Here is a 56,097-nt window from a genome sequence, read left to right as displayed (position 1 = left end):
TTCTCCTGATTGTGGAACGTCGGCGCCCGCCGGCATCGGGCGGAGTGCGCTCGGGTCAGCGCCCCGCGGAGCGCCGGACCAGCAGCGCGATGTGAAGCGCGGTCTGCGTCTCGCCGTCGTCGAGATCGACGCCGAGGAGCTCCTCGATGAGCGCGATCCGCTGGTAGAACACCGAACGGGACAGGTGGGACGCGGATGCCGCGGCCGTCCGGTTGCCCGGATGCGCCAGCATCGCCTCCAGCACGTCGAGCAGGTCGCCGCCGCGCGTCAGGTCGTGCACGATCAGCGGGGCGAGCATCCGCTCCCCGTGCTCGAGCACGCGATGGTCGTCGCGCAGCGCGGTGACGAGCTGGACGAGCGGCCGGTTCTCGGCACGGCGCAGGTGCGGCCCCTTGCCGGTGCGGCGACGGCGTCCGCGGGCGAGGTCGACGGCGTCGTGAAGCGAGGCGAGCGCGGCATCGAGTCCTTCGGCCGCGCGCCCGACCGAGACGGTCATCCGGTCGGCGTCGCCTCCCGGCTCGACGAGCGCCGCCGCGAACGAGACGGCCGCGGCATCGTCGAACACGGTGTCTGCGGGCACCGAGAGCAGCATCGCCGTCGCGGGCGCGGCGACGCCGTCGGGCGCCGATCCGGCGACCGTCCGGCCGCGGAGGGCGCGAGCCGCGGCATCCGCTCGCTCCGCCGGCACGACGCCACCCGACACGACGATGCCGTACAGCGTCGCGGTGCGCAGGGGCAGACCGGCGGCCTCGAGCCGGGCGGCGGCCCCGCCCGCTCCCGCGAAGCGCCCGGAGAGCAGTCCGTCGATCAGCCGGCGGCGGCCGATCCGGCCCCACTCGTCGGACTCGCCGTCGGCGAGGCGGCCGACCGCGAGCGCGATCGCTCCCTGCTCGAGCACGGCCGTGCGACCGGCGGCATGGTCGGGTCCCGGAAGCGCGATGAGGGTGCCCCAGCGGATGCCTCGCGCCTCGACGGGCACGATGAGCCAGTCCTCGGGTCCCGGCACCGCTGCGCGCTCGCGCCGCTGTTCGGCGCGGCGGTGGGCGGACCGGGAGCGCAGCTCCCACTCGGTGAACAGCTCCTCCTCGAGCGCGAGGGGCACCTCGGCCGCGACGACCTCGTGCCCGCGGTTCTCCAGGATCACCGGGGCGCCGAGGGTCTGGGCCAGCTGGTGCACGATGAAGTCCGCCGGCGACCCGCGCAGCACGAGGGCGGTGAAGCGCTCACGCACCTCGTCTCGTGCGCGCAGAGCGTCGGTCTGACCGGCGATGATCCGGCCGTGGACGGCTTCGGTGATCGTGACGAACTTCAGCTCGCGGTGGAGCACGATGAATGCGAGCCCGCGCTCGCGGGCCGCCTCGGCGAGCACCGCGGGGACGTAGCGGTAGTGCGTGCCGAGCTCGAGGATGAGACCCGAGAGCCCGGCGTCGGCGAGCTCTCCGACGAACCGGCGGAGGTCGGCGGGATCTTCGGGCCAGGAGGACCCGGTCGACAGCAGCAGCTCGCCGCCGTCGAGCAGGCGGGCCACGCCGGCGCTGTCGGAGACGTGCAGCCAGCGCACCCGCGCGTCGAGGGCGTCGTCGCCGACGAGCACCTCCGGGACGCCCTGGACGACGGCGTCGAGGGAGATCACCTCACGCACCGTCGGGAGGGTCTCCTGGGCTGATCTGTCGATCGGACGATCCGTCTGGTTCATTCGATCTTCGCGACGGTCGGGCACCGTTGCCACCCTTTCTGCTCTGCCAGGCTGGGTCCCACACAGCCTAGACCACTCCGGTCGATCTGTCCGGACACCCCTTTCAGGAGCCCTTCATGAGCCTCATCCGCCACCTCGTCGACGGTCGCGAGACCGGCAGCAGCCACCGCACCGGCCGCGTGTTCGACCCGGCGACGGGCGCCGTGCAGAGGGAGGTCGCCTTCGCCACGAGCGCGGAGGTCGAGCTGGCCATCGCCGCCGCCAAGGCGGCACTCCCGGGGTGGCGTGCGACGGGGCTGATCAAGCGCGCCGACGTGTTCTTCCGCCTGCGCCAGCTGCTCGTCGAGCGTCAGGACGAGCTCGCCGCGATCATCACGGCCGAGCACGGCAAGGTGCTCTCCGACGCGAAGGGCGAGATCAGCCGAGGCATCGAGAACATCGAGTTCGCGGCCGGGCTGGTGCACCTGCTCAAGGGCGAGCGCAGCGAGCAGGTCGCGCGGGGCGTCGACGTGCACTCGGTCAAGCAGCCCGTGGGCGTGGTGGGCGCGATCACGCCGTTCAACTTCCCCGTGATGGTCCCGCTGTGGATGACGGCATCCGCCATCGCGTGCGGCAACACGGTCGTGCTGAAGCCGAGCGAGAAGGACCCGAGCGCGTCTGTGTTCCTCGCGAAGCTGTACGAGGAGGCCGGGCTGCCGGCCGGGGTGCTCAACGTGGTCCACGGCGACAAGGAGGCCGTCGACGCCATCATCGACTCCCCCGACGTCCGTGCCGTCAGCTTCGTCGGCTCGACCCCCGTCGCGCGCTCGATCTACCAGCGCGCCACGGCGCAGGGCAAGCGCGTGCAGGCCCTCGGCGGCGCCAAGAACCACATGGTCGTGATGGCGGATGCCGACCTCGACGCCGCTGCCGACGCCGCCGTCTCGGCAGCATACGGTTCGGCCGGCGAGCGCTGCATGGCCGTGTCGGTGCTCGTCGCCGTCGGTGACGACGTCGCCGACGCGCTCGTGGCCAAGGTCGCGGAGCGCGTGGCCGAGCTGAAGATCGGCGCGGGCACCGACCCGGCCTCGGAGATGGGGCCGCTGATCACCCGCGAGCACCGCGACAAGGTCGCCTCGTACGTCACCGGCGCTGCTGCCGAGGGCGCCACGGTCGTGATCGACGGCACGACGAAGCACTTCGACTCCGACGGGTTCTTCATCGGCGTCTCGCTCGTCGACCACGTCACGCCCGGCATGAAGGTGTACGACGACGAGATCTTCGGCCCCGTGCTCTCGGTCGTGCGCGTCGAGACCTACGCGGAGGCGGTCGACCTCATCAACGCCAACGCGTACGCCAACGGCACCGCGATCTTCACCCGCGACGGCGGCACCGCCCGGCAGTTCGAGGTCGACATCGAGGTGGGCATGGTGGGCATCAACGTGCCGATCCCCGTGCCGGTCGGCGCGTACTCGTTCGGCGGGTGGAAGAACTCGCTCTTCGGCGACTCGCACATCTACGGGCCGGAGTCGGTGCACTTCTACACGCGGTCCAAGGTCGTCACCACCCGCTGGCCCGACCACACCCCCTCGCAGGTCGACCTCGGGTTCCCGAGCAACCACTGACCCCTCCCGCCGCCACGTCCCCCTGACCGGAGCCGCCGCCATGACCGACACCCTCTCCCGCACCGCCGCCTTCACCGCCATGGACGGCTCCGCGCATCCTCTGCCCGACCTCGAGGCCGACGCACGCGTGCGCGCGGACGATCGCGGCCACGTGTTCCACTCATGGAGCGCGCAGGCGCTGATCGACCCGCTGCCCGTGGCCGCGGGCGAGGGCTCGACGTTCTGGGACTATGCCGGCAACTCCTACCTCGACTTCAGCTCGCAGCTGGTGAACCTCAACCTGGGGCACCGGCATCCGGATCTGGTCGAGGCGATCCGGCGACAGGCGGGCCGTCTCGCGACGATCCAGCCGTCCATGGCGAACGACGTCCGCGGCGAGCTCGCCCGGCGCATCGCCGGGGTCGCGCCCGAGGGCATGGAGAAGGTCTTCTTCACCAACGGCGGCGCGGACGCCAACGAGAACGCGGTCCGCATGGCCCGTCTCGTCACCGGGCGTCGCAAAGTGCTGTCGATGTACCGCAGCTACCACGGCAACACCTCGACCGCGATCGCCCTGACCGGCGACCCCCGACGCTGGCCCAACGAGCCGGCCGACGGCTCGGTCGCGAAGTTCTTCGGCCCCTACCCGTACCGGTCGGCGTTCCACTCCAGCTCGCCCGAAGAGGAGGCGCAGCGTGCGCTCGACCACCTCGAGCAGACGATCGTCCTCGAGGGCGCGTCGACGATCGCGGCCATCGTGATCGAGACGATCGTCGGCACGAACGGCGTTCTCGTCCCGCCGCCCGGCTACCTCGCGGGCGTCCGCGAGCTGTGCGACCGGTTCGGCATCGTCTACATCGCCGACGAGGTCATGGTCGGCTTCGGCCGCGTGGGCGAGTGGTTCGCCTTCCAGGCGTTCGACGTCGCGCCCGACCTCATCACCTTCGCGAAGGGCGTCAACTCGGGCTACGTGCCGCTCGGCGGCGTCGTCATCTCGGATCGCATCGCCGCGCATTTCGACACCCTCGCCTTCCCAGGCGGTCTGACCTACTCCGGGCACCCGCTCGCGTGCGCCGCGGGGGTCGCCACGTTCGAGGTGTTCGAGCGCGACGGCATCCTCGAGCGCGTGCGCGACCTCGGCTCGCGCGTCGTCGAGCCTCGTCTGCGCGACATGGCGACGCGGCATCCGTCCATCGGCGACGTGCGCGGCATGGGGCTGTTCTGGGCCATCGAGCTGGTGAAGGACCGCGAGACCCGCGAGCCGCTCGTCCCGTTCAACGCGAGCGGAGCGGATGCCGCGCCCGTCGCAGCAGTCGCCGCAGCGTGCAAGCGCGACGGCGTCTGGCCCTTCACGCACTTCAACCGGGTGCACGTGGCGCCGCCGCTCGTCATCGCCGAGGACGACCTGGCGCGCGGACTGGACGTGATCGACCGCGCGCTCTCGCTCGCCGACGAGCACGCCCGCTGACTCGCTGAGTCGGGCGGGCGGAGATCCGGCTTCAGTCCACCCGGCGGTAGCGGATGTGCGTGGCCAGCGGCGAGTGCAGCACCTCGACCGGTTCGAACCCGAACGATGCGACGCCGTCGAAGATCCGCTCGCCCGATCCGAGCAGGACGGGGGCGATGTCGAGTGTGAGCTCGTCGACGACCCCGGCGATGAGCGCCTGCCGCACGGTGGAGGCGCCGCCCGCGATGTCGACGCCGAGGTCGCCGGCGGTCTCTCGCGCCCGCGCGTATGCGGCGTCGAAGCCGTCGGTGACGAAGTGGAACGTCGTCCCGCCCTCCATCTACCGGCTACGCCGTCAGGGCGTCCGCCTTCTCCCGGAGTGCATCCGTCTCCGGGCCGGGCGGGAAGGCCGGGATCGACAGGAAGTCGTGAAGGTCGGCGCGGGAGAAGTCACGCAGCCTGTCGGCTCGGCCGTCGCGGATGGCTGCGAAGATGTCGAGACCCCGGACGAAGACGGGATCGGTGATGCGGAGTCCACCGTCGGCGGTCTGCAGGATGTTGTCCGGCCGGATGTCCGCACCGCCCCACAGGAGGAAACGGCGTGCGCCCTCGGCCACGAGTTCGCCGATCCGACGCCGCAGGTCGACGACGTCCGGATCGGCGGCGAGGGCGGCGGTCGAGTCCGCCGACGGCGCCGGGGCGGCTGCCGCATCGACGGTGAGCGCTGCGGCGAGGCGCTGCGCCCGGCCTTCGTCCGCCGGGTGCAGTCGCTCCATGACGACGACGTATCCCCGGTGGCGAAGCGGGACGACCTCATCGACGCGGACGAGGTATGGATTCGGCAGTCCGGCGAGACAGGCGTCGGCGAAGAGGCGGAAGGCCGGGTCGAACGGCGTCACACGGGCGACGACGCTGTCATCGGGCGATGCGAAGACCCAGGCCCAGTCGCCCGAGCCGATCTCGCGCCAGCCTGCCGCGGCGAGAGCCTCGCGCGTGTCGTCCGCCGTGGCGCTGCGCGACAAGGGGGGAAGCATCCGCCCAGTATTCTCACCCTCCGGTCCTCTCACAAGCCGACGGGCAGGACGGAACCCAGGGATCTTCGGCCCCACGACCTGAACCGGGAGGGCAAAGAGAAAGCCCCGACCGTTACCACGCGGCCGGGGCGAGACGAATGAGAGTCCGCCTATCCCCTCCATAGTACCGCACTCCGCGCGGACGTCCGGCGGACCCTGTGTCGCTCAGGCGAAGACCGGGGTCTGGAAGCGCCGCTCGTACCGGCGGATGCACTGCGTCTCGCGGGCGTACCGGAAGGCCTCGACGCATTCCGGGTCGGAGCGAGAGGCGATGCGGTAAGCCTCGTACTCGGCGAGCGAGGGGAAGGTGAACAGGGCGAACGCCTCGTCGCTGTCGCCCTCGCTGGGCATGAAGTACCCGTGGTGCGTGCCCCCGAGCTTGGTCACCAGCCGGATCCACTCCCGCCCGTAGCGGGTGAACTCCTCGAGCTTGTCGGGATCGATCTCATAGCGAAGGTGGACGGTGATCGGGTCAGGAGCGGGCACGTCTCGATTCTGGTCGGCCTGCGCGCGAACACGCTCACAACGTGCGGATGCGGGCGGCACGTGTCCGAAAGGCGTGCACGTTTGGCAGGAGACCGTCGTCCAGCGGCGGTTGCGCGTCGGCGACCGGGGACTTCGTCGGGCGGCTCGGAGCCCGCTCGCAATCCGCCTGGCTCGCGGCACCGAATAACCGATGCGTCCGAGGGACGGATGCACGGGAATGAATCACCGGGGATCGTCGTTATTCCTGTACTCAGCACGATTCGTTGCTGCAGGAGGGGACTGTGGGCAAGAACTACATCGACATCGAGAACGACCGGGGCGAGATGCTGCGCTACCGCAAGCACGTCAACGGTCGAGGCCTCATCGCGCACGGCGCGAAGGTCCACCCGAGCGCGATCGTCGAAGCGGGAGCATATGTCGAGCCCGGGGCGCAGATCGCCGCGGGAGCGCACGTCGGCCGCGGCGTGTGGGTCGAGACGGATGCCGTGATCGGCCCCGACGCCGACATCGCGCCGCACGCCCACATCGGCCCCCGCGCCGCCATCGGAGCAGGCGCGAAGATCGGCGTCCGCACCCACGTCGGCAGCGAGGCGCGCGTGGCCGTCGGATCCCTCATCGGAGACGACGAGACCATCGCCGACGGCGAGCGCGTCGCGACCGACCAGCGAGGGCTCCGTCTGGCGGCCTGACCGCATCGATCCGGATCGGCACGAGTCGGACGGCGACGTCTGCCGCGCCGACTAGGGTGCCGAGCGTGAAGCGCGTCGTCACCGCCGTCGTGATCCTCCTCGCGGCCGCCCTTGTCGCGGGGGTGATCTGGCTCTCCTCGAGCACCGGCCGGATCGGCGACGCGGCGCCCACGACCGCGCCGACGCCGGCCCTCGGCATCCCTCCCCGTCCGACCGACGCCTTCCCCCTCACCGTGGAGTACGTCTTCGACGGAGACACCATCGAGGCGCGGATGCTGCAGCCCAACGACGTCGTCACGACCTCGAACCCGATCCGCATCCGGCTGATCGGCATCGACACCCCCGAGGGAACGCCGACACCGGAGTGCTGGGCCGAGGAGGCCCGCGCACACCTGAGCACCCTGCTGCCCCCGGGCTCGACCGTGTGGGCTGCCCCCGACCGCGAGACGTGGGACGACTACGGGCGCCGGCTGTTCAACCTGTGGACCGACGACGGCCGGTTCGTCAACCACGAGCTCGTCGCCGCTGGCGACGCCGAGGCGATGGCGGTCCGGCCCAACGTCGCCTTCTCCGACCTGCTCAGCGAGGCACAGGCGGGGGCCGAGGCATCCGGAGCCGGCCGGTGGAGCGCGTGCGACTGACGCTCAGGCGAACAGGAAGAGCACGAAGCCGATGAGCGGCAGCGTGCCCTGCGTGAGCGCGGCGCGCAGGTACTTCATCCCCGTGGTGAGCAGGACGAGGGATGCCGCCACCATCGATCCGAGGCTGAACAGCACGAGCGCGAGCCCGGCTGCGCGCAGCGCCGAGTCGTCGGATCCGCTCAGGAACAGCACGAGCCCGATCGCCGTGCCGATCGCGAGGAACAGGTTGTAGAACCCCTGGTTGTACGCCATCGGCCTGGTGACCTCGGCCGCCGCCTGGTCGGCGACTCCGAACCGCTTCCAGATCTTCGGCTGCGTCCATTGGACGCTCTCCATCACGAAGATGTAGACGTGCAGGAGCGCCGCGAGTGCGGCGAAGACCGTGGCGAGGATCGCGACCATGAGCGAACGATATCGCCCGGCTACGCTGAACGACATGGCAAAGGGCGGTGGTTCGCGAGCGCGGCCGGGGAAGTCGGGCCGGGATGCCGCACCCCGCCGCTCCGGCAAGACCGGCGGCGCCGGCGGTAAGGGCGGCAAGGGCGTCAAGCCCGGAGGCAAGGGCCAGCCCGGCGCGAAGCCCCACCCGAAGGCGAAGGCGGCGCCGAAGCCCGAGCACGTCGCCGCCCCCGTCGTGACGGGGCCCTTCCGCCTCGGGGCGATCCCGGGTGCGACGCCGGGCAAGTGGATCGACCTCTGGAACGACCGCCTTCCCGGTATCGCCCTCGAGCTCGTGGCCCTCGCGGTCGCCGATCAGCGCCGCGCGCTCGACGCGGCCGAGGTCGACGCCGCTCTCGTGCGCCTGCCGATCGAAGCCGGCGGGCTCAACGTCATCCCGCTCTACGACGAGGTCCCGGTCGTGGTGACGGCGGCCGAATCGCACCTCACCGCCGCCGACGACCTCGGCCTCGACGACCTCTCCGGCGAGATCGTGATCGCGGCCGAAGACGACGTGCTCGGCATCCGGGTGCCCGGCGCCGTCGCACCGAAGTTCGCACCCCCGGCCGATACCGGCGAGGCGATCGCGACGGTCGCCGCCGGCGTCGGTGTCGTCATCGTGCCGATGTCGCTCGCCCGGCTGCACCAGCGCAAGGACGTCGAACATCGACCGCTGCGTGACGGACCCGTCTCGACGGTCGCGCTCGCATGGGTGGCCGAACGGACCACACCGGCGGTGGAGGCGTTCGTCGGGATCGTGCGCGGACGCACCGCGAACTCGTCGCGCGGCTGACTCCGGCACGCCGAGGGGACGAAACCGGGGGATGTCGCCGACCTGGGTCTCTGCGACATCCCCCGTCGGATCTGCTCCGAAGGTCACACGTCCCCAGACGCTCTCCCCATGAGGTGACCTTCTGCTCCCAGTGCCGGCGCCCCCAGAGTCGCCGTCGCGCGTGAACAGACCCGATGACCAAGAGCACACCGCCACGACCCTGATACATCGGATCCGAAGAATTCTCGGAGAGTTCTAGAACCCCGCCCCGTGCACCTGGAACGGGGCCACGATCCCGGTGTGCTCGGACGCGGCCGCGAGCGCCTCCGACGGCGCACGGCCCGCCGCGAGGCCCTCGTGCATCGCGCCCAGGAGTTCGCACGCGACATCGTCCGCGACGATGACCGGTGCCGCCACGACGCACCGGGTGCCTGCGTGCAGCCAGATGCGCGTCATCCCGATCGCCTCCTCACCCCAACGCACCGACGATCGTCCCACCTCGCACGCCGAGAGCACGACGGTGTCGGGCACCTCCGGCATGAGGTCGATGTCGTAGCCGAACAGTGCGCCGTCGGCGAGCTCGAGACCCGAGAACAGCGGGTTGTCGACCGCGTGGCGGCCGTGCGCGGCGACGTGCAGGACGTCCACGCGCGACGCGAGCTCGGTCACCCGATCGACGGATGCCGCATCCCCCTGCAACACCACCGACCCACCCCACGACTCGGCCGCCGTCTCGACCTCCTCCTCGCCGCGCGCGACACGGGGTCCGACAGCGAAACCGGCGGTCTCGCTCGGGAACGCGCCATGGGGCCGCAGATGCGCCCACCGCGTCGCGGAGACCGCAAGGGTGAACACGCGACCCCGCATCGCCGGCAGCATCGCCCACGGGATCGAGTTGAGCAGACCGGGCGTGGTCAGCACGAGCCGGCGCGTGCCGGCGATCGCTGCCGGCCCGTCGAGAAGCGCCTCCGAGAGGGCGCGCAGCCGGTCGTCGAGGCCACGGCGCACGATGTCGGCCATCGGCGGCGTGCGGATCGACGCCGACATGTCGAGGTCGGCACGGAGGCCGGTGAGGAGGCGACGCACCGCGGCATCCGAGGCAACGGGAACGACCACGGTGCGCTCGAGCGTGCAGACCAGCGCGACGAGGGCCGAGCCCGAGTAGACGTAGGCGATGAGCGCCGTGTCGTCCGTGAGCTCGCCGCGCAGCCGCTCCAGGTCGATGCGCTCCTCGCCGTCGACGGCCCCCGTCGACGACCACTGGCGCTCTCGGGCACGCTCTCGCAGCGCCGCGGCCCGGGGCACCGAGAGCCAGTCGCCGCCGGGGTTCTCGGCGCGGAGCATGCGCAGCTCGGCCAGCTCCTCCGCGAGCGCGGGATCGGGGGGCGGGCGCAGGGGGACGACCTGCTGACTGAGGTGGCGCGCGCGCTCCGACCATTCGAAGACGACGTCGGGACGACCTGAGCGCACGGCCGAATCGAGCCCGGCGAAGATGAGATTGCCGCCGTGCATCGCGACCGAGGTCTGCAGGTCGAGGCTCCCGAATGTGCGCTGCCAGCCCGCGAGCACGTCGAGCCCCTTCGCCGCGTGACGACGAGCAGCCGCGCCCCGGTTCGCGGCGGCCGCCCGGGCGGAGCGCAGCTCGGCCGCGAGCAGCTGCACCTCCATCGGCGCCGACGACGGCACGCGGATGTCGCGACCCGCGTCTTCTCCTCGGCGGGCGCGCGCGAGCGCCTCCGACATGCGGAGCGCAGCCGCCTCACCGCGGAATCCCCGGGAGATCAACTCGTCGGCGACCCCGTCGACCTCCGCGGGCGTCGGCATGCGCCGCCGAGACGAGCCTGCCTGCTCGACGCGGAGCCCGCCGAGCATCGCGCGCAGGCGCACGGCGTCGGCCCGGGCAGCCCAGGCATCGTTGCCGACGGCTCGGAACCGCCGTGAGGCCGAGAGGGCGACCCGGCTCGCTCGGGAGCTGTCGTGCGAGAGCAGCGAACGCGCGAGATGGAATTCCGCCTCGGCGCGGGACTGCGGCATCCGGTGCGATCCGAACACCGTCGCCGCGCGGGCGAGAATCTGCTCCGCCTCGGTCGTGAGCCCGGCGTCACGCAGCACTTCCGCGCGATCGACGTCGGTGATCGCCGCGTTGACGGGGGTGGATGCCGCGACCGGCCGCGCGGCGAGCATCTCCCGCAGGGCACCGACCAGATCGCCCGCGAGGAGCGAGGTGTAGCCGAGGTTGTGTCGCGCCTGGGCCTCGTCGGTGGCGAGGTCGTGGTCGGCGAACGTCGTCGATGCCCGTTCCAGGTCGTCGGCGGCATCCCCCAGCCGGCGCTGCTGCATGCGCACCAGGCTGCGGTTCACACGCGTGCGCGCCGCCGGGACCGGGTCCTCCGCGAGACTCTCGATCGCCCGCGTGAGCCAGCGCTCCGCCTCGTCGAGCCGGCCGCCGTAGTTCGCGATCGCCCCGAGCTGGCCGAGGAGGATCGCCTGCGTGTGCGGAGCGAGATCCGGCCCTGCGACGGCGGTCATGAGGAGCTCCTCCGCCTGCGCGGGGAATCCGGTGCGCTGGAGCGCCAGGGCGCGCGTGCCGACGATCCTGGCCCGGAGGTCGGGATCGTCGGTGCGCGCGTCAGCCTGATCGAGGACGCGCTGAGCCTGGGCGTACTTGCCGTTGATGCACAGATCAACGGCGCGCCGATGGAGTTCCGAGGCGGAGCGCGTCACTCCCTCATCTTGGCGCAGTCCACCCCGCGTTTCAGGCCGGAGCGCGCCGGTGACCGTCCCAGTCCCGCAGCACCGTCTCGCCGGCCTTCACGAGGGCCTTGACGCGCGCCTTGGCGTCCTCCTTCGCGCGGCCGTCGATCAGACCGACGCCGACCATCTCGGCGAGGGTGCCCGCGATGTACGGCGCGGCGAACGAGGTGCCGCTCCAGACGGCGAACCCGCCGGTGAAGTCATCGGGATCGACGGTCTCGCGCCGCAGCCCGAATCGATCGTTTCGCGTGCCGGCCTGCACTCCGCCGTTCATGGGCGGGAGCGAGCTGACGACCGAGACCCCCGGCGCGTAGCACCGCACCCACCGCCCGACGTTGCTGAAGAGGGCGACCGACGTGCCGTTCGGGTTGAGCGCGCCGACCGAGACATGGGGCGCGGCATCCGAGGGATCCTCGACGACGAAGTCGGCACCCGGCCACGCCCACAGTGCGGCCGGGAACGCCGGCCGGTCGGTCGCGTCATTGCCCGACGAGCAGACGACGGCGCAGCCGTGCCGCCGTGCGGCGAGCAGGTACTTGATCAGGGTCAGGTCGAACTGACCGTCGTCGGGCGTCTCGTGGTAGTAGCTGAGCGAGAGGCTGAGCACGTCGATTGGACGCCCGCCCTTGCCGCGTGCGTAGCGGATGACCAGGACGGCGACCGCACGGACCGCCTCGAGGAACTCGCCCTCGAGGAGAGCGCCCTGGCTGTCGGCGACGCGGATCGAGATCAGGTCGGCGTCGGGGCAGACCTGCCGGATCACTCCGGCGACGAACGTCCCGTGTCCGGACGCGCCGTCGAGGAATCCGTCGTAGGGCCCCGCGAGATCGCCGATGGCCTCCGGGTCGGTGGCGGGGTCGGAGATGCCGACGGGTTCGCCGTCGAGCTTGAGATGACGTTCGACGATGGAGCCCGGGAGCCAGGGGTGCGTCCCGCACCCGGTGTCCATGAACGCGACCACGGGGCGCCGGCCCTTGATCGCCGAGTCGTCGCGGCGGGGCGGGTCGCCGATGTAGGTCACGACCTCGCGACCGCCGGATCCCGGGTAGGCGTAGCTTCCCGGGCCGGGAGCGTTGGTCGAGCCGAACGGGTTCGTCGAGCCGAAGGGGTTGGTCGATCCGAACGGGTTCGTCGAGCCGAACGGATTGGTCGAACCGAAGGGGTTGGTCGAGCCGAACGGGTCGACGGTGATCACGTGATCGAGGCCCACGCCGGCGATGTCGGTCCCTCGACGGGCGCGGGCGCGCTGCAGCAGACGCCAGGCGTCGATCGGAGGAACGGGCTGGTCGTCGCGGTCGTCGCGCGGCGACGGGAAGATGACGGCGAGCAGCACGATCGGCAGGCCCGTCTCGGCCTCTTCTCGGCGCGCGCGCTCGATCGCGTCCTGCTCCTCGAGGCGCTCGCCCTTGATCGTAGTCAGGCGCACACCCCAGCCGAAGTCGGCGGCGGCTTCACGGAGCGTCTCGAGGATCTCCGGCAGACGCGAGGCGTCGGAAACGAGGAGGTGGTCCGGCGCATAGGAGGTCGGGTAGGCGCGGACGCCGTCGACCGGTTCGCTCGTCGGGTCCAGGGGGACGCCTCGGGGTCGTGCCGCATCGACTCTGTTCCGCCAGCCGGGTTCCCCTGCTGCTGCCATCTCTCGCTACCTCCTCATCGCGGGCGACGTCCTTCGTCGCAGCCGCTCCCCGATGTCGGGGTCGATCACACTTCGAACTGCGGCGTCTGGAAGTCGCGCAGCTCGCCGGTGGCGTCCTTCACGACCATGCGCAGTCGCGCCACCCCCGGCGTGACCTCGTCGAACGCGAATCGGCCGTGCTCGCCGGCCTCTGCGGACCACTCGCGCTCGCCCTGGGTGAGGCGGATCGCGAGGGCCGCGGCATCCACCCATCCGTCGACCCGGCGGCCGCCGTCCTCCGTCACGGAGACGTGGAGGAGCACCGTCGTCGAGCCGTCGCTGAACTGCAGCGTCGCGGTGTCGGCTTCGCCGCGCACCGCCGCGAGCGTCCCTTCCACGAGCGTCAGCAGCGCGTACTCGCGAGAGAGGTCTTCCACGGCGACGGCGGCCACCATCCGATCGACGAGGTCGGCCGGCGCCGGATCCACCTCCTCCCACACCGCGCGCAGTCGTGCGAAGAGCGCCGCATCCGCGGCGAAGTCCTCAGTGTCCATCATCATCTCCTCCCCATCCGGCGCCCTCGAGTTCAGCCCGGAGTTTGGCGAGACAGCGCTGGCGGGTCGGTCCGATCGACCCGATCGGCATCGCGAGATCCTCTGCGATGCGCGCATAGTCGGGGCGGTCCTCGAACGCGACGATCCGCAGCAGGCGCTGGCATCGTTCGTTGAGCGTCGCGACCGCGATCCACAGCCGACGCGAGGCGTCGTCGGTGGCGGCGGTCTGCTCCGCGGATTCGTGGACCGGCAGATGGGGTTCGAGCGCTTCGGCCTCGGTCGGATCGGCGCGGCGCTGCTGCTTGCCGACACGCCACGCCTCGCGGCGCGCGCACATCGTCAGCCATCCCGACACGGCCTGCGCGTCGAGGATGGTCTCGTGACGGCGCACCAGCGTCAGCCACGTCGTCTGCACGACATCCTGCGCGAGTGCCGCATCGAGCCCGTACGCGCGCACGACGTGCCACAGCGGCGGCGTCATGAGCCGGACGAGCTCGTCCATCGCGCGGCTGTCGCCGTCGCGCCAGCGCACGAACAGCGCCGCGGCACGCTCCCATCGCGCCGGCTCGACCGAGTCGGCGGATGCCCCAGCGCCCGCATGCATCATGACGCCCATTGTGTCCACACCAACGTGGAGAGCGATAGGTGGCGACTGATACATGTCTCGTGCGATTTCTCCGGGAATGCGGATGCGGATGCCGCGACCTAGAATTCACGGCATGACGACCGCGCCACTGCTCTATGTGTGCGTGCGGCCGCAACAGGGAGCGGCGGCCGCCGAGTACGAATCGTTCCGCACCGCGATGAAGCTCGACGAGAGTCGGCTCGGCCATCTCGACCTCGTGCGCGAGCCGCTCCCCGACGACGTGTTCGACCGCTACAGCGGCTTCCTCGTCGGCGGCAGCCCGTTCAACCTCGCCGACCCCGAGTCGACCAAGACCGACGTCCAGCGCCGCGTCGAGGCCGGCCTCGAGCGCATCGCCCGCCGGGTCGCCGAGGGGACGCCCGGCGACGACGACGCACCCGCCGCGCTGTTCACGTGCTACGGCATCGGCGTGGTCACGCGGATGCTCGGCGGCGAGGTGAGTCGCGCGTACCCCGAAGACACCGGTCCGGTGACGATCGAGCTCACCAGGGCAGGCCAGGGAGATCCGCTGTTCGGCGGACTCGCCACGCGCTTCACGGCGCTCACGGCACACAAGGAGGGCACGGCCGTCCCGCCTCCGGGCGCGACCCTCCTCGCGGTGAACGACGGATGCCCCGTCCAGGCCTACGTCGTCGGCGACCGGCTCTACGCGACGCAGTTCCACCCCGAGCCGACCACGAAGGCGTTCACGCAGCGCATGGCGGTGTACCGCGACGACGGCTACTTCGAGGCGAACGACTACGACGTCGTCGCAGCGCGCGTGCTCGCGTCATCCGTCACCGAGCCGGTGCGCCTGCTGCGCGCGTTCGCGCAGCGGTTCGGCCCGGCCGACGCCGACTGATCAGACCTCGGCGTTGCGCACATCGGCGGCGCGGTGGAGCACCGTGCCGACGACCGGCACGAGCAGGACGATCGCCGCGACGACGATCGCAGTGACGCCGATCGCGGTGTTCGGCGGCTCGAAGGCCAGGCGCCCGACAGCTATCCAGGAGAGGCCCCACGCCATCGCCAGGCCCGGCGCGATGCGCCAGCCGCTCGCCCACGCGATCCCGACTCCGATGACCGCGACGACGACCAGGACGAGGACGCCCCACAGCGTCGCGGAGTCCGCGGCGTCGTCGGCGACGATCGTGGTGAGCCACGCGGTCGTGTTCGCGACCGTGGCGAGCGTCACCCAGCCGAGGTGCAGCCCGGTGACGCCGTCGATCAGCAGGGAGTCGATCCATCCGCGCCCCGGGTCGGTCACCGTGCGCCGGAAAGTCAGGCCGAGCACCGCCAGCAGGACGACGATCGCGAGGACCGTGAGCGGCAGCGTCGCGAACTGCGCCGTGACCAGCCACACGCCGTTGAGCACCATCGTCGCCGCGATGAGCCACCCCACGGCCCGCTGACGCGACCGCGACCGCTGCCGGGGGAGCGCCTGCCATACCGTGTAGGCGAAGAGGCCGACGTAGATGACCGTCCAGATGGAGAACGCCGGACGCGCCGGCGCGAGGAACGACCCGTCTGCGTCGAGGGCGCCGTCCTGCAGGTCCTGCACCGGCGTTCCGCCGAACAGTCCGGTGCCGACCATGGCGGCGATGATCATGAAGCAGAAGGCGCTGATGACGACGATCTGGCGAGTGAGGTCCTTGGCGGCCATGCCTCCACGCTACGTATGCCTCCGCGGGCACGCACCCGGTTGACACGCTCGGGCCGGTCCCCTAGGGCGCCGTCACGCTCCGGCGGGTGGATCGAGCAGCAGGGCGATCCGCTCGTCGAGGTAGCGCGCGAGAGGCATGTAGCCGGCCGCGGCGCTCCAGCGGATGCTCACGACGCCGTCCACCACCGCGAGGGGATCGGATGCCTCTCCCCGGTCGACGGCGGCGGGATCGAGCATCCGCCAACCGATGTGCACGGTCGCGCCCTCGTCGAATCCGCCGCGACGTGCGGCCGCGGCGAGCTCGGAGCGCCGGCGCTGCGACTCGGCCGTGTATCCGCGGACCGCCTCGGTGCGCGCTCGCACGACCTCGCCCGTCGCGAGGACGCCGTCGTCGGTCAGCAGCAGCGCGCCGAGGTGCCAGGCGGTCCCGCGCGGGACGATCCGGGCCGCGCGCGCGATCCCGAGGATGCGACGCGGCTCGACGAGTTCGCCCAGGCCCTCGCGCGGCGCCCCGGCCAGCCGCTCGCGGGCGGCGTCGAGGAGCGCGTCGATGCTCACGCCGCGTCGTCCTCCACCGGCAGCGCGGCGCCGGTCGCACGCTCTCCGCGGATGCTCATCGCGATGAGCGGGAAGAGGAGCACCGAGAGCATTCCGGCTCCGACCAGGAGAGCCGACGCCGCAGTCGACAGGATGCCCTCATCCACGCCGATCGCCGTCACCGCGACGATGATCGGCAGCGCGGTGGCCCCGAGGAGCGCGATCGAGAGTCGATCGCGGCCCGTCGACCCCTCCGGCGCCGCCAGCATCGACGGCAGACCTCGGACGACGAACAGCACCACGAGGACGACCGGCAGCAGCAGGAAGAGAGTCGGCTGCGCGAGGAGGGCGGCGAGGTCGAACGTCACACCCGTGTAGATGAAGAACACCGGGACGAGGAAGCCGAAGGCGACCGCCTCGACCTTGCTCTCGACGGCCTCGCGGTCGGGCTCGGCTGCATCGCGCATGAGGAGCCGCCACACGATGCCCGCGGTGAACGCGCCGAGCAGGATGTCCAGGTCGAGGACGATGCTCAGTGCGATGAGGCCCGAGAGGATGAGCAGGACGACCCGGATCGCGAACTGCCCCGACGTGTGCAGCGTCGAGCTGACGAAGCGGTGCATCGCCCCGCGCGGCACGCGGAAGGCCAGCCAGATGGCGAGGCCGGCCAGGACTCCGAAGAGCGCCAGCACGAGCGTCGAGTACCCGGGGTTGCGCTGGCCGAGGAAGATCGAGATCGCGATCAGCGGACCGAACTCGCCGACCGCGCCGATCGCGCCGAGCGCGCGGCCGAACGGGGTCTTGAGCTCACCGGCGTCGCGGAGGATCGGGAGGATCGTGCCGAGCGCGGTCGAGGCGAGGGCGACGCCGATGATGATCGCCTCCTCCCCGGGGACGAAGATCCAGGCGAGCCCGACGCCGACCGCGAGGCTGAGGAGCCAGCCGAACGAGGCACGCCGGCCGGTTCGCCCGCGGAACGCGGCGAACTCGATCTCGGACCCGGCGACGAAGAACAGCATCGCGAGACCGAACTCCGACAGGACGTCGATGAAGGCATCCGGCTGCGCCCAGCCCAGTACGCTCGGACCCACCAGGATGCCGAGGACGAGCTCGAACACGACGATGGGCACGCGGATCCACCGGCCGATTCCGCGGGCGAGCAGCGGTGCGAGCACACCGAGGAGCGGGATGATCAGCAGCGTCGGCTCGAGGTCCACGGACTCACCCTAGCGACGGGGCGAGCGTGGTCAGGATCCCGGATCAGGGGCGCATCCTGTCAGTCGGGGCGGGAACTGCGTGCCCCGACTGACGGATGGCGCCCCGAACGCGGTCACGCCTCGATGGCCCGACCGGGTCCGAGGACGCGCGGGCGCACCTGCGCGGTCGCGGTGGCCGACGAGCCTCGGATCTCGCGGTGCAGCCGCTCCATGCGCTCGTCGAGCTCGGCGGCGGTGTCTGCGGCATCCTTCAGGCTGTCGAGGAGCTCGACCGGGACGTTGGTGTCGTACTTGTAGTAGATCTTGTGCTCGAGGCTCGCCCAGAAGTCCATCGCGATCGTGCGGAACTGCACCTCGACGGGCACCTCCACACGACCGCTCGACAGGAACACCGGCACCGCCACGATGGCGTGCAGGCTCTTGTAGCCGTTGGGCTTCGGGTGGGCGATGTAGTCCTTGACCGAGATCACACGGATGTCGTCCTGCTCGGTGAGCAGGTTGAAGAGCCGGTACGCGTCGGCGACGAAGCTGCACGTCACCCGCACGCCCGCGATATCGGTGATGCTGTCGCGGATCGACGCGAAGTCGGGCTCGACGCCCTTGCGCTGGACCTTCTCGACGAGGCTGTCGGGCGACTTCACGCGGCTCGACACGTGCTCGATCGGGTTGTACTCGTGCACCAGCTGGAACTCGTCCCGCAGGATGCCGAGCTTCGTCTCGACCTCCTGCATCCCGAACCGGTACTCCATCAGGAATCGCTCGAACTCGTCGCGCAGCTCCCGGAGTTCAGCGGCCGAAACCGTGATCGATGCATCATCAGGATCCGCTGCGTGCGCCAGGGGCGCCGTGTTCGCCATGACCCCACGCTATGCACGCCGTCTACGAAACGTCTGTGAGATCGCGGTCAGTCGGCGATGGCGGTGCGTGCGCGCTCGGCGTCCTTCACCGCTGCGCGGGCACGGGATGCCGCGGCATCCCGCTCCTCCTCGATCTCGGCGAGCGCGGTCGTCGCCTTCGCCTGCTCTCCCTCGAGCCGCTCCAGGTCGCGGCGCAGGTCGTCGATCCGCTCCGCCACGTGGTCGACCCGCTCCTGGAGCTTCTGGCGCTGCGCGTCCACTCGCGCGAGCTCGCGCTCGGCCTCGTTCGCGGCGCGCTCCGCCTCGCGCGCGGCCTTCTCGGCAGCCTTTCGCGCCCGGCGCTCGGCGAGGTCGTCGCGCTGCGGAGGGGCCACGACCCCGGGGACGGAGCCGCCCACGGCGTCGGCGAGATCGGCCGCCTCGAACGTCCCCGCCTCGAGCGGAGTCACGAGCCGCGCCGTCATGACGGCCGCGGCGGCCGAGGCATCCATCACCGCCGCGTTGATCGTCTTCTCGACGTCGTCGCGCGCGGCGGCGCTCACGGCGACCCCGGCGTCCTTCGCGAGACCGACCGCCTGCGTCGCGAGCGCGGCGACGAGGGCTCGGCGCTGCCGACCGAGGCGCGAGAGCTCTGCGGCGTCGAGGTCTTCCTGTGCCTCGCGCAGCGCCGACGCGAGTTCGAGCGCATCGCCCAGCTGCCCGTTGCGGGCGAGCAGGTTCACGGCCCAGGCCGCGACCGTGGGCTTGCGCAGCGCCTTGACCTGCGCGGCGATCGCGCGGTCGGCCATGCCGGCGCGGCCGTTGCGGGCCGCAGTGAACTCCGCGGGCGGGAGCGCGTAGAGCTCCGCCGCGATCTCGTCGAGGTCGTTCCGCTCGGCCACGCGCCCATCCTCCCCCACGCCGTTCGTGCGCGCACCGGGGCGCGCGAACGACCGCGGCGCCCGAGAGCGCACGAATCACACTCGCAGTTCACGCCGAAGCGTGATTCGTGCGCTCTCGACCGCGGGTCAGGCGTCGAGCACGGCGGCGGCCTGGCGCGCCGCGCCGAGCGCGACGTACTCGCCCGGGACGGGGACCTCGACGGCGAGCCCGAGCACGAGTGGAGCGATGGCACGGACGGCCTCGGACTGGGCACCGCCGCCGATGAGCAGGGCGCGGTCGAGGGGGACGCCGAGTCCGCGCAGAGCCTCGAGACCGGCGGCCAGGCCGCTCAGCATGCCCTCGACAGCGGCGCGGGCGAGGTTCTCGCGCGTGGTCGAGGCGAGCGTCATGCCGGTGAGCGCTGCCGTCGCGTCGGGGAGATTCGGGGTGCGCTCGCCCTCGAAGTACGGCACCAGCGCGAGCCCGCCCGCACCGGGCTGTGCGGCCAGCGCGAGGCGGCTGAGCTCGGCGTGATCGACTCCGAGCAGCCCCGCGACGGCGTCGAGCACGCGTGCGGCGTTGAGCGTCGCGACGAGGGGCAGGAACCGGCCCGTGCAGTCCGCGAAGCCGGCGACCGTGCCCGTCGGGTCGATCGTGCGCTCGTCGCTCACGGCGAAGACGGTGCCGCTGGTGCCGATCGAGACGACGACGTCGCCCGGCCCGGCTCCGAGACCGAGCGCGGCGCCGGCGTTGTCGCCGGCCCCACCGCCCACGCGGCGTCCGGCCTCGTCCTCGACCCATTCGTCGGGGCCGAGCACGCGCGGAAGCGCGGCGTCGCGGCCGAGCGCCGCGACGAGGAGCTCGCGGTCATAGCCGCCGGTCGCCGGATCCCAGTAGCCTGTGCCCGAGGCATCCGATCGGTCCGTGACGAGCTCGTCGAGGACGGGACCGCGCGGCGACTCGCCCACCGGCCCGAAGCCGCGAATCCGCCACGTGAGCCAGTCGTGCGGCAGGGCGACAGCCGCGACGCGCGCCGCGTTCTCGGGCTCGCTGTCGCGCAGCCACCGGAGCTTGGTGAGGGTGAACGACGCCACGGGCACGAGGCCGGTGCGCCGCGCGAGCTCCTCGGCGCCGAACTCCGCGGTCAGATCGGCGGCCGCGCCCGCCGATCGGGTGTCGTTCCACAGCAGGGCGGGACGGATGACCCGCCCGGCCTCGTCGAGCGCGACCATGCCGTGCTGCTGCCCGCCGATGGCCCACGCCTCGACGTCGTCGAGGCCGCCGGCGCCGGCGATCGCCGCCTGGAGCGCCTCCCACCACGCGGCCGGGTCGACCTCGGTGCCGCCCGGGTGGGTGGCACGCCCTTCGCGCACGACGGCGCCGGTGGCGGCATCCGCGATCAGCACCTTGCAGGACTGGGTCGACGAGTCGACGCCCATCACGAGAGTCACGTGCACTCCTTCGAGCTCAGGCCGTTTGTGTGGAGTAGGTCGCGCAGCCTGCGCGAACGCAACGCGACCTACTCCACACGAACGAAGTCTGGCGAGGTGGGGTCAGCGGGCGCCGAGCAGGTGCTCGGTCGCGAGCTGCTGCAGACGGACGAAGCCGCCGCCCTTGCCGCCGAGGTACGCGCCGGTGTCGAACTCCTCGTAGGCGGAGCGGTCCGCGAGGAAGTCATCGTACGACTCACCGGGGTTGAGGGTCGGGGTCGACAGCTCGAACACCTTGGCGGCTTCGAGCGCCTCCTGCACCTCGGGGTCGGCGCGGAACGCGGCCGCGCGCTCCTTGAGGAGGAGGTAGGTCGTCATGTTGGCCGCGGCGGACTCCCATACGCCCTTCTCGTCCTCGGTGCGGCTCGGCTTGTAGTCGAAGTGGCGCGGACCCTCGTACGCCGGCACCCCGCCGGGGCCGCCGTTCTCGAGCAGATCGACGAGCGCGAACGCGTTGTGCAGGTCGCCGTGCCCGAACACGAGGTCCTGGTCGTACTTGATGCCGCGCTGGCCGTTGAGGTCGATGTGGAAGAGCTTGCCGTGGAACAGCGCCTGCGCGATTCCGGCGGCGAAGTTCAGCCCCGCCATCTGCTCGTGGCCGACCTCGGGGTTGAGTCCGACGAGCTCGGGGCGCTCGAGCGAGTCGATGAACGCGATCGCGTGGCCGAGCGTGGGCAGGAGGATGTCGCCGCGGGGCTCGTTCGGCTTCGGCTCGATCGCGAAGCGGATGTCGTAACCCTTGTCGGTCACGTAGTCGCCGAGCAGGTTCACGGCCTCGCGGTAGCGCTCGAGCGCCTGGCGGATGTCCTTGGCCGAGTCGTACTCGGCGCCCTCGCGGCCGCCCCACATGACGAACGTCTTGGCGCCGAGCTCGGCGCCGAGGTCGAGCTGACGGAAGACCTTGCGCAGCGCGAAGCGACGCACGTCGCGGTCGTTGGCCGTGAAGCCGCCGTCCTTGAACACCGGAGCGGAGAAGAGGTTCGTCGTGACCATCGGCACGATGAGGCCGGTGCCGGCGAGGGCGCCCTTCAGGCGGTCGATCTGGTTCTGGCGCTGCGCGTCGGACGAGCCGAAGGCGAAGAGGTCGTCGTCGTGGAACGTGAGCCCGTAGGCGCCCAGCTCGGCGAGCTTCTCGACCACGTGCACGACGTCGAGGGCGTTGCGGGTCGGCCCGCCGAAGGGATCGGTGCCGTTGTAGCCGACGGTCCAGAGGCCGAAGGAGAACTTGTCGGCGGGAGTGGGGGTGGGCATGACGCTCCTCGATTCGGCGACGAACACGGTTCGACGGTGAACTAAATGTTGTTGACGACAACCTATACCATGACGGATGCCGCGTCCACCGGCATCCGTCGACACTTGCGAGTCGCGCGTCCGATACTTTCGGGCGCTACCATCGACGCATGTCCGATACGCCACGGGTGACTCTGGCCGAGATCGCGGCCGAGGCCGGCGTCTCGCTGGCCACGATGTCGAAGGTGCTCAACGGACGCACCGACGTCTCGCCGGCCACCCGCGCCCGCCTCGAGGAGCATCTCGCCCGTCACGGATACCGCCGACGCAACTCGGCGCAGCGCAGCGAGTTCGTCGAGCTCGTCTTCCACGAGCTCGAGCCGAGCTGGTCGATGGAGGTCATCGAGGGTGTGGAGGACGTCGCACACGCCGCCGGCCTCTCCGTGGTCCTCACCGTCAGCGGCGACCGGCACGCCCCCTCCGCCGACTGGATCGACGGCGTGCTGCGCCGGCGGCCGGTGGGCGTCATCCTGGTGTTCTCCGACATCGAGGCCCGCTACCGCGAGAAGCTCCGGTCCCGCGGCATCCCCTTCGTCATCGTCGACCCCGCCGGCGACCCCTCGCCCGACGTGCCGTCGGTCGGGTCGGCCAACTGGTCGGGCGGGCTCATGGCCACGCGCCACCTCATCGAGCTCGGCCATCGGCGCATCGCGGCCATCACCGGCCCGGAGGACATGATGTGCTCGCTGGCCCGGGTCGACGGCTACCGCTCCGCGATGAACGCGGCGGGACTGCCGATCGACCCCGACCTGATCCGCTTCGGCGACTTCCACCCCGGCGGTGGCGAGACCCACGCACGCGATCTGCTCCAGCTCGCCGACCCGCCGACCGCGTTCTTCGCCGGCAGCGACCTGCAGGCGCTCGGCGTGATCGCCGCAGGCTCGGCGGCCGGCCTGAGCGTGCCCGACGACCTCTCCGTCGTCGGCTACGACGACATCGCACTCTCGCGCTGGATGAGCCCGCAGCTCACCACGGTCCACCAGCCGCTGCGCCGCATGGGCGAGGAGGCGACCCGCCTGGCCCTTCGCCTCGCCGACGGCGCCACCGTCGACACCCTCCGCATGGACCTCGCGACGCACCTCGTCGTGCGCGGCAGCACGGCCCCGCTCCCGGGCTGATCTCCCGAGGGCATCGCCGTCGATCCGGGGCGCGAACACGCCACAACACGCCGTGACACGCCGTCGACCCGCCACGGAACGCGCCCCGGACCCCCGCTCGGCACCGGTGCGGCGACCGCTGGCGCTCGGCTGCGTCCTACGAGATCGTTCGGGGCCCACGACATCGTTCGGGGCGCACGTGGTACGCCCCGAACGACAGAGCGCGCCCCAAACCCGAGGAGAGGAGAGGAGAGGAGAGGAGAGGGCCGGGCAGGGCAGGGCCGGGCAGGGCCGGGCAGGGCCGGGCAGGGCCGGGCAGGGATGGGCAGGGACGGGATGCCGGGGCGGGCCGGGCAGGGACGGGATGCCGGGGCCCCGCGGGGAACGCGGAGCCCCGGCATCCTCGTCAGGCGTCGGGCGTCACCGCGACGATCGCGTGCAGCGCGCGGTCCCGACCGACGACGCGCGTGTCGCCGACCAGGCGCACCGCGCGCGTGGCGACGATCTCGGCGCTCGATCGGCCGAAGCCGAGCACGAGCTCACCCGGCTCGACGATGCGCCGGCCGTCCGCGCCCGTGAACGACACCAGGTCTGCGGGCACCTCGAACGACACGCGTGCCCGCGCGCCGGCCGCGAGCGGCACCCGGGCGTAGGCGATGAGTCGCTGGACGGGGCGCACGACCGACGCGACCGGGTCGTGGAGGTACAGCTGGACGACCTCCACGCCGTCGCGGTCACCGGCGTTGCCCACGTGGATCGACACGGTGACGGAGCCGTCGACGGACAGCTCGGAGGCGGAGGCCGAGGCATCCGACCACACGAACGGCGCGTATCCGAGACCGTGCCCGAACGCGAACGCAGCCGTGGGGTCGATGTTGGACACCTCGTTGCGCCGGGCCAGCTTCGCCGCGAGGTACGTCGACGGCTGCGCGCCGGGGTCGCGCGGAACGCTGACCGGCAGCCGGCCGCTGGGGTTGACGCGACCGCTGAGCACCCCGGCGATCGCGCCCGTCCCCTCCTCGCCGGCGAAGAAGGTCTGCACGATCGCCGCGGCGCGGTCCGGCGCCGAGCCGAGCGCGTACGGACGCCCGGCGAGCAGCGTGACGATCGTCGGAGTCCCAGCGTCGAGCACCGCGTCGAGCAGCTGCTGCTGCGCCCCGGGCAGCGAGAGGTCGGCGACGTCGCACCCCTCGCCGCTCGTGCCGCGGCCGAACAGGCCCGCGCGGTCGCCGAGCGCGATCACGACGACGTCGGCCCCGGATGCCGCGGCCACCGCCTCGTCGAATCCGTCGGTCTCGCCCCCATCGACGGTCGTTCCGAGCGCGAAGACGATCTCGGCATCCGCGAACTCTGCCCCGACCGCATCGCGGAGGGTCGGCAGCGAGATCCCGATGGGCGTCTCCGGATGCCGCACCCCCACGTGCGAGGGGAACGAATAGCAGCCGAGCACCGCGTACGGGTCAGCGGCGACGGGACCGACGACCGCGATCCTTCGCGGTCGCCCCAAGGGGAGCGCGCCGTCGTTCGACAGCAGCACCACGGCCTCCTCGGCGAGCCGCCGGGCAAGGGTCCGGTTCTGCGGCGAGTCGAGGTCGACGCTCCCCCGCACGTCGTCGCCCGTCCCGGCGAGCGCGTCGGGTCGGCCGGCGAGCGCCGGTGGGATCGGCGACCAGTCGGGGTCGAGCATCCCGAGCTCCGCCTTCTGACGGAGCACCCGGCGCAGCGCCCGATCGACGAGCCTCTCGTCCACGTCGCCGGCCTCGACGGAGCGGACGAGCGCCGGGCCGAACGTCTTGACGGTGGGCAGCTCGACGTCGATGCCGGCGGCGAGCGCGTCGCGCGCGGCATCCGTCCAGCTCTCGCTGTAGCCGTGCAGCTCCTTGAGGAAGGCGATCGAGAAGTAGTCCGCGACCACCGTGCCCTCGAAGCCCCACTCCTCCCGCAGCAGAGCCGTGAGCAGCGATGCGTCGGCCGCCGTCGGGATGCCGTCGACATCGGTGTAGGAGTTCATCACCGACCGCACGCCGCTCTCTCGGATCGCCATCTCGAACGGCGGCAGGAGCACGTCGGCGAGTTCGCGTCGGCCGACGGAGACCGGCGCGAGGTTGCGGCCGCCCTTCGAGGCCGAGTATCCGACGAAGTGCTTCAGCGTCGCGACCACCCCGGCCGACTCCACGCCCTGGATGTACGCGGTGGCCACGGTGCCGACGAGGTACGGGTCCTCGCCGATGGTCTCCTCCACTCGCCCCCAGCGGGCGTCGCGCACGACGTCGAGAACGGGCGCGAGGCCTTGGTGCACGCCGACCGCGCGCATGTCGGCGCCGATGCGGCGGCCCACCTCGCGCACCAGGTCGGGGTCGAACGACGCGCCCCAGCTCAGCGGCACCGGGTACGCGGTGGCGCCCCAGGTCGCGAAGCCGGCGAGGCACTCCTCGTGCGCGAGCGCCGGGATGCCGAACCTGCTCGCCGCCACGATCCGCTGCTGTGCGCGCATCAGGGAGAGCGCCCCCATCGCCGGATCGACCGGTGCGGTGCCGAACGGCCGGGTGAGCTGCCCGAGCCCCGACGGCAGGATGGCGTCGAGGTCGACGTCGTCGTCCATGTCGTGCTGGTGCGGGGCGACGTCATCGCCGTCCTCGGATGCTCCGACCCACACGCCGTACAGCTGCGCCACCTTCTCGGCGACGGTCATCGCACCGATCAGCGCCTCGACGCGGTCGGCGATCGGGAGCGAGGCATCCCGCCACGGAGCGGCGACGGGAGCCGGCGCCTCGGTGTGATCGAGCGTCATCCCTTCACCGCCCCCGTGAGACCGCCGACGATCTGCTTCTCCATCGCCAGGAAGAACGCCAGAGCGGGGATCATCGCCAGCGAGGTGTAGGCGAGCACCGCTCCGGTGTCCTGCGAGTACTGCGAGGAGAACTGCGTCACTCCGAGCGGGAGCGGCCAGAGCTCCTGCGGCAGCGAGCCCGTGCTGATGACGAGGAGCGGGAGGAGGTACCCGTTCCAGCTGCCCACGAACGCGAGGATCCCGACGGTCACGAGCGCCGGCTTCGACAGCGGGAGCAGGATCCGCCAGAAGAACCCGATGCGCGTGCTGCCGTCGATGACGGCCGCCTCCTCGAGCTCCGCGGGGATCGCCCGGAGGAACGGGACCAGGATGATGATCGTCGTGGGCAGGGCGAACGCGATCCCGGGGATGATGACGCCGAGATAGGTGCCGTGGAGCCCGAGGGTGCGCAGCAGCAGTGTCAGCGGAAGGGCGGCGACGGTCAGCGGGAACATCAGCCCCGCCGCGAACATCGTGTAGAGGAAGCCGCGGCCGCGGAAGCTGTACCGCGCGATCACGAAGGCCGCCATGATCCCGGCGATGACCGTGCCCGCCGTGGTCGCGACGGCGAGGAACGTGCTCGCCAGCACGTTGCCCCAGAACCGCGGCGCCGTGAGCACGGTCGTCCAGTTCTGCAGGGTCCACGGGTCGGGCATGCCCGCAGGGTCCGCATTGAGGTCCGCGGTGGTGCGGAAGCCGCCGATGAAGACGTAGAGGACAGGCCCGACGGCGACCGCGACGACGACGAGGGCGACGAGATAGACGAAGGGCTGCCCCCAGTCGAAGCGCCGACCCGCGACGCCCGCGGGCGCCGGCTCCTGCTCGAGTTCACGCTCGAGTTCGACGGTGGAGGACATCAGCGGACCCCTGAGGTGATGGCGCCGACGAGGTCGCGGCGCAGAGCGAAGCGCTGGTAGACGAGGGCGACCGCCAGCGAGATGACGAAGAGGATGACGGCGATCGCGCTGCCGTAGCCGGGCTGCCCGGCGAACTGGCCCTGCTGGACCATGTAGGTGGCCATGGTCTCGGTCGCGATCCCGCGGACGGTCGGCGAGACCGTCACCCACACCATGTCGAACACCTGGAGCGACCCGATGATCGACAGGAACGCCCAGATGCGGATGGTCGGCGCGAGCAGCGGGATCGTGATGTACCGCTGCACCTGCCACCAGCTCGCGCCGTCGATCTGCGCCGCCTCGGCCAGCTCGTCGGGCACCCCCTGGAGCCCGGCGAGCATGAGGATGATGCCGAACCCGATGTACTTCCAGGTGAGGATGAAGAAGATCGTCCACAGCGCGATGGCGGGGTCTGCCAGCCAGTTGCGCGCCAGGCCTCCGAGTCCGATGGCCTCGAGCGTGGCGTTGACCGCTCCGTTGGGCTGCAGGAGCAGCTTCCACGCGAGGCCGGCGATGACCTCGGCGAGGACGTACGGCACGAAGATGAGCAGCCGGAGCGCGCCGCGCCCCTTGAGGCTGCGATTGAGCAGGAGTGCGACGCCGATGGCGATCGGCCCCTGGATGAGCAGCGACATCACGAGGATGAAGAAGTTGTTGCCGATCGCGCGGGTGAACTCGGGAGTCGTCAGAGCCCTGACGTAGTTGTCGAGCCCGAGGAAGTTCTCGGGGTTCAGATCGCTCCACTGGAACGCGGACGGGAGGCGGTAGAAGCTGTAGACCGCGGCCAGGATCACCGGGAGGATCACGAAGCCGACGAAGAGGAACAGCGCGGGCCCGACGAAGATGACGATCTCGGTCCGGGTGCGCCGGCCCGCGGCGCGCTTCGAACGAACGGAGGAGGGGCCCGGGCCCGCGGAGACCGCGGACCCGGGTGCAGTGGTGGTGGTCATCGCTAGAGCGTCGCCGCAGCGTCTTCCATCTTCGTGACGATGTCCTCGGGAGTGCCGACGCCGCCGAAGAGGTTGACGATCCCCTCGTTCATGGCGTTTCCGACCGTGGTGCCGTATTCGGTGTCGAGCCAGAGCTGGATGAAGGATGCCGCGGCCAGGCCGTCGGCGACGAGCTTGAGGTTCGGGTCCTCGAGCGAGTCCTGCGCGGCCGGAACCGTGGGGATGCCCGCACCGCTCGCGGCGAACTTCTTCTGGACGTCCTCGCTCATGATGTAGGCGAGCAGCTCCGCGCACTCCGGCGGGGCCTCCGCCGAGCAGCCGAAGCCGTCACCTCCGCCGAGCGCGGCGCCCGGGTCGCCCGCCGAGCCCTCGATCGCCGGGAACGGGAACCATCCGAGGAACTCGGGCACCTCCTCGTCGGGGGTCAGCCCGCCGATGACACCGGCGTTCCAGTGACCCATCAGCTCCATGGCCGCCTGGCCGTTCGCGACGAGACCCGCGGAGCTGCCTGCGCCGGTCTGGGCCGGGGTTCCGAGGAAGCCGTCCTGGAACGGGTTGATGCCGATGAAGTCCTCGAGCTCCTCGCCCGCATCGACGAAGCAGGGATCGCTGAAGTCGAAGTCGGCGGCGGCCGCCTGGAGCGTCTCGGGCGAGCAGGAGTGGAGCGCGAACTGGTACCACCAGTGGGCCGCGGGCCACTTGTCGCCGGCGCCGACGCTGATCGGCGTGATGCCCGCGTCGCGAAGCTTGGCCACGTCCTCCTTGAGCTCGTCGAGCGTCGTGGGAGGTGCGTCGATGCCCGCCTGCTCGAAGAGGTCGGTGTTGTACCAGAACCCCTCGACGCCGAACGTGAACGGAACGGCGTACGTCTCGCCGTCGACCTGCCAGGGGTTGACCGTCGCTCCGACGCTCGAGATCGTGTCGCCGAGCGCATCGTCGAGCGGCATGAGGTAGCCGTTCTCGACCTGGTCGCGGATCTCGCCGCCGGGCCACACCTGGAAGAGGTCGGGCGGGTCTCCGGCCGACAGCGCGTTCGGGATGAGTGTGCGCTGCAGCTCCTCGTTCTGGTAGCCGGTCTGCTCGACCGTGACGCCGGGGTGGGCCGCCTCGAACTCCGCCGCGACCTCCTCCCAGACCGCGGGCATCGGTCCGGAGGTGGCGTTGTGCCACCACGTGAGCGTGACGTCGCCGTCACCACTCGCCTCGCCGTCGCCCCCGCCACCGCCGGCACAGCCGGCGAGCGCGCCCATCGCGAGACCGGTCGCGGCGAATCCCGCGACGAGCCTCATCCTGCTGCGTGTGTTCATCTTCGAACCTCTCGAAAGTTTCGACATCCGTGTCGAAAGTGATCTGGACGTTGCCAGAGTACGGTGCGGCGGATTTGGCGTCAAGAGCAACAAATACCGACCGGATGCCTCGACCGGCCGTACAGTGAGGGAGATGACCGATCCGTCCCCCGCCGCCGAGGGCGTCCGCCAGCGGAACCTGGCGCGGCTGCTGCGACTCGTCCACCTGGAGGGACCGCTCTCTCGCGCGACCCTCACCGAGACGACCGGGCTGAACCGGTCGACGATCGCCGACCTGGTCGCGGAGCTCGCCGGCGCCGGCCTGGTCGAGGAGCGCGCCCCCGATCCCTCACGCCGCGTCGGACGCCCGTCGCCCGTGGTCGCCGTCGCACCCGGGGTGTTCGCGGTCGCCGTGAACCCCGAGGTCGACGCGCTCACGATCGCCGCGGTGGGGCTCGATCGCACCATCGCGCTCCGCGAGCGGATCGAGCTGGACCATCTCCTCAGTCCCGAGGAGGCCGCCGCTCTCATCGCCGACCGGATCGGCGCCTGGCGCGCCGGACAGCTGCGCGACGCACGCATCGTCGCGGTGGGCCTCGCCGTCCCGGGTCTGGTCCGAGCCTCCGACGGCCTGGTCCGCAACGCGCCGCATCTCCACTGGACCGACGCGCCCGTGCGCGACCTCGTCACGGGCGCGACGGGCCTCCCGTCCGTGCTCGGCAACGACGCCAGCCTCGGCGCCCTCGCCGAGCATCTCTACGGGGCCGCGCGGGGCATCGACCACGTCGTGTACCTCAACGGCGGAGCGAGCGGCATCGGCGGCGGCCTCATCGTGCACGGGATGCCGGTGGCCGGCGCCGGCGGCTATGCCGGCGAGTTCGGCCAGAACCGTCCGGGCATCGCCTCCGAGGCCGACCGCCGCGCGAACGGCGGCGTGCTCGAGGACGAGGTGAGCCGATCGCGCCTTCTCGAGGCCGTGGGCCTCACCGCGGCCGACGAGCCCACCCTCGCGGAGGCGCTGGCCGCGTCTGCCGACCCCGCCGTGGCATCCGAGCTGGCGCGGCAGCGCGGCATCCTCTCGACCGCCCTCGCCAACGCCGTCAACGTGCTGAACCCGTCCGTCGTCGTGCTCGGCGGCTTCCTCGCCACGCTCGCGGAGCACGATCTCGACGGGCTCACCGCCGCCGTCGGAACTCAGGCGATGCCTGCGAACATGGAGGGCCTCGACATCCGCGTCGCCTCCCTCGCCGAGGACCGGCTGCTCATCGGCGCGGCCGAGGCGGCGTTCGAGCGGCTCCTGGCCGACCCGGGCGGAGCAGCGGTCGTCGTGGGGGCTCCACCCCAGACCACCGGCCTGCCGACGCGCGCCTGATCCCTACACCGCGCCTTCGACCCGGTCAACGGGGGTGAGGGATGCTGCGGCCCGGCGCAGGCTGGAAGCTCGAGAGAGGACGGCCATGAGCGATCCCGCTTTCCCCGGCACCCCCGGAGGCCCCGGCGTTCCCGGCGACCCGGGCAGTCCCGGCATCCCCGGCGACCCGAACACCCAGCCGACCACGCCTCCGGGCAAGCCCGCCCCCGCGATTCCCGGCGAGACGCCGTCGCCCTGGCCGTCGGAGCCCACGGTTCCGACCCCCGACGAGCCGCTCGCGCCGAATCCGGAGGAGCCGACATTCCCGTCGCCCGAGGAGCCGACCGTGCCCGCTCCGCCGGCGACGCCGTCGCCGCCGCCTGCCGAGCCGCCCGCCCCGTATCCGACGGAGCCCGGCACGCCTGGCCCGTCGACGCCCGCCCCGGAGGCCGGCGCCGTCCGGTGACAGGGGGCGGACGGTCCGCCGCATCCGTGCGGTGAACCGGACGAACCGTCATGGCCGCCGCGCGGACGCGCGGGTATCGTCGGGGAAAAGCCCGACGGAAGGCCACCCATGTCGACCACGACCGAACGCCACGCCCGCACCGAGGCCGAGCTCCAGCAGATGGCCAAGGACCACCTCTGGATGCACTTCGCCCGGCAGTCGGTGATGGAGGAGGGCGGCCCCGGCGTCCCGATCATCGTCAAGGGCGAAGGCCACCACATCTGGGACTCGCAGGGCAAGAAGTACATCGACGGGCTCGCCGGCCTCTTCGTCGTCGCGGCCGGGCACGGGCGCAAGCGCCTCGCCGAGGTCGCCGCGAAGCAGGCCGAGCAGCTCGCGTTCTTCCCGATCTGGTCGTACGCGCACCCCGCTGCGATCGAGCTCGCCGACCGCCTGGCCGACTACGCCCCCGGCGACCTCAATCACGTGTTCTTCTCGACCGGCGGCGGCGAGGCCGTCGAGACGGCGTTCAAGCTCGCGAAGTACTACTGGAAGCTGCAGGGGCAGCCCACCAAGCACAAGGTCATCTCGCGCGCCGTCGCGTACCACGGCACTCCGCAGGGCGCCCTGGCGATCACCGGGATCCCGGCCATGAAGGCGATGTTCGAGCCGGTCACCCCCGGCGGCTTCCGTGTGCCCAACACGAACTTCTACCGTGCGGGCGACATGGGCGCCCCGACGGGAAGCCTCGAGGAGTTCGGCGTCTGGGCCGCCGACCGCATCGAGGAGATGATCCAGTTCGAGGGCCCGGAGACCGTGGCCGCGGTGTTCCTCGAGCCGGTGCAGAACTCGGGCGGATGCTTCCCCCCTCCCCCCGGCTACTTCCAGCGCGTGCGCGAGATCTGCGACAGGTACGACGTGCTGCTCGTCAGCGACGAGGTCATCTGCGCGTTCGGCCGCATCGGGCACATGTTCGCGTGCGATGCCTACGGATACGAGCCCGACATGATCACGTGTGCCAAGGCGATGACGAGCGGCTACGCCCCCATCGGCGCGACGATCGTCAACGACAAGATCTACGAGCCCTTCCGCACCGGCGACCGTGCGTTCTATCACGGCTACACCTTCGGCGGGCATCCGGTCTCGGCCGCGGTCGCGCTCGAGAACCTCGACATCTTCGAGGAGGAGGGCCTGAACGAGCGCGTCCGCGAGAACTCGCCGATCTTCCGTCAGACGCTCGAGAAGCTCACCGACCTGCCGATCGTCGGCGACGTGCGCGGCGACGGGTACTTCTTCGGCATCGAGCTCGTCAAGGACAAGGCGACCAAGGAGACGTTCGACGACGACGAGTCCGAGCGCCTGCTGCGCGGCTTCCTCTCCAAGGCGCTGTTCGACGCCGGACTGTACTGCCGCGCCGACGACCGCGGCGACCCCGTCATCCAGCTCGCGCCGCCGCTCACGATCGGTCCGAGCGAGTTCACCGAGATCGAGCAGATCCTGCGCTCCGTCCTGACGGAGGCCTGGACCCGCCTCTGACCCCCGGCTCTTCGCGACCGAATGTGACGCCGGGCGGGAATTCGCCCGGCGTCGCCGCGTTCCCCTTCGTCATGACACGAGTCGGAATCATCGGAGCAGGACACATCGGATCGACCCTCGCGCGCGGCCTCGCCGAGCGCGGTTACGAGGTCGTCATCAGCAACTCGCGAGGGCCCGAGACCCTCACGGCGCTGGTCGACGAACTGGGTGCGAACGTCACAGCCGGAACGGTGACGGATGCCGCGGCATCCGGTGACGTCGTCATCGTGACCATCCCGCTCAAGGCGATCGACGACGTCCCCGTCGAGCCGCTCGCCGGGAAGATCGTCCTCGATACGAACAACTACTACTGGGAGCGCGACGGCCGCATCGCCGCGCTCGACGAGAAGCGCGCGACCACCACGGGGCTGCTGCAGGAGCACCTGCCGACCTCGAAGGTCGTCAAGGCGTTCAACCACCTCTACTCGACCGCCATCCTCACCGATGGCGAGCCGGCGGGCACGGAGGGTCGCCGCGCCCTCGCGACGGCGAGCGATCACCCGGATGCCGTGGCCTACGTGACCGCGCTGTACGACGAGTTCGGGTTCGACACGGTCGACGTCGGGTCGGTCGCCGAGAGCTGGCGCGTCGAGCGCGACCAGCCGGCCTACGTCGTGCGCCAGACCAAGGCCGAGCTCGAGGCGAACCTGGCCCGCGCGACCCGCTGACCGCGCGCCCCGCTCGCCGACGGTCGGGCTCGCGCGCCACGCGCCGACGGTCGGCCCTCTGCGAACGGAGCATCGCACTCAGAGCACCGCAAGCCGGAAGGGCGGATCTCCACGGTCGGGGATCCGCCCTTCGACGTACGACGGGAGCGACTCAGAGAGTCGCGGCGAACGGATCGAACTCGGCGGGGATCGATCCGACCTCGTCGACGGTGCTCTCCACGGGCACGAACGCCCGCGACTCGACGGACTCCTCGATCGACAGCAGCGTGTCGAGCACGTGGAAGCCGAACCGTCCCGTCGCGACGTGCGGGCGGCCCGCGCGGATCGAGCGGGCCATGTCGAGCAGGCCGAGACCGCGACCGGCGAGGACACCGTCCTGCGGCACGTCGACCACCTGCTGCACGACGGGCGCCGGAGGCACGATCATCTCGCCGAGCGGGCGCGTGATCGTGATGGGGCCGCCGAAGGTGTTCGGATCGGGGATGACCAGGGTGCCCTCCGTGCCGGTGATCTCGACGATCCCCTGCCGCAGCAGCGGCGAGTCGGTGCTGTAGAGGCTCTGCGCCTGTCCGCCCTCCTCGAACTGGATGAGCGCGGACACCGTCGAGGGCACCTCGACCGGGAACTCCTCGCCGGTGAGGGGTCCGACCTGCACCGCGCGCGACTCCGAGCCCTTCAGACCGAGCGCCGCGACGGCGGCGACCGGGCCGAAGACGTGGATCAGCGCCGACACGTAGTACGGCCCCATGTCGAGCAGCGGCCCTCCGCCCACGGCGTAGAGGAACGCGGGGTTCGGATGGAAGATCTCGGGACCCTGCCACTGGAAGGTCGTCTGCGCGAACAGCGGACGGCCGATGTCGCCGCGGGCGATCGCGCGCTTGGCGGTCTGCACCCCCGGGCCGAGCACGGTGTCGGGGGCGACGCCGACGCGCAGGCCTGCGGCATCCGCTCTCTCGAGCAGCCGCAGCGACGACGCACGTTCGACGCCGATCGGCTTCTCCGTCCACACGTGCTTGCCGGCGGCGATGATCGCCTCCGACACCTCGACGTGGACCGCGGGGACCGTGAGGTTCACCACGATCTCGATCTCGGGGTCGCCGAGCACGACGTCCACGCCGCCGGCACGCGGGACGCCGTACTTCGCCGCCTGCTCCCGCGCGCGGTCCTCGAGCAGGTCGGCGACGGCGATGACCCTCACGTCGGGGAAGCTCGTGAGGTTGGTCAGGTACTGGTCGCTGATGTTCCCCGCGCCGATGATCCCGACTCCGATCGGCGCCGACATCAGCTCGCCGCCCGAGCGTCGAGGAAGATCCGGCTCTGCTCGATGCCGTCGAACAGGTCTCCCGAGTAGGCGTCGAATTCGACGATGGCGAACTCGAGAGCGGATGCCGCCTCCAGTGCCGCCGCGAGAGGAACGCTGCCGGTGCCCGCAGGCACCTGATCGGCCGGCGGGTAAGCCGTGATGGCCTCGGGGTCGAGCGTGCCGTCCTTGACGTGGACGGCGACGACGCGGTCGCCGAGGGCCGTCAGGAGCGCGGCAGGATCGACCCCGGCGCGCGCCGCCCAGTAGAGGTCGACCTCAAGCACGACGCGCGGGTCGAGCAGGTCGGCGAGCAGCTCGAGCCCGGTCTGCCCGTCGATCTGCGCCTCGAGCTCGTGCGCGTGGTTGTGGTACCCCACGCGCAGCCCGCGCGCAGCCGCGAGCTCGGCGGCGGCGTTGAGCAGACGGGCGGTCTCCTCGACCTGCGCACGGGTCTCCCAGCGCGCGGGCTCGGTGTACGGGTCGATGACGGTGCCCATTCCGAGGGTCTCGGCGGCGTCGAAGACCTCGGCGGGGCTCGGCACCGGAAGCGTCGTGCCGCTGCCGTCCGGGTTCACGAACGACGTCGACGCGAGGAAGGCATGGCCGGTCGGAGCGGCGAGCCCGTTGGCCGACAGCGCCTCGGCGAGCGGAGCCGCCCGTCGCACGAAGTCGTAAGGCTCGACGGCGGTGAATCCGCGGCGGGCGATCTCGGCGAGCGTGCCGTCGAGGTCGGATTCCAGCGCGTCCTTCACGGTGAACAGCTGAACGGATGTGAGTGCCGTCATGGAACCTCTCCTCGGCGTCGACGGTGACGGGCGTCGCGATCGACGCCACGATTGCACGCTAGCACAAAACCTCCACCTGGAGGTTTTGAATCTGCGTAGGATGCCTGCATGCCCGAAGAGCCCGCAGACCCGGTCGACGACACGGCCCCCCGGGCGCGCGGGCCCTACGCGAAGGGCCTCGCACGCCGACAGCAGATCCTCGACCGAGCGATCGAGGTCTTCGCGCGCCGAGGATCGGCGGGCACGAGCCTCCGGTCCATCGCCCAGGAGATCGGCGTCTCGCATGCCGCGCTCAGCCACTACTTCACCTCTCGCGAGCAGCTCCTCGTCGAGGTGTACCGCGAGGCCGAGCGGCAGGTCGACGAAGTCGAGCCGCACCCGGAGGATGCCTCACCCGTCGAGATCATGACCGAGTCCGCTCGTCGCAACCACGCGGTCCCCGGCCTGGTGCAGCTCTACTCGACCCTGGTGGCCGCGGCGCTGGAGTCCGGGCACCCCGACGCCACCGAGTTCGCGACCACGCGGTTCTCCACGGTGCGAGGCGATCTCGCCGATCGCGTGCGCCGCAATCAGGCCGCCGGTCGCATGCGCGACGACGTCGACCCCGATGTCGTCGCCTCGCTCGTCATCGCGGCATCCGACGGCCTGCAGGCGCAATGGATGCTCGACGAGTCGGTGCCGCAATCGGAGGCTCTCGACCTCCTCGCGAGACTTCTCTCCCCGCACCCCCCATCGAGCTCCCGCGAGGCTTAAGATCTGACCGTGGGGACTATCTACTACGGGGGTTCGGCGACTCCGATACACATCGAGGACCGCGCGCTGGCGCATCTCAAGGTCGTCATCGCGACCAAGCTGCGGCGTGACGAGAGCTTCACGGTCTCCTGGCGTCACCCCGACGATCAGCCGCGCGGACGGAGCACACTCTGGCTGCATCCGTCGATCCCGCTGAGGTTCGTCTTCGACGACCCGGAGCCGACGAATCTCAGTCGCGACTGGATCGAGGAGCTCGCGAACTCGGCGAACTCGTCCGGCGGGATCACGCTCGTCGCGGAGCACTTCGACACCGGGCCCGTTCCCACGCTCGACAGCGACGGCACCGACGCGTCGCTGGGGAGCGTCGAGGTCGAGAGCCTTGAGATCGGCACGCTCAAGGTCGCCGGGCAGGACGTCCCGGCCGCCCCTGAGGCACCGACGGGCTGACGCCCGTCAGCCCTGTTCGACGACGGCTTCCTCGTCGGGCTCGGGCAGGATCGTCAGGCCCGCGGGTCCGCTCGCGGCCTGCATCAGCTCCTCGACCCAGAGCCGATTGATGCGCGGCTGACGACTGCCGAAGAAGTGGAACTGCAGCGGCACCGACGGATGGATCCAGAAGCTGCGGCGGCCGCTGCCGTCGCCGATCTCGACGTCGAACATGAACGGCTCGGAGCGGCGGAGCTTGTTCATGACGACGATGCGCAGGTGCGCGAGTGTCCGGTCGTCGATGTCGACCGCATTCGCTGTGGTGTCGTAGATGAACCTGCCCATGCGAGGAGCATAGGCCCCGCATCAGCGCGGCGCGAATGCGGCTCGGAAGAGGGCTCGCGCGCGGTCGGCGACGGCGGGTCGCGCGGGCGGATCGGCTCGCGCCAGCTCGGTCGCCAGCATCCCCACCGCCATCATGACGTCCTCCGCGTCGATGTGCGCTCCGAGGCGTCCGGCCGCGTGCTCGCGGGCCACGAGCTGCGAGACGACGGCCGCGAACCGCAGCCCCAGCGGCATCACGCGCGGGTCGTGCAGATCGGCGGTGATGAGCTCGATGAGCGCCGTCGAGACGACGGCCTGATCGACCACCCGGTCGAGGAGATCGTCGATCGTCCGCCCGGCGGGAGCGGTGTAGTCCTCGAGGTCCCCCACGTTCTCCTCGAACACCGCGACGGCGAGCGCCGTCCGGTCGGGGAAGTGTCGATAGAGGCTCCCCTGACCGACTCCGGCGCGCTTCGCGACGGCGCTGAAAGGCGCGCTGAGGCCACCGTCGGCGTACACCTCGCGGGCAGCGGCGATGAGGGCTCTTCGATTCTCGGCGGCTGCGGCGGGACCACGGTTCGCACGGGGGGATGCGGTGCTCTGCACGGGTGTAGCCTAGTACCGGACATTGTTGTCCGGTCGAAAGGAACACATCATGGGCAACCCGAAGCCTCTTACCGGCGAATCCTCCATCGCGGACTGGCTGGCCGATCCGGCCGGGAACGCGATCCTCACCGAGATGCTCGCTCAGGGCGGGCAGACACCGGACGTCTTCAAGCCCGTCCGACGCCTCGCGATCAAGCGACTGGTCAAGCTGAGCCGCGGCGCCTTCACGCAGGAGATGCTCGACGACCTCATCCGCCGTGCCGCGTCGGGCGAGATCCCCGACGGCGTCGTCCTTTCGGAGGTCGCGGGCGAGTCCGACGACGAGGCCGCCGCACCGGCCGTCGCCCTGCGCGAATGGACCGAGCGTCTCGATCAGGGCCGCTTCACCGGACAGACCGTCATCGTCACGGGCGCCGGTTCCGGCATCGGCCGGGCCACGGCATCCCGCATCGCCCGCGAGGGCGGCCGCGTCGTGGCCGTCGACGTCAGCCGGGAGCGCCTCGACGAGTTCGTCGCCGAGCACCCGGGTGCCGAGATCGTCTCGCTCGTCGCCGACATCACCGACGACGCCGCGGTGGTGCGCATCGTCGAGGCCGCCGGCGACACCATCGACGGCCTCGCCAACATCGCGGGGATCATGGACGACATGACCCCGGTCGCCGAGATGACGGATGCCGTGTGGCAGCGCGTCTTCCGCGTGAACGTCGACGGCACCATGAAGCTCATGCGCGCCGTCATCCCCGCGATGCTCGCTCAGGGCGGCGGCTCGATCGTCAACACCGCATCGGAGGCCGCGCTGCGCGGCTCGGCCGCAGGCGCCGCCTACACCGCGTCGAAGCACGCGGTGGTCGGCCTGACGAAGTCGAGCGCATTCATGTACGGCCCGAGCGGCATCCGGGTGAATGCCGTCGCCCCCGGCGCCACGATCACCAACATCGAGGCGACGTTCGCGTCTCCCCTCGGCGCCGAGCGCGTCCGCACCGCGATGGCGATCCTGCCCGACCCGGCCGAGGCCGAGGCGCTCGCGGCGTCGATCACCTTCCTCCTGAGCAACGACGGCGTGAACGTCAACGGCATCGTGCTCGCGAGCGACGGAGGCTGGTCGGCGGCCTGACCCCCCAGCCGCCGATCGAGCGGCGCCCCGGCGGACCCGAGCCGCCGGGGCGTTCGTCGTCTCAGAACGGCCAGATGAGCGGCACGTAGAACACGGCGACCAGGACGAACAGGATCGCGAGCGGGAGTCCGAGCTTCCAGTAGTCGCCGAAGCGGTACCCGCCCGGCTCCATCACCATCAGATTGACCGGCGTCGCGATCGGCGTGAGGAACGACGCGGCCGCCGCGACGGTGAGCGCCATCATGAAGGGCTGCACCGAGAGCCCGAGCGTCGTCGCCACCGAGATAGCGATCGGCGCGACGATCAGCACCGTCGCCGTGTTGCTGATCAGCTGCCCGAGCACCACGGTGAGCAGACACAGCATCGCCAGGGCGACGTGCGGGCCGCCGCTTCCGAGGAACGACAGCAGCCACCCGGCCACGAGGTCCGCCGTGCCGGTCTGGATGAACGCGGTCGACAGCGGGATCATGCCTGCGATCAGCACCACGGTCGTCCACGAGATGGACCGGTAGGCCTGCGTCGGCGTCACCGTGCGGGTGAGCACGAGCGCCGACGCCGCGAGGAGCCCGGCGACGGCAGGTGGCACGAGGCCCGTCGCGAGCAGGACGATCATCGCTGCGAGGATGCCGATCGCCCGCTTCGCCCCGCGGCCGAGCGGCACCGATCGCCGCAGCCGCGTGGGCGAGTCCACGACGAGAACGCCCGACTCCTCCGCATGGCGGGCGAGATCGTCCCACGTGCCCTGCATGAGGAGCACGTCCCCCGCCTGGATCGTGACGTCCTGGCCCTTGAGCTGCTCGTCGCCGCGCCGGGCCGCGAGGATTGCGAGGTCGCCGTCGGGCGTCGCCATGCCGCAGTACACGGTCGTCCCGATGAGCGGCGACCGCGGCGGGATCACCACCTCGGTGACGCCGTTCTGCGGACCCATGATGACGCCGGTGTCGAGGCTGAGGGAGTACTGCTGCCGGAGCAGGCGCGCATGGCGGACGAGGTCGACCGGCATCCGATCGCCGTCGCGCTGCGGCAGCAGCGGCTTTCCGAACAGGGCCATGAAGGCGACCGTGACGATCACCAGCGGAAGCCCCACGAGAGCGAACTCGAAGTAGCCGAACGCCCGCCCTCCGCTGTCGGCGGCGAACTCGGAGACGATGATGTTCACCGGCGTGCCGGTGAGGAGCAGGAGCGATCCCGCCGAGGCGGCGAACGCGAGCGGCATGAGCAGCTGCGAGGTCCGGATGCCGGCGCGAGAGGCGACGACGACCACGAGGGGCAGCAGAGCCGCCACGGCGCCGTTGATGCTGATCAGGGCGGAAGCCCCGGCGACGAGGGCGCAGATCAGCACGAGGAGCGGCAGCCGGCGCGTCCCCGCCTGGGCGATCACCTTCTGGCCCGCCCACGCCGTGACACCCGAGGCGTCGAGGGATTCGCTCACGACGAACAGCGAGGCGATGAAGAGCACCGTGGGATCGCCGAACCCTGCCAGCGCCTCGGGGAGGGTGAGCACGCCCGTGAAGAACAGCGCGAGCGAGACGCCGATCGCGACGACACCCAAGGGCACGCGATTGCTCACGAACGCGATGATTGCCAGCGCGAGGATGAGCAGCGTAGCCACGACGGGGTCCACGCGGCCCACACTAGTCAGCGGTGAGCCGGCGCACGGGCCCGTCTCCCTCCGTGGTGGGACGCGTCAGCCTCGCAGCGCCGCCAGTCCGGCGACGTCGTAGGCGAGCTCGACGGCTTCGAAGATCGCGGCGTCGATCGTGCGCGGCGCGTAGGCGTCGCCGATGGCGACGACGCGGGGGGCGGCATCCTCGATCCCCTCGATCACGACCGCCGCCCGCGGCTCGATCGCGACCACGACGTCGAGTCCCGCCACGGTCCCGCTCTCGGCGGTGAGCGCGTCTCGCAGCTCGACGGTGCCGGTGCGCACGGCGGCGACCGACTGAGCGATGTGCCTGCGGAAGCCCGCATGCGCGCCGAGTCGCTCGAGCAGCAGAGGCCGGTCGTAGCCGGAGCCGATGTGCGGGAACACGGACTCGAACGGCGTCGCGAGCTCGAGCTCGCGGACGTGCGGGAGGAGCGTCAGCACGATGCCCGCCGCGTAGGCGGTGCCGTCGGCATCGACGACGGCGATCCTCGAGCCCAGGCGGGAGGGGTCGGATGCCGCGGCGAACGCGTCGACGGTGGCGCCGGCGGGAAACCCGCCGGCGTAGGCGCCGCCGAGCGCGAGCGAGGTCGTGCGCGGGGCGACGGCGCCCGTCGCGACGACGATGCCGTCGGCGCCCTCTGCCCGCAGCGCCGCGGCCGTCGCGCGCACGCCGAGCCGCAGGTCGACCCCGGCCGCGGCGAGATCGCGCACGAGGTCGTCGACCAGCAGCCCGACGCTCTCGCGCCCGGGCACCCGACGGACCAGGCGCAGCTGTCCGCCGAGCTCCCCGTCCGCCTCGATCAGCGTTACGGCATGGCCGTCGGTCGCGAGTTCGACGGCCGCCCGCATGCCGGCCGGTCCGCCGCCCACGACGATCCAGCGCCGCGGGGTCGCGGCGCGGGTCCGTTCGCGACGTTCGAGTTCGCGGCCGGCGAGCGGGTTGACGGTGCACGACATCGGCAGTCCACGGCTGCCGCGGCCGAGGCATCCCTGATTCAGGCGGATGCAGTGACGGATGCCGCTCCCCGCCTCCGGTGCGGCGGCGCCGGTGAGCTTGAGGCCGAGGTCGGGATCGGCGATCTGGGCGCGGGTGAGGGCGACCATGTCGGCCACGCCGCTGGTCACGACCTCCTCTGCCTCCTCCACCGAGAGCGCGGCCCCGACGCCGAACACCGGCACGTCGGGGTTGGCTGCCTTGACCGCGGCGACGTCGTCGCGCAGCCACGCGTACGGCATCGGCGACGACGGGAACACGTAGTGCACGTTGTGGTACCCGCCGGCCGCGAGATCGAGGAAGTCGATCCTCGCGTCGGCACGGAGGCGAGCGATGATCTCGCGCATCGCCGGGCCGTCGAGCCCGTCCGGGTGGAACTCGTTCGCGACGATCCGGATGCCCACCGTGTAGTCGTCGCCGACCCGCTCCCGCACCGCGCGCAGCACCTGGCGCGGGAAGCGCGTGCGTCCTTCGAGATCGCCGCCGTACTCGTCGCCCCGGGCGTTGTACAGCGGCGAGAGGAACTGGTGCAGAAGGTACCCGTGCGCCATGTGGATCTCGACGCCGTCGAAGCCTCCGTCGCGCGCGTGCGCGGCGGAGGTCGCCCATCCGTCTACGACCGAGCGGATGTCTTCGCGGCTCATCTCGCGCGTCGCGTGCGCGGTCGACGGCGACAGTATGCGCGACGGGGCATACACCGTGCGCGGGCCGTCAGGTCCGTCGGGCTGGGCCTGCGCGCCGTGATGGTTGAGCTGCACGAACACCCGGGACCCGGCGTCGTGGATGGCGTCGGTCATGCGTCGACTGGCGGGCACGGACTCGGGGCGGAAGGCGTCCTGGAACCCGCGGATCGATCCCGACGGGTGGACGAAGTGGTTGCCCGCGACGAAGAGCCCGCACCCGCCACGTGCCCTTCGAACGAAGTACGCCGTCTCGCGGTCTGACTCGACGCGGTCGGAGTACTGCTTCGAGTGCGCCGTCTGCATGATGCGGTTGGGCACCGTGACCGCGCCGATCTGCAGCGGCTGCGCGAGAGCGGAGGAGCGGATGCCGGGGCTCGCTGTCATGCCCCGAGCCTAGGACCGCGCACGCGCGCTACACCTTCGCGAGCGCCTCGTCGAGGTCGGCGATGAGGTCGTCGGCGCTCTCGATGCCGACCGACAGCCGCACGAGCTCCTCGGGCACGGCGAGCTCGGTGCCGCGCACCGACGCGTGGGTCATCTCGTCGGGATAGTTCATGAGCGACTCCACGCCGCCCAGCGACTCCGCGAGCTGGAAGAGGCGCGTCGACTCCGCGAACCGGCGAGCGGATGCCGCATCCCCCAGCTCCGCCGACACGATGCCGCCGAACCCGCTCATCTGACGCGCGGCCAGCTCGTGGCCCGGGTGGCTCGCGAGACCGGGGTAGTGCACACGGGCGATCTTGGGGTGGCTCCCGAGGAATTCCGCGACGGCCTGCGCGTTCTCGCTGTGCCGCTGCATCCGGACCGCCAGCGTCTTGATGCCCCGCGTCGTCAGCCAGGCGTCGAGCGGGCCGGAGACGGCGCCCACGGCGAACTGGAGGAACTTCGCCTGCTCGAACAGGGCGTCGTCGTTGATCACGAGCGCTCCGCCGACGACATCGGAGTGCCCGCCGAGGTACTTTGTGGTCGAGTGCACGACCACGTCGGCCCCGAGGGCGAGCGGCTGCTGGAGCGCCGGTGATGCGAAGGTGTTGTCGACCACGACGAGCGCGCCCGCCGCGTGACCGAGCCGCGCGAGGCCGGCGATGTCGGTGATGTGCAGCAGCGGGTTGCTCGGCGTCTCGACCCACAGGATCCGGGCGGGGCGCTCCTCGAGAGCCGCCTCGACGGCGGCGAGGTCGCTCATGTCGACGATCCGCAGGCCGACTCCCCAGGGCCCGAGGACGCGGGCGAGCAGGCGATAGGTGCCTCCGTAGACGTCGCTGCCGAGCAGCACCTCATCGCCGGGCTTCAGCACCGCGCGCAGCAGGGCGTCCTCGGCGGCGAGGCCGGACGCGAACGACAGCCCGTGCGCGCCGCCCTCGAGCGCGGCCAGCTGCGACTCGAGCGCCGTACGGGTCGGGTTGCCGCTGCGCCCGTACTCGTAGCCCTGCCGCAGACCGCCTATGCCGTCCTGGGCATAGGTCGTCGAGAAGTGAACGGGCGGGATGACCGCACCCGTCGTCGGATCGAACGCCTGCCCGGCGTGGACGGCGCGGGTGTCGAATCCACGTTGGTCGATCGGCTCGGTCATGCGTCGGTTCCTTCGGTCGGGTCGGCGGTCGTGTGGACGGATGCCGCGGCCCCGGTGACGTCGAAGCCCCGCTTCCGCATCCAGTCGTCGTCGTAGATCTTGCTGAGGTATCCGCGGCCGTGGTCGGGCAGCAGCACGACGACGACGGCCTCCGGCGGGAGGCCGCGCGCGATGCGGAGCGCGCCGACGACGGCCATGCCGCTCGACCCTCCGACCAGGAGGCCCTCCTCGCGGGCGAGTCGCCGTGTCATCGCGAAGGACTCCGCATCCGTGACGCGCTGCACCTCGTGCGGGACGGCCGGGTCGTAGCTCTCGGGCCAGAAGTCCTCGCCGACGCCTTCGACGAGATAGCCGTGCACCGGGCCGCCCGAGTAGATGGAGCCTTCTGGGTCGACGCCGACCACGCGGACGGCGTCGCCGGAGACGTCGCGGAGGTACCGCCCGGTCCCGGTGATCGTGCCGCCTGTGCCGATGCCGGCGACGAAGTGGGTGACGCGTCCGTCGGTGTCGCGCCAGATCTCCGGGCCGGTCGTCTCGTAGTGCGCCCGCGGCCCGTTCTGATTGGCGAACTGGTTCGGCTTGAAGGCACCGGGGATCTCGCGGGCGAGTCGATCCGAGACGCTGTAGTACGAACCGGGATGCTCCGGCGGGACGCTCGTCTCGGTGATGACGACCTCGGCGCCGTACGCCCTGAGCACGGCGACCTTCTCGCCCGCGAACTTGTCGGGTACGACGAAGATCATGCGGTATCCGCGCTGCAGCGCCACGAGTGCGAGTCCGACGCCGGTGTTGCCGCTGGTCGGCTCGACGATCGTGCCGCCGGGCTGGAGGAGACCCTCGCGCTCGGCCGCATCGACGATGTTCCGGGCGATGCGGTCCTTTGCGGAGCTGCCCGGATTGAAGTACTCGACCTTCGCGAGCACCGTGGCGGCGATGCCGTCGGTGACGCGGGTCAGCTGGACGAGGGGGGTGTTGCCGACGAGGTCGGCCACGCTCTTGGCGTAACGCACGGATGTGTCCTCGGTGTCGCCGCGCTCATGCGCGGGGGAAGCTGTCGGGGTCGCGGAAGCGTGCCAGCGGCACTCAGCGACAACAACGACAGGTCAACACGTCGGCCAGTCTAGCCCGAGGCGCTTCTCACCCGGTATGGATGACCTCGTCTCGCACCCCTGGCCCGGCGTTCAGGCCGGGTCTAGCATCGGTGGCACATGTCTGGGGCATGTCAGTAGTTGGCCGAGCTGACGCAAGGAGCACCCAAATGGACGACCAGACAACCACCAGCAGCGCCGACGAGCGACGCAGTCCGCGCGACCGACGCCGGATGATCGCGGCGATCCTCGCCGGCGGCGTCGTTCTCGGCATCGGCACGGCCGTCACCCTCGCCGTGTGGAATGACTCGGAGTTCGCCACCGGCACGTTCTCCTCGGGCCAGTTCGACCTCGAGGGCAGCACCGACGGCGCCGCGTTCAGCAGTTCGCCGACGACTCCCGGGAAGACTCTCACCTTCACCCTCGACGCCGACGCGCTCTCGCCGGGCGCCGTGGTCTACGCCCCGTTCGCCGTGCAGTTGTCCGCCGACTCGGACTATGCCGCCGACGTCGCCCTGCTCAACACGATCGCCGGGACCATCGGCGAGAACCTCACCTTCTCGCTCTACGAGGAGGCGGCGTTCGGCACGACGTGCTCCGCTGCGACACCGCCGGTGGGCACGGCCCTCGTCACCGACCGCGCCGCCAACGCCAGCGGGAGCGTGGACCTGTTCGACCTGACCGCAGTGACCGACCCCGTGAACCTCTGCTTCGTCGTGACCGCGGCAGCGACACTCCCGCAAGCCGCGACCGGCACCGTCACCTGGGACTTCGCGGGAACGTCCACCACGCCGCTGCCCTGATCGTGGTCGTGCAGTCGAGACGGACGGCGCGCCGACGGCTCCGCAGCCGACGCGTGCGCGTTCTGCTCGCCGCCGGCCTCGTGTTCGGCGTCGGGGCCTTCGCGACGCTCGCCGCGTGGACCGACACCGAGAACGCCACGGGATCGTTCGGGGCGAGCGTGTTCGGCACCGAGTCCCAGAGCGCCGGCTCGCCGACGTACACGAGCCAGACCGCGGCGCCCGGGGCCTCGCTCACGTTCAACGCCACCGCCATGTCACCGGGGACGTCGTTCTACGCCTGGCTCAACGTCCGGACGACACCGGCCTCGACGGTGGGCGGCACCGTCGCCCTCACCGGCATCGCCAACAACGCGGGCGGCCTCGTCGGCGCCCTGCAGTACCGCGCCGTCCGGACGGCGTCGGTGAACCCGACCTCGCCGTGCGATGCGACCGCGTTCACGGGCACACCGGTGTTCATCGCCGGCGCAGCTGCGACCTATCTGCAGGTGACCGCGGCGGTTCCGGCATCCCCCGTCGCGAGCCCCATCGCGGCGGCGGGAGGCGCCATCGGGTACTGCTTCGAGGTGCGCGTCGCGCCGGGGTCGGCGAACACCTACCAGGGCACGACGGCGACGGTCACCTGGACGTTCACGTCGACATCGGCGAGCTGACCGGGGGAGGGACGCTGCGGTGACGAGGTCGCGAGGGCGGTCGTGGACATCGGTCGTGGGCGATATCGCCCTGACCGTGGCCGCCGTGCTCGGCACGGTGTGCATCGGCCTCGTCATCGCCGCGGTCTTCTTCGATGTGAGGATCATCCTCTTCAGCACCGGGTCGATGTCACCCACGATCCCCGCCGGTTCGGCCGCGATCGTTCGTCAGATCCCGGCGTCCGAGATCGAGGTGGGCGACGTGATCACCGTGGATCGCCCGGGGAAGCTGCCGATCACACACCGTGCGACATCCGTGTCGCCCGTTCCCGGCGGGCGGGAGGACGCCCGCCTGATCACCATGCGCGGCGACGCCAACGCGGTCGACGACCCGTTCCCGTACGAGGTGACCGGCGTGAGGCTCGTGGTGTTCTCGGTGCCCGGGATCGCCCCCGCCGTGGCCTCCCTCGGCAACCCGTGGGTGCTCGGCTCCGTGACGATCGGGGCGACGGTCCTGGTCGTCTGGGTCTTCTGGCCCCGACGGCCGAAGCGACGCCGCGAGGTCGCGGACGGCGAGCGCCGTCCGCGGCGGGACGGCGCGGGAGCGGTCGCGGGGCTGGCCGTGCTCGTCGGCGTCGGCGCGGTGCTCGCCTTCCCGGTCTCCGCGCGCGCGGAGACCGACGAGACGGTCACCCAAGGTCGCGTGATCCGGCTCGTGTCGATCGAGCAGCCGCAGATGAGCGACCTCGCTCCGGGCACGTCTGCCGTGTGGCAGGTGGGGGTGAGCGCGGATGCCCCCTCCCCCGGAATCATCACCGTGCAGCTCTCCTCGACGGGCGCCGCCGTCCTCGCGCTCGACTACGACGTGCAGTCGTGCGAGGTGCGCTGGCAGGACGACGGCTGCGCGACCCCGACGACACTGCTGGGCGAGCAGCCCGTGCCGCTCGACGGCGAGGAGCGCGACATCCTCGAGATGCCGTCGGACGAGGAGCGCTGGCTGCGCATCCTCGTCACCCGCCCCGACGACGGCGATCCCGAGGCATCCGGGGCCGTCGACATCGTCGTGCGCGCAGTGGGGGTCGGAGACGACGTGTCGACGTCGCCGGGGGCCGGCGGACTCCCCGCCACCGGCGGAGGCGCACCCTGGGTGATGGGATCCCTCTCCGTCCTTCTGCTCGCAGCCGGCTCGGGCCTCGCTCTTCGTTCGAGGAGGCCGACGTGAGCCGGCCACGGCGCCTGCGAGGCCTGGCCGTGACCGGCGCCCTCCTCGCGGTCGTGCTCGCGGGTGCGTTCGCCACGCCCGCGATGACCGACGCGGCGTGGACCGACACCGAAGTGTCGACGAGCTCGGCACTCACCGCCGGCACCGTGACTCCGGTCACGGCCATGACCTGCACGGCCGGCGCCCTCGCGCCCGTCACCTTCACGTGGACCGCCCCCGTCAACGGCCTCCCCCGGACCGGCTACCGCTACACCGTCACGGGCGGGCTCACGACGTCGGGCACCCTCGCCGCCGGTGCCACCAGCATGCAGTTCACCACCGCACTGCTCGGAATCGGCTCGGGCACGTTCTCGCTCTACGCCGTCGGCCCCGGCGGATGGGAGTCCGTCGTCAAGACGGGAACCCTGTCCTTCCTGACGGCGATCCTCTCGTCCTGCTCGGTCCCCTGATCTCCGCCGTCAGAGCCGTCGCCACGATCGGAGACCGGTGCGTCCGGGGCATCACGCCGGTGCGGCGTCGGCGGCGTCCGACCCCCCGCCGAGGAGCACCTTCACCTCCGCCAGACTCGCCTCCGACCGGGCGAGCAGGGTCCGGAGGTCGTCGAGCGTGGCGGCGGATCCGGCGGGCTGCGCCCCCGAACCGACGGGTGCGGCGGATGCCTTCTCCCCCGCGGCCGAGGCCACGTCCGTCGTCGCGTCGACCGGGGCCGGGGCATCCGTCGTCGATGTGGCAGCCGCAGAGTCGTCGCCCTTGCGCGGCGACAGGAAGAGATTCGCGAGGTAGCCCGTGAATGTTCCGAAGATGCCGACGCCGATGATGATGATGCCGGTGCCGATGAACCGGCCGGCTTCGGTCACGGGGTACTGGTCGCCGTAGCCGACCGTCGAGATCGTGACGATCGTGTACCAGAGCGCATCCGACGCCGACGTGATGTTGGCGCCCTCCGCGTACTCCTCGACCTTGAGGATCGCGAGGCTGCCGAACTCGAGCACGAGGATGCCCATGAGCAGGAGCAGGAGCAGGGCGCTGCCGGCGCGGTCGCGCGTGATGGAGCGCCAGATCGTCCGCGGGCCGACGTCGCGCAGCAGCCGCGCGACCCGGACGAGCCGGAAGACGCGCAGGATCTTCGCCTGCGGGAACGGCAGGCTCGCCAGCAGGTCGGCCCAGCCGAAGTGCTTGAAGAAGTAGGCGCCCGCCGAGGGCGCCGTCGATATGCGGTACGTGAAGTCGCCGAGGAAGATCCCGCTGAAGAGCAGGTTCATGACGTTCAGGATCTGCTGGAGTCCGGGATCGGAGACGACGGCGTAGACCAGGATGAGGTTGAGGATCGACAGGACGGACAGCAGCCCGATGAAGATCTCGTAGCCGGTGCTCTTGAGCTCGGTGCGCGGTGCAGACATGGCAGGATTCTGGCACCAGCAGGGCAGACACGGCGACGCGTGTTAGCGTGAGCGCCAACACGGGGGAGGTGCGCATGACCGAGTCGATCGGCGTCGTCCTGCGCCTGCTCCTCGAGATCCTCGGGGCCGCCGCCGTCCGCGAGCCGAGCGCGATCGCGTTCGCCGCTGCGGCCGTCGCCGCCGTCGCCGTGGCCGCCCTTGCACTGGCGAGCGTCGACCTCCCCGCGTCCGCGGTCGGCTCGTCGCCGCACCCGCAGCGGGCGATCGGCGTCTCCGTGCAGCCGGCGCAGAGCCACCCGGACGCTCCGGGCCACTCGCGTCCGCGAGCTCCCGGTCTCGCGGCTTCGGCCGCCTGACCCGGTTCCGCCCTCCCCGACGTTCGGGGTGTCCTCGGCGTCCGCCGGTGTCTTCGTGGCCGCATGCGCCCACCAGACACCGAACGAACGGACCCCATGGACATCTACTCCTTCCCGCCCATCGCCGCGATCCTCGACGCGGCCTACACCGGGCTGATGCAGCTCGCCGCCCTCCTCGAACCCCTCACGGGAGGAGCGGCGGCCGCGGCATCCGTCCTCCTCGTCACTCTGCTGGTGCGCGCGGTGCTCGTGCCCGCGGGCGTCTCGCAGGCCAAGGCCGAGCAGACGCGCAGCCGCCTGGCCCCGAAGCTGCGGGCGCTGCAGAAGCGGCACGGCCGCGACCGCGAACGGCTCCAGCGCGAGACGATGAAGCTCTACTCCGACGAGAGGACTTCGCCGTTCGCCGGCTGCCTGCCTCTCCTCGCGCAGGCGCCGGTGATCGCCGTCGTCTACGCGCTCTTCGCGTACCCGACGATCGCGGGGCACGCCAACGGGCTGCTCGCCGAACAGCTCATCGGAGTGCCACTGGGCACGAGCCTCGTCGGGGCGATCGCATCCGGCACGGCGACGGCGGCGACGTTCGCCGTGTTCGGCTGCCTGATCGCCGTCATCGTGATCGCCGCCGAGATCACGCGACGCGCGTTCCGCCCGCCGGCAGCTGTCGACGCGGATGCTTCGCCCCTCGCCGGTCCGGGAATGCTGCGAACGATGGGGGCGCTCCAGTTCTCGACCGCCGTGGTCGCGCTGTTCGTCCCGCTTGCCGCCGCCCTCTACCTCGCGACGACGGTGGTGTGGACGCTGGTGCAGCGGATGATCCTCCGTCGGCGCTACCCCCTCGCGACACCGTGACGATCAGGAGTCCTTCGCGGGAGGCACGGCTGCCGGCTTCGGCTCGCGGCCGTGCTTCACCGCGATCGTGAGCAGCCGCACGCCGGCGCCGAGCACGATCAGGTTCAGGATCATCTGGACCGTGACCAGGACTCGTGCGGACTGATTGACCGCGCTGATGTCTCCGAACCCGACGGTGGAGAAGATCGTGACGGTGAAGTAGAGCGCGTCCATGCGCGTGAGCGCCGACGAGAAGGTGCCGGGCGCGTTGCGCTCCATGAGGAAGTACGCCCCCGCGAACAGGAGCAGGTACACCGGCGCGATCACGGCGAGCGCTTCGATCGCTCGGATGCCCGGATCGGCCGACCGGATGATCGCCAGCACCTGCCACACCGTGACCCCCGCCAGCACCAGCGCGGCGACGATGAGCGCGAGCCCGACCGGCAGCGCGTCGATCCACTGCAGGGGGATGACGAAGTACAGGGTGACGAGCACGACCGCGGCGACCAGTGCACGCAGCAGCCCGATGACGATCACCCGTCGACGCTGCGCGCGCGACAGCCGCTCGATCGGCGGTTCGATCCGCGGTTCGGTCATGGCGTCCGTCCTCTCGCCGCCGGCGTGCCCACACGTGCCGTCAGGATGCTCCCACGTTGGCGACCGTCGGCGGTGAAGGCATCACCCGTGGGGAGTGAACTCGCCCGGTGCCGGGCCCGGCTTCTTGGACCCTGTGCGGCAATGCGATACTCGTGTGGTCCGCCGTTCGTCTGCGGATCACGATCATGAGCACCCCGAACCAGAGTCGCACCGTGGCGAGCGTCAGCGTCGTCGGGCCCGGTCGCGTCGGACGCGCCGCCTCCGCCGCGCTCCGCGCCGCGGGCTACATCGTGCACGGCCCGTCGGGGCGCGGCGACGCCGTCGAGCGCGCCGACGTCGTCCTGCTGTGCGTCCCCGACCGCGAGATCGCGGCCGTCTCGGCCGCCGTGCGCGACCGGGGCCGATTCGTCGGCCACACGTCGGGCGCCACCCCGCTCGCCGGAACGGACGCCGACTTCGGCCTGCACCCACTGCGCGCGTTCGTCGGCGACGAGGGATCCGCCGCGTTCGAGGGCATCGGCTGCGCGATCGCAGGCACCTCGCCCGACGCCCTCGGCCTCGCGGAGGAGCTCGCCCTCGCGGTCGGCGGCCGCCCGTTCGAGGTGCGCGACGATCAGCGGGCGGGGTATCACGCCGCGGCATCCATCGCGTCGAACTTCCTGGTGACGCTCGAGGACGCCGCAGAGGCGATGGCCGAGGCATCCGGTCTCCCCGCCGCCGAGTTCCGCGGGCACCTGGTTCCGCTCGTCCGCGGCACGGTCGAGAATTGGGCGGAGCACGGACCCCGTGCGGCGCTCACCGGTCCCATCGCGCGCGGCGACGAGGAGACGGTCCGGAGTCAGCGCGCCGCCGTCTCGACGACCGCGCCGGAACTGCTCGCCCTGTTCGACGAGCTCGCCGCACGCACCCGGATCCTGGCCCGGACGGAGGAGTCCCCCGCATGAGAATCGTCCGCACCGTCTCCGAGGTCCGCGCCGCCGTCACGGGCGCCCGGTCCGGCGGCGGGATCGTCGGGCTGGTGCCGACGATGGGAGCGCTCCATGACGGGCACCTGTCGCTCATCCGCGCGGCCCGGGCCGAGAACGACCTGGTCGTGATGTCGCTCTTCGTCAATCCGACCCAGTTCGGCCCGAACGAGGACCTCGCCGCGTATCCGCGCGACGAGGCGCGCGACGCCGAGCTGGCGGAAGGGGCGGGGGCCGACATCCTCTTCGCTCCGCCCGTCGCCGAGGTCTATCCGCACGGCTTCTCGACGAGCATCCACATCTCGGGCATCACCGAGGTGCTCGACGGCGCCCATCGCGGCGCCGAGCACTTCGACGGCGTCGCGACCGTGGTCACCAAGCTCTTCCACATGGTCGCTCCCGACGCGGCGTACTTCGGCCAGAAGGACGCGCAGCAGGTGCTGGTGATCCGACGGCTCGTCCGCGACCTCGACGTCCCGGTCCGCATCATCGCATGCCCGATCGTGCGCGAGCCCGACGGCCTGGCGATGAGCTCGCGCAACGTCTACCTCGACCCCGAGGCGCGCGAGCGCGCGACGGCGCTGAACCGGGCGCTCGACGCGGCCGAGGCGGCGGTCGCGGCCGGCGAGCGGAGCGCCGGCGCCGTGATCGACGCCGCCCGCACCGTGCTGGTCGCCGCCGACATCGATCCCGAGTACCTCGAGCTGCGATCTCCCGACGACCTGCGCGAGCTCGACCGCGTCGACGGCGAGGCCCTGCTGGCCGTCGCGGCACGCGTCGGAGCCGCGCGCCTCATCGACAACCGAATCCTGGAGGCCACCCCATGAGCGCAGGATCCAAGTCCCCCCAGGCGACGCCCGCCCGGCCGCGCATGACCTTCGCCGGCCTGGCCGCGATGAAGGAGCGCGGCGAGCCCATCGCCATGGTCACCGCGTACGACTTCCCGAGCGCGCAGATCGCCGAGGCCGCCGGGGTCGACATGGTGCTCGTCGGCGACTCGGCCGCGATGACCGTGCTCGGGCACGAGAGCACCGTGCCCGTGACCGTCGAGGAGATGCTGATGCTGACCGCGGCGGTCAGCCGCGGGCTCTCCACGCCGCTGCTGGTCGCCGATCTCCCCTTCGGCTCGTACGAGGGGTCGGACGAGCAGGCGATCGCGACGGCGCAGCGGTTCATCAAGACGACCGGAGCCGACGCCGTCAAGATCGAGCGCGGCGGCTCGTCGGTCGACCGCGCCCGCGCGATCGTCGCGGCGGGCATCCCGGTGATGGGCCACGTCGGGCTGACGCCGCAGACCGCGGCGACGATCGGCGGCTATCGCGCGCAGGGCCGCACCGCGGAGGAGGCCGTCGCGCTGTGCGAGAGCGCGGTCGCGCTGCAGGACGCCGGATGCTTCGCCATCGTGTTCGAGGCGATCCCGACGGCCGTCACCGATGCGATCATGCCGCGACTCACGGTGCCCGTGATCGGCATCGGAGCGGGACCGAGCACCGACGGCCAGGTCCTGGTCTTCCACGACCTGCTCGGCATCTACGACGGGCATGCGGCGCGCTTCGTCAAGCGCTACGCCGATCTGCGCGGCGAGATGGTGGCGGCGGTGTCCGCCTATGCGCACGAGGTCCGCACGCACGAGTACCCGCAGCCCGAGCACGGGTACGGGATGCCTGCCGAGGAGGCCGCACGCCTGCGTGCGATCCTCGACGCGAGCGCGCCTCCGCGGGTCAAACGGGCCTAGCGGCACCCGGCACGTCGGACCCGCTCGGCCGTTCCTTGGTGTTCTCTTGGAAGGACTGAGATCTGCTCGGCTCGGAAAGGATCGACGTGCGTGATCTCCCGAATGCGGCACGGCCGTCACTCCTGTACGTGGAGGACGACGCCGAGATCGCCGAGATGACGATCGACGTCCTCTCGGAGACCTACGCGGTGGACCATGTGGCGGACGCGCGAGACGGGCTCTCGCGTGCACTGAACCATCGCTACGACCTGATGCTCGTCGACCGCCGGCTCCCCGGAATGGACGGCGCCGAGCTGGTCGCGGCCGTCCGGACCGCCCGCATCACCACGCCTGTGCTCCTGCTCACCGCGCTGGGGACGATCCACGACAAGGTGGAGGGACTGGATGCCGGAGCCAACGACTACCTCGTGAAGCCCTTCGACTTCGACGAGCTGCTGGCCCGGCTGCGGGCGCTGCTGCGCGGCTACCGCGCCGAGGGGGTACGCCGGCACCTCGGCGACTGGCTGTTCAGCCCGGGCGGCGGAGTGCTGTTCTCGCCGACAGGAGCGAGGACTCCGCTGACGGCCACCGAGACGGCCCTGCTGGGGCTGCTGAGCGAGAGCCCGGACCACGTGTTCTCTCGCGAGGAGATCCTCGGTGCGGTCTTCGCGACAGGCGATGCGCCGGGGTCGGTCGACACCTATGTGCACTACATCCGGCGCAAGTCGACGCCCGAGATCATCGAGACCGTCCGCGGTCGCGGCTACCGGATCGGAGAGCCGACATGAGCGACGCGGCGGACCAGGAGCGGGTCCGACGCTCCGCGCGGCGAGTCGGGCTCTGGGTGGGAGCAGCGTCAGCCGTCGTGATCGCAGCAGGTGTCGGCATCCTCCTGATCATCATGTCGGCCACCTCACGACCTGAGCGCGGAGGCGACGACGACGGGCCATGGGGAGAGCGCGACAACGATCACATCGTGGTCGACGTCGACCGCATCGTGCCGTGGATCGTCGTGCTCGGCATCATCGGCGTCGCCCTGCTGAGCCTGGTCGCGTGGTACGCGGCACGGACGTCCGTGCGCCCTCTCGCCCTGGCGCTGCGCGCGCAGCGCAACTTCGTCTCGGATGCCAGCCACGAGCTGCGCACTCCCCTCACCGCCCTGTCCGCCCGCATCCAGCTGCTCCAGCGACGGCATGAGCACGGCGACCCGATCGACGACACGATCCGGGACCTGCGCCGGAACGCCGCCGTCATGGACGACGTCCTGACCGACCTCCTGCTCTCGGCGGAGGCCGAGGCGATCGCTCCGCCCGCGCCGACCGACGTCGTCGCCTGTGCGCGTGCCGCCGCGGACTCGCTCGAACCGCTCGCGCGCGCGCAGAACGTCACCATCGTGCTCGAAGCCGCCACCGCGCCACTGGCCCGCGTGCCCGCCGTGACTCTGACCCGGCTCATCGTCGCACTGGTCGACAATGCGATCCAGCACTCCCCAGACGGTGCCGCCGTGCACGTCGCCGTGGGGGCATCCGCTCGATTCGTGGAGCTGAGGGTGCGCGACGACGGCGACGGCATCGCCCCTCCGGACCGGGACCGCGTCTTCGAGCGCTTCGCGCGCGGCGATGAGACCGGCCGTCGACGCGGGTTCGGGCTGGGTCTGGCGCTCGTCCGGGAGATGGCGACCCGCTACGGCGGCACGGTCATCGTCGAGGCGACGTCGCCGTCCGGCACCACGTTCCTCGCCCGGCTGCCCCAGTCCTAGACCGAGGCCACGAGCGCCAGGGGGGATGCCGCCTCGACGGCGATCTCGGTGGATCCCAGCCACCGCCGCACACGGCCGTCCGCGGCGACGATCAACCCGGTGCGCGTGTCCGCGGCGGCGATCCAGCCGAGGTCGTCGAATCCGGCGACGACCGCGGCCGTCGCCCGAACGTCGGCGACGGCGAGCGAGTCGGCGACGACGGTCGCGCTGGCGACGCCCTCGGCGGGCCGGCCCGTGAGGGGATCGAGGATGTGCGCGCCGCGCTCGCGCGTGCCCGACGTCGCGACCGCGCCGTTCGCGATCTCGATCGTCGCCGTGACCGAACCGGGTCGGGCCGGATCGGCGATCCCCACGCGCCAGCGCCAGGCCTCGCCCGGTGCGGTGAGCAGCTGCAGATCACCCCCGGCGCTGATGCCCGCCGCCACGACTCCCGGCACGGCCAGGAGGGGCTCGAGGTGGGTGCGTGCGGCGCGCTCCGCACTCCACCCCTTCACGTAGCCCGTCGGATCGAACACACCCCGCCAGTTCGCCGAGAACCGACCGTGCGTGGCCCGCTCCCAGTCCGAGCACGACCGGGCGACCTCGCCGATCAGAGGATCGAGATCGTCGATCGCGGCCTCGCCGCGCTGCACGCGCGAGATCGCCGATTCGGGTCGGTAGGTCGAGAACAGGCGATCCACGCGACGCAGGTCGGCGAAGCATCGCCGGGCGGCGGCATCCACCGCCTGAGAGAGGTCGGGGCGTGCGACGACGTGGATCGCCATGGCCGTCCCCATGATGTGCTCCACTCGCACGTGCCGGTGCGGCCGGGCGGCGGTGCTCATCCGAACGCCTGATCGATGGCACTCTGGAGCGACCGTGCATAGCCCTCGCTCGTGTACGTGGCCCCCGAGACCATGTCGATGCCCGCGCTCTGCGCCGCCGTCGTCTCAGAGATCAGCTGCGGGATCGCTCGACTGCTGATCTCCCGATCGCGGGAGTTGCCGTCGGGGTACTCCGGGACCGTCACCTCGGTGATCACGCCGTCGGCGACTGTGATCTGCACCGCGACGGGACCGAATCGGGTGTTGACGGAGTCGCCGAGGTACGTGCCGTCCGCCAGGGCGGCGGTGCTGTCCTGGGTCGTGCTCTGCGTCGTCGT

55 protein-coding genes and 2 pseudogenes (1 of these 57 cut by a window edge) are annotated in these 56,097 nt (G+C 71.4%); 25 read left to right on the top strand and 32 right to left on the bottom strand.

Annotated features, from left to right (window positions below; translation table 11 throughout):
* Positions 1-55: 55 nt before the first annotated feature.
* Positions 56-1,696 carry a PucR family transcriptional regulator gene (locus tag EER34_RS08330; protein WP_240642190.1) on the bottom strand — a complete coding sequence of 547 codons (1,641 nt, stop codon included), beginning with the start codon at positions 1,694-1,696 and terminating at the stop codon, positions 56-58.
* 116 nt (positions 1,697-1,812) lie between these two features.
* On the opposite strand from EER34_RS08330, the gene EER34_RS08325 reads away from it, so the two are divergent.
* Complete coding sequence (locus tag EER34_RS08325) at positions 1,813-3,300, top strand: CoA-acylating methylmalonate-semialdehyde dehydrogenase (RefSeq protein ID WP_127474014.1); 1,488 nt, start codon at positions 1,813-1,815, stop codon at positions 3,298-3,300.
* A gap of 40 nt (positions 3,301-3,340) precedes the next feature.
* Positions 3,341-4,747 carry an aspartate aminotransferase family protein gene (locus EER34_RS08320; protein ID WP_420845969.1) on the top strand — a complete coding sequence of 469 codons (1,407 nt, stop codon included), beginning with the start codon at positions 3,341-3,343 and terminating at the stop codon, positions 4,745-4,747.
* Positions 4,748-4,778: 31 nt separating this feature from the next.
* Here the strand turns inward: EER34_RS08320 and EER34_RS08315 are convergent.
* From EER34_RS08315 to EER34_RS08305, 3 genes and pseudogenes are all read right to left on the bottom strand, one after another.
* Positions 4,779-5,066: pseudogene (locus EER34_RS08315) on the bottom strand (dihydrofolate reductase family protein); the annotation flags it as partial.
* A gap of 7 nt (positions 5,067-5,073) precedes the next feature.
* Positions 5,074-5,760, bottom strand: coding sequence for a hypothetical protein (locus EER34_RS08310; RefSeq protein WP_127474013.1), 687 nt, complete (start codon positions 5,758-5,760; stop codon positions 5,074-5,076).
* 204 nt (positions 5,761-5,964) lie between these two features.
* Positions 5,965-6,285: an NIPSNAP family protein gene (locus tag EER34_RS08305; protein ID WP_240642189.1), complete on the bottom strand. Its 321-nt coding sequence runs from the start codon at positions 6,283-6,285 to the stop codon at positions 5,965-5,967.
* A gap of 281 nt (positions 6,286-6,566) precedes the next feature.
* Between EER34_RS08305 and EER34_RS08300 the strand changes: the two genes are divergently transcribed.
* Together EER34_RS08300 and EER34_RS08295 are read left to right on the top strand one after the other, a co-directional pair.
* Complete coding sequence (locus tag EER34_RS08300; protein ID WP_127474012.1) at positions 6,567-6,974, top strand: LbetaH domain-containing protein; 408 nt, start codon at positions 6,567-6,569, stop codon at positions 6,972-6,974.
* A gap of 65 nt (positions 6,975-7,039) precedes the next feature.
* Positions 7,040-7,615, top strand: coding sequence for a thermonuclease family protein (locus tag EER34_RS08295; protein WP_127474011.1), 576 nt, complete (start codon positions 7,040-7,042; stop codon positions 7,613-7,615).
* Positions 7,616-7,618: 3 nt separating this feature from the next.
* Here EER34_RS08295 and EER34_RS08290 read toward each other — a convergent pair whose 3' ends face one another.
* Complete coding sequence (locus EER34_RS08290) at positions 7,619-8,017, bottom strand: DUF1304 domain-containing protein (RefSeq protein ID WP_127474010.1); 399 nt, start codon at positions 8,015-8,017, stop codon at positions 7,619-7,621.
* Here EER34_RS08290 and EER34_RS08285 point away from each other — a divergent pair.
* The gene (locus EER34_RS08285; RefSeq protein ID WP_240642188.1) at positions 8,016-8,846 is read left to right on the top strand and encodes a LysR substrate-binding domain-containing protein; all 831 of its coding nucleotides are present in this window, start codon (positions 8,016-8,018) and stop codon (positions 8,844-8,846) included. The genes EER34_RS08290 and EER34_RS08285 overlap by 2 nt on opposite strands.
* A gap of 234 nt (positions 8,847-9,080) precedes the next feature.
* Here EER34_RS08285 and EER34_RS08280 read toward each other — a convergent pair whose 3' ends face one another.
* The 4 genes from EER34_RS08280 to EER34_RS08265 all read right to left on the bottom strand — a co-directional run bounded on the left by EER34_RS08280 (position 9,081) and on the right by EER34_RS08265 (position 14,355).
* Positions 9,081-11,549 (bottom strand): CHAT domain-containing protein, encoded by a 2,469-nt coding sequence (locus EER34_RS08280; protein ID WP_127474009.1) that lies wholly within the window; start codon positions 11,547-11,549, stop codon positions 9,081-9,083.
* Positions 11,550-11,580: 31 nt separating this feature from the next.
* Positions 11,581-13,215 (bottom strand): S8/S53 family peptidase, encoded by a 1,635-nt coding sequence (locus tag EER34_RS08275; RefSeq protein ID WP_127474008.1) that lies wholly within the window; start codon positions 13,213-13,215, stop codon positions 11,581-11,583.
* A 65-nt stretch (positions 13,216-13,280) separates the two neighbouring features.
* Entirely contained in the window at positions 13,281-13,748 is a 468-nt protein-coding gene (locus EER34_RS08270) for a hypothetical protein (protein ID WP_240642187.1), read from the bottom strand.
* Positions 13,738-14,355 carry an RNA polymerase sigma factor gene (locus EER34_RS08265; protein ID WP_127474006.1) on the bottom strand — a complete coding sequence of 206 codons (618 nt, stop codon included), beginning with the start codon at positions 14,353-14,355 and terminating at the stop codon, positions 13,738-13,740. Before EER34_RS08265 ends, EER34_RS08270 begins: the two co-directional genes overlap by 11 nt.
* Positions 14,356-14,467: 112 nt before the next feature.
* Between EER34_RS08265 and EER34_RS08260 the strand changes: the two genes are divergently transcribed.
* The gene (locus tag EER34_RS08260; protein ID WP_127474005.1) at positions 14,468-15,235 is read left to right on the top strand and encodes a glutamine amidotransferase-related protein; all 768 of its coding nucleotides are present in this window, start codon (positions 14,468-14,470) and stop codon (positions 15,233-15,235) included.
* Here the strand turns inward: EER34_RS08260 and EER34_RS08255 are convergent, their stop codons facing one another.
* The 7 genes from EER34_RS08255 to xylA all read right to left on the bottom strand — a co-directional run bounded on the left by EER34_RS08255 (position 15,236) and on the right by xylA (position 22,249).
* Positions 15,236-16,036, bottom strand: a complete 801-nt coding sequence (locus EER34_RS08255; RefSeq protein ID WP_127474004.1) for a tryptophan-rich sensory protein — start codon at positions 16,034-16,036, stop codon at positions 15,236-15,238.
* Positions 16,037-16,108: 72 nt separating this feature from the next.
* The gene (locus EER34_RS08250) at positions 16,109-16,594 is read right to left on the bottom strand and encodes a glutaminase (RefSeq protein ID WP_127474003.1); all 486 of its coding nucleotides are present in this window, start codon (positions 16,592-16,594) and stop codon (positions 16,109-16,111) included.
* Positions 16,591-17,790, bottom strand: a complete 1,200-nt coding sequence (locus tag EER34_RS08245) for a cation:proton antiporter (RefSeq protein ID WP_127474002.1) — start codon at positions 17,788-17,790, stop codon at positions 16,591-16,593. Before EER34_RS08245 ends, EER34_RS08250 begins: the two co-directional genes overlap by 4 nt.
* 113 nt (positions 17,791-17,903) lie before the next feature.
* On the bottom strand, positions 17,904-18,647 hold the full coding sequence (locus tag EER34_RS08240) for a GTP pyrophosphokinase (RefSeq protein ID WP_127474001.1): 744 nt from the start codon (positions 18,645-18,647) through the stop codon (positions 17,904-17,906).
* 47 nt (positions 18,648-18,694) lie between these two features.
* Positions 18,695-19,528 (bottom strand): transposase, encoded by an 834-nt coding sequence (locus tag EER34_RS08235; RefSeq protein WP_127474000.1) that lies wholly within the window; start codon positions 19,526-19,528, stop codon positions 18,695-18,697.
* Positions 19,529-19,654: 126 nt separating this feature from the next.
* The gene (gene xylB, locus EER34_RS08230; RefSeq protein WP_205791424.1) at positions 19,655-20,959 is read right to left on the bottom strand and encodes a xylulokinase; all 1,305 of its coding nucleotides are present in this window, start codon (positions 20,957-20,959) and stop codon (positions 19,655-19,657) included.
* A 102-nt stretch (positions 20,960-21,061) separates the two neighbouring features.
* Positions 21,062-22,249, bottom strand: a complete 1,188-nt coding sequence (xylA, locus tag EER34_RS08225) for a xylose isomerase (RefSeq protein WP_127473999.1) — start codon at positions 22,247-22,249, stop codon at positions 21,062-21,064.
* Positions 22,250-22,398: 149 nt separating this feature from the next.
* On the opposite strand from xylA, the gene EER34_RS08220 reads away from it, so the two are divergent.
* Entirely contained in the window at positions 22,399-23,406 is a 1,008-nt protein-coding gene (locus EER34_RS08220; RefSeq protein WP_127473998.1) for a LacI family DNA-binding transcriptional regulator, read from the top strand.
* A 385-nt stretch (positions 23,407-23,791) separates the two neighbouring features.
* Here the strand turns inward: EER34_RS08220 and EER34_RS08215 are convergent, their stop codons facing one another.
* The 4 genes from EER34_RS08215 to EER34_RS08200 are packed head-to-tail and all read right to left on the bottom strand — an operon-like array spanning position 23,792 to position 29,368.
* Positions 23,792-26,176, bottom strand: coding sequence for a beta-xylosidase/alpha-l-arabinosidase (locus tag EER34_RS08215; RefSeq protein ID WP_127473997.1), 2,385 nt, complete (start codon positions 26,174-26,176; stop codon positions 23,792-23,794).
* Positions 26,173-27,072: a carbohydrate ABC transporter permease gene (locus EER34_RS08210; protein ID WP_127473996.1), complete on the bottom strand. Its 900-nt coding sequence runs from the start codon at positions 27,070-27,072 to the stop codon at positions 26,173-26,175. Before EER34_RS08210 ends, EER34_RS08215 begins: the two co-directional genes overlap by 4 nt.
* Positions 27,072-28,061, bottom strand: coding sequence for a carbohydrate ABC transporter permease (locus EER34_RS08205; protein ID WP_127473995.1), 990 nt, complete (start codon positions 28,059-28,061; stop codon positions 27,072-27,074). The genes EER34_RS08210 and EER34_RS08205 overlap by 1 nt, the downstream gene beginning before the upstream one ends.
* Before the next feature lie 2 nt (positions 28,062-28,063).
* Positions 28,064-29,368 (bottom strand): ABC transporter substrate-binding protein, encoded by a 1,305-nt coding sequence (locus EER34_RS08200; RefSeq protein ID WP_240642186.1) that lies wholly within the window; start codon positions 29,366-29,368, stop codon positions 28,064-28,066.
* A 133-nt stretch (positions 29,369-29,501) separates the two neighbouring features.
* Here EER34_RS08200 and EER34_RS08195 point away from each other — a divergent pair, with 133 nt between their 5' ends.
* From EER34_RS08195 to EER34_RS08180, 4 genes are all read left to right on the top strand, one after another.
* Entirely contained in the window at positions 29,502-30,719 is a 1,218-nt protein-coding gene (locus EER34_RS08195; protein WP_127473994.1) for an ROK family transcriptional regulator, read from the top strand.
* Between the two features lie 85 nt (positions 30,720-30,804).
* Positions 30,805-31,164: a hypothetical protein gene (locus tag EER34_RS08190; protein WP_127473993.1), complete on the top strand. Its 360-nt coding sequence runs from the start codon at positions 30,805-30,807 to the stop codon at positions 31,162-31,164.
* Positions 31,165-31,272: 108 nt separating this feature from the next.
* Positions 31,273-32,679, top strand: a complete 1,407-nt coding sequence (locus tag EER34_RS08185) for an aspartate aminotransferase family protein (RefSeq protein ID WP_127473992.1) — start codon at positions 31,273-31,275, stop codon at positions 32,677-32,679.
* A 71-nt stretch (positions 32,680-32,750) separates the two neighbouring features.
* Positions 32,751-33,386, top strand: coding sequence for an NADPH-dependent F420 reductase (locus EER34_RS08180; protein WP_127473991.1), 636 nt, complete (start codon positions 32,751-32,753; stop codon positions 33,384-33,386).
* Positions 33,387-33,537: 151 nt separating this feature from the next.
* Here the strand turns inward: EER34_RS08180 and EER34_RS08175 are convergent, their stop codons facing one another.
* Complete coding sequence (locus tag EER34_RS08175; RefSeq protein WP_127473990.1) at positions 33,538-34,668, bottom strand: Gfo/Idh/MocA family protein; 1,131 nt, start codon at positions 34,666-34,668, stop codon at positions 33,538-33,540.
* Positions 34,668-35,474 carry a sugar phosphate isomerase/epimerase family protein gene (locus tag EER34_RS08170; protein ID WP_127473989.1) on the bottom strand — a complete coding sequence of 269 codons (807 nt, stop codon included), beginning with the start codon at positions 35,472-35,474 and terminating at the stop codon, positions 34,668-34,670. Before EER34_RS08170 ends, EER34_RS08175 begins: the two co-directional genes overlap by 1 nt.
* A 108-nt stretch (positions 35,475-35,582) precedes the next feature.
* Here EER34_RS08170 and EER34_RS08165 point away from each other — a divergent pair, with 108 nt between their 5' ends.
* Positions 35,583-36,227 (top strand): TetR/AcrR family transcriptional regulator, encoded by a 645-nt coding sequence (locus EER34_RS08165; protein ID WP_127473988.1) that lies wholly within the window; start codon positions 35,583-35,585, stop codon positions 36,225-36,227.
* Positions 36,228-36,236: 9 nt separating this feature from the next.
* Positions 36,237-36,551: pseudogene (locus EER34_RS08160) on the top strand (DUF7882 family protein); the annotation flags it as partial.
* 129 nt (positions 36,552-36,680) lie between these two features.
* Here the strand turns inward: EER34_RS08160 and EER34_RS08155 are convergent.
* Both EER34_RS08155 and EER34_RS08150 read right to left on the bottom strand, forming a co-directional pair.
* Positions 36,681-36,998, bottom strand: a complete 318-nt coding sequence (locus EER34_RS08155; RefSeq protein ID WP_127473987.1) for a DUF7882 family protein — start codon at positions 36,996-36,998, stop codon at positions 36,681-36,683.
* Between the two features lie 21 nt (positions 36,999-37,019).
* The gene (locus EER34_RS08150; RefSeq protein WP_127473986.1) at positions 37,020-37,583 is read right to left on the bottom strand and encodes a TetR/AcrR family transcriptional regulator; all 564 of its coding nucleotides are present in this window, start codon (positions 37,581-37,583) and stop codon (positions 37,020-37,022) included.
* 49 nt (positions 37,584-37,632) lie between these two features.
* Between EER34_RS08150 and EER34_RS08145 the strand changes: the two genes are divergently transcribed.
* On the top strand, positions 37,633-38,697 hold the full coding sequence (locus tag EER34_RS08145; protein ID WP_127473985.1) for an SDR family NAD(P)-dependent oxidoreductase: 1,065 nt from the start codon (positions 37,633-37,635) through the stop codon (positions 38,695-38,697).
* 61 nt (positions 38,698-38,758) lie between these two features.
* On the opposite strand, the gene EER34_RS08140 is transcribed toward EER34_RS08145, so the two are convergent.
* The 4 genes from EER34_RS08140 to EER34_RS08125 all read right to left on the bottom strand — a co-directional run bounded on the left by EER34_RS08140 (position 38,759) and on the right by EER34_RS08125 (position 44,605).
* Positions 38,759-40,321, bottom strand: coding sequence for an SLC13 family permease (locus tag EER34_RS08140; RefSeq protein WP_127473984.1), 1,563 nt, complete (start codon positions 40,319-40,321; stop codon positions 38,759-38,761).
* 63 nt (positions 40,322-40,384) lie between these two features.
* On the bottom strand, positions 40,385-42,406 hold the full coding sequence (locus EER34_RS08135; RefSeq protein ID WP_127473983.1) for an oxidoreductase: 2,022 nt from the start codon (positions 42,404-42,406) through the stop codon (positions 40,385-40,387).
* Positions 42,407-42,434: 28 nt separating this feature from the next.
* Positions 42,435-43,595, bottom strand: a complete 1,161-nt coding sequence (locus tag EER34_RS08130) for a cystathionine gamma-synthase (RefSeq protein WP_127473982.1) — start codon at positions 43,593-43,595, stop codon at positions 42,435-42,437.
* Positions 43,592-44,605 carry a PLP-dependent cysteine synthase family protein gene (locus tag EER34_RS08125; protein WP_127473981.1) on the bottom strand — a complete coding sequence of 338 codons (1,014 nt, stop codon included), beginning with the start codon at positions 44,603-44,605 and terminating at the stop codon, positions 43,592-43,594. The genes EER34_RS08130 and EER34_RS08125 overlap by 4 nt, the downstream gene beginning before the upstream one ends.
* Before the next feature lie 248 nt (positions 44,606-44,853).
* Between EER34_RS08125 and EER34_RS08120 the strand changes: the two genes are divergently transcribed.
* The 4 genes from EER34_RS08120 to EER34_RS08105 are packed head-to-tail and all read left to right on the top strand — an operon-like array spanning position 44,854 to position 47,786.
* Entirely contained in the window at positions 44,854-45,486 is a 633-nt protein-coding gene (locus EER34_RS08120) for a SipW-dependent-type signal peptide-containing protein (protein ID WP_240642185.1), read from the top strand.
* A 53-nt stretch (positions 45,487-45,539) separates the two neighbouring features.
* On the top strand, positions 45,540-46,136 hold the full coding sequence (locus EER34_RS08115) for a SipW-dependent-type signal peptide-containing protein (RefSeq protein ID WP_164743505.1): 597 nt from the start codon (positions 45,540-45,542) through the stop codon (positions 46,134-46,136).
* 55 nt (positions 46,137-46,191) lie between these two features.
* On the top strand, positions 46,192-47,337 hold the full coding sequence (locus EER34_RS17630) for a S24/S26 family peptidase (RefSeq protein WP_205791422.1): 1,146 nt from the start codon (positions 46,192-46,194) through the stop codon (positions 47,335-47,337).
* The gene (locus tag EER34_RS08105) at positions 47,334-47,786 is read left to right on the top strand and encodes a hypothetical protein (protein ID WP_127473979.1); all 453 of its coding nucleotides are present in this window, start codon (positions 47,334-47,336) and stop codon (positions 47,784-47,786) included. The genes EER34_RS17630 and EER34_RS08105 overlap by 4 nt, the downstream gene beginning before the upstream one ends.
* A 51-nt stretch (positions 47,787-47,837) precedes the next feature.
* Here the strand turns inward: EER34_RS08105 and EER34_RS08100 are convergent, their stop codons facing one another.
* Positions 47,838-48,737, bottom strand: a complete 900-nt coding sequence (locus EER34_RS08100) for an ion transporter (RefSeq protein ID WP_127473978.1) — start codon at positions 48,735-48,737, stop codon at positions 47,838-47,840.
* Between the two features lie 74 nt (positions 48,738-48,811).
* Here EER34_RS08100 and EER34_RS08095 point away from each other — a divergent pair, with 74 nt between their 5' ends.
* Both EER34_RS08095 and EER34_RS08090 read left to right on the top strand, forming a co-directional pair.
* Entirely contained in the window at positions 48,812-49,093 is a 282-nt protein-coding gene (locus EER34_RS08095) for a DUF6412 domain-containing protein (RefSeq protein WP_127473977.1), read from the top strand.
* A 96-nt stretch (positions 49,094-49,189) separates the two neighbouring features.
* The gene (locus EER34_RS08090) at positions 49,190-49,942 is read left to right on the top strand and encodes a YidC/Oxa1 family membrane protein insertase (RefSeq protein WP_127473976.1); all 753 of its coding nucleotides are present in this window, start codon (positions 49,190-49,192) and stop codon (positions 49,940-49,942) included.
* Between the two features lie 3 nt (positions 49,943-49,945).
* Here EER34_RS08090 and EER34_RS08085 read toward each other — a convergent pair whose 3' ends face one another.
* Positions 49,946-50,518, bottom strand: coding sequence for a potassium channel family protein (locus EER34_RS08085; protein WP_205791420.1), 573 nt, complete (start codon positions 50,516-50,518; stop codon positions 49,946-49,948).
* 185 nt (positions 50,519-50,703) lie between these two features.
* On the opposite strand from EER34_RS08085, the gene EER34_RS08080 reads away from it, so the two are divergent.
* The 5 genes from EER34_RS08080 (at position 50,704) to EER34_RS08060 (ending at position 54,956) form a co-directional block, all read left to right on the top strand.
* Complete coding sequence (locus EER34_RS08080; RefSeq protein ID WP_127473975.1) at positions 50,704-51,462, top strand: Rossmann-like and DUF2520 domain-containing protein; 759 nt, start codon at positions 50,704-50,706, stop codon at positions 51,460-51,462.
* Positions 51,459-52,310 (top strand): pantoate--beta-alanine ligase, encoded by an 852-nt coding sequence (gene panC, locus EER34_RS08075; protein ID WP_127473974.1) that lies wholly within the window; start codon positions 51,459-51,461, stop codon positions 52,308-52,310. The genes EER34_RS08080 and panC overlap by 4 nt, the downstream gene beginning before the upstream one ends.
* Positions 52,307-53,218, top strand: coding sequence for a 3-methyl-2-oxobutanoate hydroxymethyltransferase (panB, locus tag EER34_RS08070; protein WP_127473973.1), 912 nt, complete (start codon positions 52,307-52,309; stop codon positions 53,216-53,218). The genes panC and panB overlap by 4 nt, the downstream gene beginning before the upstream one ends.
* A gap of 86 nt (positions 53,219-53,304) precedes the next feature.
* The gene (locus EER34_RS08065; protein ID WP_338067938.1) at positions 53,305-53,985 is read left to right on the top strand and encodes a response regulator transcription factor; all 681 of its coding nucleotides are present in this window, start codon (positions 53,305-53,307) and stop codon (positions 53,983-53,985) included.
* Positions 53,982-54,956 (top strand): sensor histidine kinase, encoded by a 975-nt coding sequence (locus EER34_RS08060; protein ID WP_127473971.1) that lies wholly within the window; start codon positions 53,982-53,984, stop codon positions 54,954-54,956. Before EER34_RS08065 ends, EER34_RS08060 begins: the two co-directional genes overlap by 4 nt.
* On the opposite strand, the gene EER34_RS08055 is transcribed toward EER34_RS08060, so the two are convergent.
* Positions 54,953-55,780, bottom strand: coding sequence for an FAD:protein FMN transferase (locus EER34_RS08055; RefSeq protein WP_127473970.1), 828 nt, complete (start codon positions 55,778-55,780; stop codon positions 54,953-54,955). The two genes, EER34_RS08060 and EER34_RS08055, sit on opposite strands and share 4 nt — an antisense overlap.
* A protein-coding gene (locus EER34_RS08050; protein WP_127473969.1) for an FMN-binding protein crosses the window boundary here: on the bottom strand, positions 55,777-56,097 show its 3' portion. It continues 147 nt past the right edge of the window; the window shows 321 of its 468 coding nt (coding positions 148-468); its start codon lies off the right edge, out of view; its stop codon occupies positions 55,777-55,779. Before EER34_RS08050 ends, EER34_RS08055 begins: the two co-directional genes overlap by 4 nt.

Origin of the sequence: Microbacterium sulfonylureivorans, from assembly GCF_003999995.1 — a bacterium.
In the GTDB taxonomy this organism is placed as follows: Bacteria; Actinomycetota; Actinomycetes; order Actinomycetales; family Microbacteriaceae; genus Microbacterium; species Microbacterium sulfonylureivorans.
Note: the sequence above shows the minus strand (reverse complement) of the source record. Positions and strands in the feature narration are given on the sequence as shown.

Bases quoted from the DNA above. Each gene is read 5' to 3' on its own strand.
- EER34_RS08330 (WP_240642190.1), bottom strand. From the start codon at position 1,696: ATGAACCAGACGGATCGTCCGATCGACAGATCAGCCCAGGAGACCCTC.
- EER34_RS08325 (WP_127474014.1), top strand. From the start codon at position 1,813: ATGAGCCTCATCCGCCACCTCGTCGACGGTCGCGAGACCGGCAGCAGC.
- EER34_RS08320 (WP_420845969.1), top strand. From the start codon at position 3,341: ATGACCGACACCCTCTCCCGCACCGCCGCCTTCACCGCCATGGACGGC.
- EER34_RS08310 (WP_127474013.1), bottom strand. From the start codon at position 5,760: ATGCTTCCCCCCTTGTCGCGCAGCGCCACGGCGGACGACACGCGCGAG.
- EER34_RS08285 (WP_240642188.1), top strand. From the start codon at position 8,016: ATGAGCGAACGATATCGCCCGGCTACGCTGAACGACATGGCAAAGGGC.
- EER34_RS08290 (WP_127474010.1), bottom strand. From the start codon at position 8,017: ATGGTCGCGATCCTCGCCACGGTCTTCGCCGCACTCGCGGCGCTCCTG.
- EER34_RS08275 (WP_127474008.1), bottom strand. From the start codon at position 13,215: ATGGCAGCAGCAGGGGAACCCGGCTGGCGGAACAGAGTCGATGCGGCA.
- EER34_RS08270 (WP_240642187.1), bottom strand. From the start codon at position 13,748: ATGGACACTGAGGACTTCGCCGCGGATGCGGCGCTCTTCGCACGACTG.
- EER34_RS08265 (WP_127474006.1), bottom strand. From the start codon at position 14,355: ATGATGCATGCGGGCGCTGGGGCATCCGCCGACTCGGTCGAGCCGGCG.
- EER34_RS08260 (WP_127474005.1), top strand. From the start codon at position 14,468: ATGACGACCGCGCCACTGCTCTATGTGTGCGTGCGGCCGCAACAGGGA.
- EER34_RS08255 (WP_127474004.1), bottom strand. From the start codon at position 16,036: ATGGCCGCCAAGGACCTCACTCGCCAGATCGTCGTCATCAGCGCCTTC.
- EER34_RS08240 (WP_127474001.1), bottom strand. From the start codon at position 18,647: ATGGCGAACACGGCGCCCCTGGCGCACGCAGCGGATCCTGATGATGCA.
- xylA (WP_127473999.1), bottom strand. From the start codon at position 22,249: ATGCCCACCCCCACTCCCGCCGACAAGTTCTCCTTCGGCCTCTGGACC.
- EER34_RS08220 (WP_127473998.1), top strand. From the start codon at position 22,399: ATGTCCGATACGCCACGGGTGACTCTGGCCGAGATCGCGGCCGAGGCC.
- EER34_RS08215 (WP_127473997.1), bottom strand. From the start codon at position 26,176: ATGACGCTCGATCACACCGAGGCGCCGGCTCCCGTCGCCGCTCCGTGG.
- EER34_RS08210 (WP_127473996.1), bottom strand. From the start codon at position 27,072: ATGTCCTCCACCGTCGAACTCGAGCGTGAACTCGAGCAGGAGCCGGCG.
- EER34_RS08205 (WP_127473995.1), bottom strand. From the start codon at position 28,061: ATGACCACCACCACTGCACCCGGGTCCGCGGTCTCCGCGGGCCCGGGC.
- EER34_RS08200 (WP_240642186.1), bottom strand. From the start codon at position 29,368: ATGAACACACGCAGCAGGATGAGGCTCGTCGCGGGATTCGCCGCGACC.
- EER34_RS08195 (WP_127473994.1), top strand. From the start codon at position 29,502: ATGACCGATCCGTCCCCCGCCGCCGAGGGCGTCCGCCAGCGGAACCTG.
- EER34_RS08190 (WP_127473993.1), top strand. From the start codon at position 30,805: ATGAGCGATCCCGCTTTCCCCGGCACCCCCGGAGGCCCCGGCGTTCCC.
- EER34_RS08185 (WP_127473992.1), top strand. From the start codon at position 31,273: ATGTCGACCACGACCGAACGCCACGCCCGCACCGAGGCCGAGCTCCAG.
- EER34_RS08180 (WP_127473991.1), top strand. From the start codon at position 32,751: ATGACACGAGTCGGAATCATCGGAGCAGGACACATCGGATCGACCCTC.
- EER34_RS08175 (WP_127473990.1), bottom strand. From the start codon at position 34,668: ATGTCGGCGCCGATCGGAGTCGGGATCATCGGCGCGGGGAACATCAGC.
- EER34_RS08170 (WP_127473989.1), bottom strand. From the start codon at position 35,474: ATGACGGCACTCACATCCGTTCAGCTGTTCACCGTGAAGGACGCGCTG.
- EER34_RS08165 (WP_127473988.1), top strand. From the start codon at position 35,583: ATGCCCGAAGAGCCCGCAGACCCGGTCGACGACACGGCCCCCCGGGCG.
- EER34_RS08155 (WP_127473987.1), bottom strand. From the start codon at position 36,998: ATGGGCAGGTTCATCTACGACACCACAGCGAATGCGGTCGACATCGAC.
- EER34_RS08145 (WP_127473985.1), top strand. From the start codon at position 37,633: ATGGGCAACCCGAAGCCTCTTACCGGCGAATCCTCCATCGCGGACTGG.
- EER34_RS08135 (WP_127473983.1), bottom strand. From the start codon at position 42,406: ATGACAGCGAGCCCCGGCATCCGCTCCTCCGCTCTCGCGCAGCCGCTG.
- EER34_RS08130 (WP_127473982.1), bottom strand. From the start codon at position 43,595: ATGACCGAGCCGATCGACCAACGTGGATTCGACACCCGCGCCGTCCAC.
- EER34_RS08120 (WP_240642185.1), top strand. From the start codon at position 44,854: ATGGACGACCAGACAACCACCAGCAGCGCCGACGAGCGACGCAGTCCG.
- EER34_RS08100 (WP_127473978.1), bottom strand. From the start codon at position 48,737: ATGTCTGCACCGCGCACCGAGCTCAAGAGCACCGGCTACGAGATCTTC.
- EER34_RS08095 (WP_127473977.1), top strand. From the start codon at position 48,812: ATGACCGAGTCGATCGGCGTCGTCCTGCGCCTGCTCCTCGAGATCCTC.
- EER34_RS08090 (WP_127473976.1), top strand. From the start codon at position 49,190: ATGGACATCTACTCCTTCCCGCCCATCGCCGCGATCCTCGACGCGGCC.
- EER34_RS08085 (WP_205791420.1), bottom strand. From the start codon at position 50,518: ATGACCGAACCGCGGATCGAACCGCCGATCGAGCGGCTGTCGCGCGCG.
- EER34_RS08080 (WP_127473975.1), top strand. From the start codon at position 50,704: ATGAGCACCCCGAACCAGAGTCGCACCGTGGCGAGCGTCAGCGTCGTC.
- panC (WP_127473974.1), top strand. From the start codon at position 51,459: ATGAGAATCGTCCGCACCGTCTCCGAGGTCCGCGCCGCCGTCACGGGC.
- panB (WP_127473973.1), top strand. From the start codon at position 52,307: ATGAGCGCAGGATCCAAGTCCCCCCAGGCGACGCCCGCCCGGCCGCGC.
- EER34_RS08060 (WP_127473971.1), top strand. From the start codon at position 53,982: ATGAGCGACGCGGCGGACCAGGAGCGGGTCCGACGCTCCGCGCGGCGA.
- EER34_RS08055 (WP_127473970.1), bottom strand. From the start codon at position 55,780: ATGAGCACCGCCGCCCGGCCGCACCGGCACGTGCGAGTGGAGCACATC.